The following is a 56,880-nucleotide window of genomic DNA, read 5'->3' as shown; positions in this document are numbered from 1 at the left end:
TCCATACGACGGGTGGTGTGAGTGAGCTATCGCCTCCCAAAAACTTGCGGAGCCAGGGATGGCGGAGCAGAGCGTACATGGAAGTATTTACAGCGTTTTTTGGGAGGCGATAGCTCACTCGCACCTAACCTCAATAAAAGGACAAATAGTGTTAGCACTCACAAGTATCTGGACAACCATACTGCTGGCCGCCGCCGTCGCCCTCGGGCCACTGGCCGTGGACATGTACCTGCCAGCATTGCCCCAGATCGGCGCCGACTTCGATGCCGGCACCGATCAGGTCCAGCTGACTCTGAGCGTCTACCTGGCCGGCTTCGCCATCGCACAACTCATCTGCGGGCCGCTGGCCGACCGCTTTGGCCGCAAACCCATCATGATCGGTGGCTTCCTGCTCTTTACTGTTGCGAGCATCGGCTGCGCCCTGGCCAACAATATCGAAACCCTGCAGCTGTTCCGGTTCCTGCAAGCCCTGGGCGGCTCCGCTGGCCCTGTGTTGGGTCGCGCCATCATCCGCGACATCTATACCCCCCGGGAAGCCGCCAAAATCCTCGCCCTGCTGGCCAGCATCATGGCCCTGGCACCGGCGGTGGCCCCTACCCTGGGCGGCTTGATGGTCGGCGGTCTCAGCTGGCACTGGATCTTCATCGCCATGGGCGGCTACGCCCTGGTCATGGCGGCGGTCACCGCTTTTGGCATCCCCGAGCCACTTAAACCGGAGTATCGCCAGCCCCTGCGCCTGTGCCACCTGTTCGCCAACTACCGGCGCATCAGCACCGACGCCAGCTTCATTGGCTACACCCTGACCAACGCCGCCATCTACGGCGGGCTGTTTGCCTTCCTGTCTGGCGCCTCCTTCGTGCTGATTGACGTACTGGGGGTTCAGCCGGAGCACTTCGGCTTCTACTTCGCCGCCATCGTCGTGGGCTACATCGCTGGTAATCTGGGCTCCATCCGACTGGCGCGTTACCTGGGGCCGGATCAGATCCTGTTCTACGGTCTGATCACCGCTCTGGCCGGCGGTGCCATCATGGCGCTCCTGGCCTACCAACAGGTTTACAGCCCGTGGGCGGTGATGATTCCCCAGGCCATCTTCATGGCCGGTACCGGCCTGGTACTGCCCCAGTGCATGGCCGGCGCCCTGGCCAACTTCCCCACCATGGCCGGCTCCGCCTCCGCGCTTTTTGGCTTTATCCAGATGAGCGCCGCCGCCATCGCCGGCGCCATCGTCGGAGCCCTGCACAATGGCACCCCTCTGGTGATGGCCACCGTCATCGCCACCTGCGCCGGCCTGGCCATGATCGGCTACCTGCTGCTGGTACAACGCTACCCGGCGAAAGCCTTTGAAACCGGAAAAGCCAGCGCCTGAAAGGCTCGCACGAGCATGATCCAGCTAAAGTCGGGGATGAAAAGTCGTCCAAAGTAAGCTACACAGAGTAAGTTGCAGAACGTAAAACCAAGGAACTCTCAACAAACTCAGGAGCAGCATATGAGTAACGTCACCCTCGACGGCAACCCCATTGAACTGAGCGGAAAATTCCCCCAGCCGGGCGACAACGTACCGCCCTTCACCCTGACCAGCAGCGGACTGGAAGAAGTCAAGCTCGACAACTGGGCCGGTAAACGCAAAATCCTCAACATCATCCCCAGCATCGACACCGGTGTATGCGCTGCCAGCACCCGCAAGTTCAACGAAAAGGCCGGCAGCCTCGACAACACCGTAGTACTGGTTATCTCCGCGGACCTGCCCTTCGCCGCTTCCCGTTTCTGTGGCGCCGAAGGCCTGAAAAACGTGGAAACCCTGTCCACCTTCCGCAACTACAGCTTCCAGCAGGACTACGGCGTGGCCATCCAGAACGGCCCCCTAGCCGGCCTCTGCGCCCGCGCGGTGGTGGTGCTGGACGAGAACAACAAGGTAATCCACAGCGAACTGGTCAACGAGATCAAGAACGAGCCGGATTACGATGCGGCTTTGAGTGTGCTCTGATATTCATTGAACCTCCAAACCCCTGTTGATCGATAGAGTACAGGGTATTGCACCGCCGTCCGGGTGACCGGGTGGGGTGGGCTTTCCAAAAATTTGCGGAGCCAGGGATGGCGGAGCAGAAGCGCCACATGGATGTGCCGAAGGAGCGTTTTTTGGAAAGCCCACCCCGCTCGGTCGCTTGCATCTGAGCCGAGTGCATGCACCCGACACAAGAACTGCTAGAATCCCCGCCACACTCAATACCAAGGCCCTCAAGCTAACGTGCAAAACCACCTGCAAAACGCCTCCCTGGGCCGCCAGCTCTACCACATGACCTGGCCCATGCTCTTCGGCGTGCTCTCGCTGATGACCTTCCAGCTCACCGACAGCGCCTTCGTCGGCCAACTAGGCCGCGACCCGCTGGCAGCGCTGGGCTTTACCGTGCCCATGCAACAACTGGTCAGCGGCATGTACGTAGGGCTGGGCATCGCCACCACCGCCATCATCTCCCGCACACTGGGCCAGGGCGACGACATGCGCGCCCAACGCCTGGGCGGCCTGGTGGTCGCCATTGGGGCCGGCCTGGCCTTCCTCCTGTGCCTGTCGGTCTGGCTCCTGCAAAGCCTGATCCTGGACCTGCTCGGCGCCGAACAGGCCCTGCGGCCAGTCATCAGGGAATACTGGGCACCCTGGCTACTCTCCGCCTGGACCGGCGCCATGGTCTACTTCAGCTACGCTGTGTGCCGCGCCAATGGCGACACCCGCCTGCCGGGCTACATGATGATCATCACCAGCCTGCTCAACATCGCCTTGGACCCGCTGTACATCTTCGTGTTCGGCTGGGGTCTGCCCGGCGCCGCCTGGGCCACCATCACCGCCTTCGGCATTGGCGCGCTGATCGTCTACCCGGCCCTGCTCAAACGCCAGTGGCTAAGATTCGACCTGCTCCAACTGCAACTGGCTCAGGCTGTACGCCAGCTTGGCGGCATCATGGCGCCGGCCATGGTCAGCCAGCTGATGCCACCTATCTCAGCTATGCTGGCCACGGCACTGGTGGCAGGGTTCGGCTCTGCCGCGGTGGCCGCCTGGGGCCTGGGCACCCGCCTGGAGTTCTTCTCCATTGTGGTGGTGCTGGCCCTGACCATGTCCATGCCGCCAATGATCGGCCGCATGCTGGGGGCAGGAGAAGTCGAGAAGATCCGCAAGCTGGTTCGCATTGCGGTGCGCTTTATCGTGATCTGGCAGCTTGCCATCGGGCTGATCTGGCTGGCCGCCTCCGGCTTCGTCTCTGGCCTGTTCAGCCGCGATGCCGGAGTACAGGACATTCTGGTGAGCTATCTGCTGCGAGTGCCACTGAGCTACAGCGGGCTTGGCGTGTGTATTCTGATGGTGTCAGTCAACAACGCGCTGGGCATGCCCATGCGCGCACTGTTGATTTCCACCCTGCGGCTATTCGCCTGCTATCTGCCCCTGCTCTGGGTTGGCGGGCAACTGGCCGGACTGACCGGGCTGATGTCCGGCGCCCTGGTGGGCAATCTGCTGGCCGGCACCATGGCCTATAGCCTGTATCGCCAGGGTATGAGCCGGTTGCGCCAGCAGGGGTAATACTCAGGCAAACCGGGCGCGGAAGCTCTCGGGCATGGGGGTTACTTCCCGGCTCTGGTAGTTAAAGAACACGAAACCGTACTTGGCCAGCGCCACTGGTTGCCCGCTGTCGGCCTTGGTCACCCGGAACACGAAATCACCGCCGTATTTGTTGAAATCCATCAGCCCCACTTCAAAGCGCAGCAGGTCCGGATAGAAGGACTCACCCTGGTACATGGTCGCGAGATCCGTGACGATGATGCCCACACCATCGTGGCCCGCCTCTTCAATGCCGTGCTCCACCAGGAATTGGGCGCGCGCTTCAGACAGCATGGAGATCAGCGCGTCGTTGCCCAGGTGGTTGGCGCCGTTGATGTCGGTAATGCGTACCGGCAAGCGGGTTTCGAAGGTGAAGGCGGTATCGGGAAAGTCGAGTTTGATTCTGGCCACTTGGGGGTCCCCTGGGGTGCGCTTGGTGCGATTGAGTAATGGGGGTGCATCATACTCCGACCTTTGTCGCTTCTCATCCTGTGGGTTGTTCGGGTATCTTGCTAACAACTATGCGCATTTAAGCTGGCGTTTGTGGCGCTTGGGGATGAGCTTTCCAAAAACCGCTCCTTCGGCACATCCATGTGGCGCTTCTGCTCCGCCATCCCTGGCTCCGCAAATTTTTGGAAAGCTCATCCCCAATCCCCACGCTGACGTTCTGCGCGCACCAAAAACACTAACAAGACGCTGAGAAGCCTATGAACATCCGTCCCGCCGCCACCCTGATTCTGACCCGTGATACCGATAACGGTATTGAAGTCCTGCTTCTGCAACGCACTTGGGATGCGGTGTTTCTGCCGGGTTATTACGTGTTCCCGGGGGGTGCGGTGAATGCGCAGGAGCCTGAGGGGCGGGCTCATGTGGTGGGTGTGGAGGACGCCGACATCAGTCAGACCATGAGTCTGGATGAAGGCGGGGCGGATTACATGCTGGCGGCGGTTCGGGAGTGTTTTGAAGAGGCGGGGATTCTGCTGGCTCAGGATGCGTCCGGTCAGTTGATTGGCGCCGACCACGGGGTTCACAGTGAGCGAATGGCGTTGTTTCAGGAGGAGATTTCGCTGGCGCAGTTGTGTGCGAAGCATGGTTTGACGGTGCCGCTGGACCGGTTGGCGTATCTGAGCCACTGGGTGACGCCACCGGGGCCGCCGCGCCGTTTTGATACCCGGTTTTTTGTAGCGGTGGCGCCGGAAGGCCAGGTGGCGAGCCATGATGGTACCGAAACCATTGATCACGTCTGGATTGCGCCGGCTCAGGCGCTTGAGGAACATCGGGCCGGTGCCCGGTTGCTGGGGTTACCGACGATCCGGACCTTGCGGGTACTGAGTGAGTTCGGCACGACCGGCGAGCTGATGCGTTATGCCCACGCCAATCCCCCGGAGGCGTTTCCGGATCAGCCCTGGCCGGCAGTGCGCAAGGGCAAGCCGGTGATGCTGGAACCCAACGCTCCGGCCTATGACGAGGCCGTCAAGCTGGATCCGGAAGGTGAGGGATCAACCCGTGCGGAGATTGTTCCCGGGGAACCAGTGGAGGTAGCCGCCGGGGTTATCCGGCTGACCGCGCCGAACCCCGGGATGATGACCGGCCCGGGCACCAACACCTATATCCTTGGCCATGAACGTTTTACGGTGCTGGACCCCGGCCCGGCGAACGAGGCGCATATCGAGCGAATTCTGGAGCTTACCGGTGGTGTGGTGGATCAGGTGGTGGTTACCCATACCCACATGGACCACTCCCCGGCGGTGGCCCAACTCAAGGCCCGTACCGGTTGCCGGGTATTTGGCTGGCCAGCGCCGGAGGGCGCGGGGCAGGATTCGAGCTTCACACCGGATGATCAACCCGGGCACGGCGATCTGATTGTGACCGAAGCGGGCATCCTGAAGGTTTTGCATACCCCGGGCCATGCTTCGAACCACCTGTGTTATCTGTTGCTGGATCAGGAATTACTGTTTTCCGGGGATCACATCATGCAGGGATCAACGGTGGTGATTAACCCACCGGACGGTGATATGAAGGCCTACATTGATTCCATGTACGATCTGCTGGCCGAGCCTGTGCGCTTCATTGCACCGGCCCATGGTTTTCTGATGGGCCAGCCTGCGGCGGTGATGGATTACCTGATCACCCACCGGCTGTCCCGGGAACACAAAGTGTGGCGGGCGCTGGAGGCGCTGGCACCGGTCAGTCTGAAAGACCTGACCGCCAGGGCCTATGACGATGTCCCGGCCGCCATTCACGGCCTGGCCGCCCGCTCAGCGCTGGCGCACCTGCTGAAACTGGAAGCCGAACACAGGGCGTTCGCCGACGACGGGCTCTGGCACGTGGTCGCGCCAGACTGAGCTTACTTCTTGGCGATCACCCATACCGCGTGCACGATGCCCGGAATGTAACCCAGGATGGTCAGCAGGATGTTGATCCAGAAATGCTTGCCGATACCAACCTGTAAAAAGACGCCTAACGGCGGTAACAGAATTGCTACCAGAATTCGCAAAAGATCCATTCAGTTCTCTCCTTGACGGGCGTAAAACAGTCATATCACTGCAAGATAGCAGTGGTATGACATTTCACCATATTGAACCGGGTAAATTCGGCCCGGTTTCATGAAAGTGGCATTAAACCTCTGTCACAGCCGTATTCATGATTGAGGCTCATCCCTATCCTTGGGGCCACATCGTCAGGTAATTGAGGACTTATGCTGCGAGCAAGGCTCAGATATTCCATCACTAGCGCACTCACATCATCACTCCTGGTTTTGGCGACGCCCGCCGTGCTGGCCGAGGCAGTCAGTTCCAAGGCAGACGCCACCGCCCTGTTGGTGGCCGATCTGGCGGAAGATGAAAACGTTGAGGATGTTGAGCACTCGGAACCCCGCCGGGGCTCTGCGCAGGCACGCGCCCAGGCTGAAACAACCAGCGAACAGAGCAGCCCGCAGGCACCCCCGGTGGAGGCACCGGAGGCAGCCAACAAGCCCCGTGAAATCGCACCCAATATCGACCTGAAAGAAGTGGCCCCGCTGCCGGAGCCGGAGCCCGAGGCAAGCGATTCCGGGGATTCTGCCGTGCAGCCGGAACCTCAGGCCGAAATACAATCCGGGACAGCCGACGCGGCCGGGAGCAACACCCCGGCGTCCCCGGACGATATTGCCGAAAAAGAGCCGGAACCAGCAGCACCCGTGCCCGCAGAGAGTTTCACACTGCTGGGCAAGGAAATTCTACCCGGCACTGCGACACGACTGGCCTGGTCGCCAGGCATTCAGATTGCCGGGTTGTCCCAGATTACCCCGGTACTGGTGGTCAATGGCGTTAACCAGGGCCCGACCCTGTGCCTGACCGGCGCGGTTCATGGTGACGAGCTCAACGGCATCGAGATTGTCCGTCGTAGCATGTACGACCTGAACCCGGAAAAACTCAGTGGCCGGGTTATCGGCGTGCCCATCGTGAACCTCACCGGCTTTCAGCAGGGCAGCCGCTATCTGCCGGATCGTCGCGACCTGAACCGGCATTTCCCCGGCACCCCGGACGGCACACTGGCCGACCGCGTTGCCCATTCCCTGTTTAACAACGTTATCCGGCACTGCGACATGCTGGTGGATATTCACACCGGGTCACTCAAGCGCACCAACCTGCCGCAACTGCGGGCCGACATGAACAATCCGGATGTCGCCGAATTCACCCGGGGCTTTGACCGGATGGCCGTGGTTCACAGTTCCGGTTCACCCGGCATGTTGCGTACCGCGGCTACCGAAGCAGGAATCCGCACCGTGACACTGGAGGCCGGGGAATCCCTGCGCATCCAGGAACACCAGATCGAAGCGGGCGTAAACAGCCTCAATAGTCTGATGGAAAAGCACGGCATGATTTCCCGCATGTTTGTCTGGGGCGATCCGGAGCCGGTGTATTACGACTCTACCTGGATCCGGGCCCAGCATGGCGGCATCCTGTTCAGCGAAATCAAGCTGGGAGCGACGGTATCCGAGGGCGAGGTACTGGGTTATGTCGCCGATCCAATCACCAACGAACAGCATCCGATTCGCGCATCCTCGGACGGCCGGGTCATCGGCATGGCGGTGGATCAGGTGGTGATGGCAGGGTTTGCCGCCTACCACATAGGTACGGAGGCACAAGTACCCGGAGAATAGTATGCTAGGCGTTTTCCATGGGCACGGAACCAGCAGGAGACGGAGTGTCTGACCTGAACGCCACAACGCAAAACTCCGGGCAAACCCTGGCCTACATCGGTCTGGTGCTGACACCGCTGTTCTGGGCCGGCAACGCCGTGGTGGCCCGCGGCACGGTCGAGCACATTCCGCCATTGTCCATGTCGTTCTGGCGCTGGGTACTGGCCCTGGCCATTATCCTGCCGTTCGGCTTACCCGGTATCTGGCGCCACCGGCAGGTGATTCGTCAGCGCCTCGGGTCCATGATTGCACTGGCCACCTTCAGCGTTGCCGCTTTCAATTCCCTGCTCTATGTCGCGGCCATGACCACGACAGCCACCAACATCGCGCTGATCAACGCCACTATCCCGATTTTTGTCGCACTGCTGGCCTGGCTGTTGTTGGGTGACCGGACCCGTCCGATTCAGATACTGGGCATTGCCATGGCCCTGGCCGGCATTCTGTGCGTGATTGCCCGCGGCGATGTGTCGGTGCTGACCGGCCTGCAGGCCCAGCCCGGCGATCTGGTGATGGTGGCTGCGGTGTTCAGCTGGGGCCTGTTCTCGGTGCTGCTGCGCCGGCAAGCGGTGCCACTGCCGGCACTGACCTTCCTCACCACGCAGATCCTGCTGGGCACCCTGATTCTCGCGCCAGTCTACCTGGTCGATTTTCTGTTCTTCAGCGGCGGCTTTGCCCTGTCACAAAGTACCGCCCTTCCTCTGATCTATTTTGCGATTTTTCCGGGCATTCTCGCCTACGCCTTCTGGAATCATGGCGTACACAGCATTGGCCCTGCCCGGGCTGCCATTTTCATGTACCTTACGCCGGTTTATGCCTCTGTGCTGGCGGTGGTTTTTCTCGGGGAAAACCTCAGCCTGTTTCATCTGGTGGGTGGACTGCTGATACTCGGAGGCCTGATACTGGCGACCCGAACCGGCCGGCGTCTGTCCCGCCCGCCTGTCACTGCACTGGATAAAGGAGAGCCGAATGACTAGGCAAACCGCCTCTTCATATTCCTGGCCGGCCATCATTACCCTGATGCTGGCCGCTCTTTCCCTGAACGTCGCGGCAGCCCCCTGCGACCCGGATGAGTCCAAATGGGCGCCATCCCGCTACTACCCGGCCGGAGCGGTGGTGCACCATGACGGCGAGTGGTACCAGTCCCGGGAGCTACACCAGGGCCTGGAACCGGGCATTACCTTCGACTGGAAACAGCTCGATGCTGCACCCGAATGCTCCGGCGAGGCAGCGCCCCCGGCCCCGATCGACAAGTCCGATGTAGAAACCGGGCAAACAGCGCAGACAGGCACAGTCACTGGCAGCCCGGATTCACCAGCCTCGGAATCGTCCAGTGACAACGAACTGTGCGAGCAGCCCGACCAGTGGCTGTTCTCAGAGCGCTACACCGTGGGCAGCGAAGCCAGCCATGGTGGCAAGATCTGGAAGGCGATCCGCCCGACCAGCGGCGATATGCCCGGGATGAATACGCCGCCGCGATGGCAATTGGTTGAAGATCACTGCTCCCTGGAAAATCAGCTGCCCTGAAGGGCTGCCTCAATACGGTCGAGAATCTGCGCCAGTACCGCTCTCGGGCAGCCGATGTTCAGACGCATGAAACCGCTGCCCTGGCTGCCGAAACTGAGTCCCGGATTGAGGCCAACCCCCGCCCGTTGCACGAAGAAGCGTTTCAGGGCGGTGTCGTCCAGCTGCAGGCCCCGGCAATCGAGCCAGATCAGGTAGGTGCCTTCCGGCGCCGCGGTTCGGATGCCCGTGAGTCGGCGGTCAACCTCCTGCACCACGAAATCGCGATTGCCCTGCAGATAGGCCATCAGATCATCCCGCCAGGGACCACCATGGCGATAGCCTGCCTCGAACCCGGCGATGCTGAACGGGTTACACTGCGGCAGGTGCAGCCGTTCGAACACCGTTTTCATGGCCTTGCGGCGCTCCGGATCCGGAATCACCAGGGCCGACAGGCCCAGCCCCGGCATATTGAAGGTCTTGCTCGGCGCAACCGCCGTTATCAGCGCATCATCCCCTTCGGCCAGGGTCGCCAACACCCGATGAGCAGGCTTGTCTGGATAGGTAAGATCGCAGTGAATCTCGTCCGACAGCACCACCAGGCCATGACGGCGCGCGATGTCCAGCACCTGAACCAGCTCCGCCTCGCGCCAGACCCGTCCCACCGGATTATGGGGTGAACACAGTAGCAACACCTTGGCCTCCGGCCGGGCGGCGCATTGCTCCAAATGCTCCAGATTCATGCGGTAGTCACCGGTTTCGTCTGCCATCAAAGGGTTTTCGATCACGGTCCGGCCGGTATCCCTGACCGAGCTGAAAAACGGCGGGTACACCGGCGGCTGGATAATCACGCCCTCTCCGGGTTGGGCAAAGGCCAGGCAGGCCGCGTTGAGGGACGGCACCACCCCGGGCGCCATGACAATCCAGTCTCGCTGGATGCTCCAGCCATGACGGCTTTCAAACCACTGGATCATGGCCTCATAAAGGCTGTCCGGGAACAGGGTATAGCCATATACCGGATGCTGCGCCCGCTCGGTCAGCGCACGGGTGACCGCTTCCGGGGCCGGGAAGTCCATATCGGCGACCCACGCCGGTATCACATCGTCACGGCCGAATACCGCCTTGCGGGCATCAAACTTTACCGAACAGGTGTGCTCTCTGGCGATGGGCTGATCGAAAACGCTGCCATTCATGGGGGCTCCGCTTGCTGTCTCCGTGAAAACGCTATTGTGGTGGCCCGGTGCCGCCGTCGCAACCGACGCTTTGGCTCCGGCTTTGGTCGAAGAGCCATGAATTTCGCTTGCCCAATCCACCCGATGCTTGCGAACCTAACGGATTAGTCACCTGCGTTGACCAAAAACAATAATCGGAGCCCTTCCATGATTGGCCAGATTCTTTCCACCATGCTGCCGGTATTCCTGATTGCCGGCTGCGGCGCCTTGTACGGGCGTTACCGGACACCGGATATTCAGGGCCTGAACGTGCTCAACATGGAACTGTTCGTGCCCATGCTGGTTTTTGCGGTACTGGCAGACCAGCAGGCGCCCTTGCAGGAATACGGTTGGCTGGCGCTGGCCGCCACGGTGGTGGTTCTGGGGTCCGGTGTGATTCTGTATCCGGTGGCCAGGCTGCTGAAGCTGAACCTGAAAACCTTCCTGCCACCGATGATGTTCAACAACTCCGGCAACATGGGGATTCCGATTCTGGTGCTGGCATTCGGGGATGCAGCGCTGCCTGCGGCCATTGTGCTGTTCATCGTGGAAATGCTGCTGCACTTCTCGGTAGGCCTGTACATGCTGGACCCCCACACCTCCATTATCCGCCGGCTGCGGTTGCCCATCGTATTCGCCAGCATCGCCGGCCTCGCGGTGAATCTCAGTGGTATCCCGCTGCCGGGTTGGCTGCTGGAAACCCTGAACATGCTTGGCGGTGTGTGCATTCCACTGATGCTGTTTGCCCTGGGCGTCCGCATGCTGGATGTCGATTTCAGCGACTGGAAACTGGGGCTGATCGGCGCCATCGCCTGCCCACTCTCGGGGCTGATCCTGGCCTGGCCGATGATCGCCCTGCTGGATCTGCCGGGGCTGCAGGTCGCCAGCCTTTGGGTCTTTGCCGCCCTGCCACCGGCGGTACTGAATTACATGGTGGCCGAACAGTATCAACAGGAACCCCACGCGGTGGCCTCCCTGGTGCTGCTGAGCAACCTGGGCAGTCTGGTGGTGATGCCCATTGTGCTGGGCTTGGTATTTGCGGCGGGCTACGTGTAAGCTTCTCCGCAATCCGGAGAGTTGATCAATGTCAGAAACCCTTGCGGTGGTCCGCGCGTCCCGCCCGAACTTTTTACTGCTCGCCCCGTTGTGTGCCGGCCTGGGCCTGGCCGTCGCCTGGCAACAGGGCCAGGCGCCCGAACTTTTACACACCTTTCTGGTTTTCCTTGGCGCCGTACTTGCCCATGCGGCGGTGAATCTGCTGAACGAATACGACGATTTTCGCTCCGGCCTCGACATGATCACCGAGCGCACCCCGTTCTCCGGTGGCAGCGGCGCCCTGCCCGAGGTGCCGACTGCTGCCCGGCGCGTGCTCTGGGCAGGTCTGGGCACACTGGCGCTGGTGGTGGCCATCGGTCTGTATTTTCTCTGGCTGCGGGGTCTGCCGCTGCTGGTGCTCGGGGCGGCCGGTGTGATGCTGGTGCTCACCTATACCCGCTGGATTACCCGCTCGCCGCTGCTGTGCCTGCTGGCACCGGGCATGGGGTTTGGTCCCATCATGGTGCTGGGCACCGTTATCGCGCTTGGGGCAAGCATCGATTGCACCGCCCTGCTGGCGTCTCTGGTAGCCCTGTTGATGGTCAGTGAGCTGTTGCTGATCAACCAGATACCGGATGCAGAGGCCGATCGAGCGATTGGCCGGCGCCATCTGGTGATTACCCTTGGCCCCGAAAAAGCCGCCCACCTGGTGGCTGGCCTGTTGCTTGCCAGCTATGGTGTCATCGTTGCCGGTATGGTCAGTGGCTATCTGGCAATGACCAGCCTTATCGCCCTGGCACCCTTACCCGCAGCTGTCTGGATCAGCCTTCGACTACCTCGGGTACTGGCGATGCCAGACCAGCTCAACCGGGTGCTGGGCGCCAACGTGGCGGTACTGCTGTCCACACTGGCGCTGCTGGTAACCGGGCTCAGCCTTTGAGCCTGAACCGGCTGACCCGGGACTGCAGCTGCCCCGCCAGCACGGCCAGGTCGCGGCTGGCACCCGCCACCTGATCTGAACCTGCGGAGGTTTCGATGGTGGCGTCGTGAATCCGGGCGATGTTCCGGTTCACTTCCTCGGCCACCGAGCTCTGTTCTTCCGCCGCGCTGGCGATCTGGGCATTCATATCATTGATTGACGCCATTTCTTCCCGGATTCGCGCCAGAGAGCGCTCGGCTTCCGTCGTTTTTTCGACGGTAACGCCCGCCAGCTTCCGGCTCTCTTCCATCTCGCCCGCTGCCTGGCCGGCTCCGGTCTGTAGCCGGCCAATCATGTCCTGAATCTCACGAGTAGATTCCTGGGTGCGGGACGCCAGGGAACGGACTTCATCCGCCACCACAGCAAAGCCACGACCATGCTCACCGGCACGGGCCGCCTCGATCGCGGCGTTCAGGGCCAGCAGATTTGTCTGTTCGGCGATGGCGTTGATCACTTCAATAATCTGTTCGATGTTACCGCTGTCTTCGGACACCCGGTTCACCGAAGCCGCCGCCTGCTCCAGCTTGTCGGCCAGACCGGTAATGGCGGCAGCGGTTTCCTGTACCACCTGATTGCCGGTTTCCACTTCGGTGTCGGCTTTCTGGGTAGCGCTGGCGGCACTGGCCGCAAAGCCGGCCACTTCATTAACTGTGACGGCCATCTGGTTCACGGCGGTGGCCATCTGTTCCGCCTCCGTCGCCTGCATTCGGATCTGGCGACTGTTATTATCAGACGTCCCTTCAAGCTCCCTGGAGGAGTTGGACAACTCATCCGCTGCCGAACGCACGTCCTGAATAATCCCGGTCAGGCGTTCGATGGTATCCACCAGCGCCCCCATCACACTGTTGGGGTATCGCGTGTCGAGTTGCTGGTTCAAATTGCCGTCAGCCAATTGCCGAATGGCCTCTGCGACGGTTTCCGGCTCGGCCCCCAGAATCCTCTTCAGTCCACGAATGATCACCGTCGCAATGACGACACTCAGCAACACCGCGACCGCTGTTACCGAAATGATCAGCAGATTGAAGCCACTGGCCGCCTGACGCACGGCATTCACATCCCCTGCAATTTCATCTCCCTGGTAATCAATAAAGGCGTTAACCCGGTCGAGCCACTCGCTGTACGCCGGCGAGGCTTCCTGCAGCAGCAGTTGCCGGGCCGCTTCGTTCTGACCATTGCTGCGAAGCTCAATCACTCTGGCCGTCAGGGCAAGGGTGGTTGTCTCGATGTTTTCGATCGCATCCAGCAGCTCCCGTTCCTGTGCCTGGGCGCCCTGCTCCCGGAACATCCGGGCCATATCACTGGCGTTCTCACGATACATCGCGGCCAGCCGGTCGATGTCCTGCAGATGCCGCTGCAACTCGGAATCCCGGTTTACCAGCACCGCATCGCGGATGGCAATCGCCCGATCATGTACGCTGCCCCGAAAATTGATGGCATAGCGCTGCTTCAACGCCGCGCCTTCGTTAACCGAGGTGAGGGTCTTGTCCATGAACCCGACCCGCTGGTTGCCGATCACCGTGATCGCAATCATCAGAGACACGATCAGCCCGAATCCCAGGGCCAGGCGTTTGGCAACGGTAAGTTGGCCAGTCATAAAACACTCCAGAGTGAGAGAAAACGTGGAGTGATTTACGATAGGTATTAGGAATAGCTCAAAAGGAATTGAAAGATTTTGTAAATTAACAATCTCCGTTCCCTGTTTTCCGCAACCCGACCAGATCCACAAACCGTGCTCGCTCTGGCCTTAACCACGCTAACCGCTTGCAACTGACTGAACTTTGACCGATGGTAAGAATCAAATCTGTCTGATTTCATTCATGATATGGAGGTCTGCCCATGAGCGTTCTGCTCCTCGTTCTCAGTGCCCTGGTACTGATCTACTTCAGTATCGGTGGCAAAACTGCCGCCCTCATCATGTCCGTCGCTACCCTGATTGGTGTCGCTCAGGACGACTGGCACATTCTGAGTTTTCTGATCGGCGGCATCCTGCTGGCTTTGGCACTGATCGTAACCCTCCCTGGCGACCTGCGCCTGGATAAACTCAGCCGGCCACTGCTGGGCTGGGTTCGCAGTCGCTTACCAAAACTGTCTCCCACCGAACAGGAAGCCCTCAACTCCGGCTCCGTTGACTGGGACGGCGAACTGTTTTCCGGCCAACCTGAGTGGAACAAGCTGCTGGATGCCGCGCCCGCTCACCTGACCAGTGAAGAACAGGCGTTTCTTGATGGCCCGGTGGAAGAACTGTGCAAGATGCTGGACGACTGGCAGATCACCCACGAACACTACGATCTGCCGGACAAAGTGTGGAAGTTCATTCGCAGCAAGGGCTTCTTTGGACTGGTGATTCCCAAAGAAGACGGCGGCCTGGGTTTTTCCAACACCGCCCATTCCGAAATCGTCATGAAGATCTCCACCCGCAGCGTGTCTGCGGCGGTGACCGTGATGGTGCCCAACTCCCTCGGTCCCGGCGAGCTGCTGATGCACTATGGTACCGACGAGCAGAAACAGCACTACCTGCCTCGCCTGGCCGGGGGTGAAGAAATCCCCTGCTTTGCCCTGACCTCTCCGGTCGCCGGCTCCGATGCTGGCGCGATTCCGGACAAAGGCATCGTCTGCAAGGGCGAATGGAACGGCAAGGAAGTGCTGGGCCTGAAAGTGACCTGGAACAAGCGCTACATCACCCTGGCGCCGGTCGCTACGCTGATTGGCCTCGCCATCAAGGTTTACGACCCCGAGCACCTGCTTGGCGAGCAGGACGAGATCGGTGTCACCTGTGTGATGGTGCCGCGGGATACCGACGGCGTGAATGCCGGTGCCCGCCACCTGCCCATGAACACGGTCTTCATGAACGGCCCCACCTGGGGCACTGAAGTTTTCATCCCCATGGAACAGGTAATTGGCGGCCAGGACATGCTCGGCAAGGGCTGGAAAATGTTGCTGGAATGCCTGTCCATCGGCCGCTCCATCTCCCTGCCCGCTCTGGGCACCGGCGCCGGCAAACTGGCCAGCCTGGCGACCGGTTCCTACGCCTACACCCGGGAGCAGTTCGGCCGCTCCATCAGCCAGTTTGAAGGCGTACAGGAAGCCCTGGAACCCATTGCCGGCTACACCTACATGATGGACGCAGCCCGCCTGCTGACCGCCGGTATGCTGGACCGGGGCGTTCGCCCGTCGGTACCTTCAGCGGTGCTGAAATACCGCAACACAGACCTGATGCGGGAAGTGATCAACCACGCCATGGACGTGGTCGCCGGCCGGGGCGTTATCACCGGCCCCCGCAACTTCCTGGCACGGGCCTACCAGGCCGTGCCTATCGGCATTACCGTGGAAGGCGCCAACATCCTGACCCGCAGCCTGATGGTCTTCGGCCAGGGCGCCATCCGCTGCCACCCCTTTATTGTTGAGGAAATCGAAGCGGCGGGCATGGAAGACCAGGATAAAGCCGCGAAGAAGTTCGACGGCATCTTCTACCGCCACCTGGCCCACACCACCCGCAATGCCCTGCGTGCATTCGTTCTGGGCCTGAGTAAAGGCTGGCTGGAAAGCGCACCCCGCCAGGGTGACATCCAGAAATACTACCGCCAGCTGGGCCGTTTCTCGGCGGCCTTTGCACTGATGACCGACGTGACCCTGCTCACCGTCGGCGGCGGCCTGAAAGCCCGACAGCGGCTGTCTGGCCGCATGGCCGACTGCCTGGTACAGCTTTACTACGCCACCGCCGTGATCAAGCAATGGCATGAGGAAGGCTATCCGGACGACCAACGGGACCTGGTGGAATGGTGCCTGCAAACCTGCCTGCACGACCTGCAGGACTCCATGCGTGAAGCCATCATCAACTTCCCGGTACCCGCCCTGCGCTGGCCGCTGCGGCTGATGGTCTTCCCGCTCGGCGCCACCGGCCTGAACGGCCCGGATGACAAGCTCGGTGCAAAAGTGGCGGCTACCATCGTGAAAGACACGCCTGTGCGCCAGCGCATCAGCCGGGGAACCTTCATCAATGCCGATCCCAGCGACCCGCTCGGACGTGTACTCAACGCCTATCGATTGGCGAACGAAACCGAGGAATCCCGTCACAAACTGCACGAAGCGATCCGCAGCCGGGACGAAGACGAAGTGGATGGCATCGCCCTGCTGATGGGCCACCAACGCAAGGAACTGGTGGACTGGGCCTGTGCCCAGGGCATTGTCAAAGCAGAGGAGTGCCCGAAACTGGAAGAAGCCCTGACGGCACTCTATGACGTCATCCGCGTAGACGCCTTTGATGCCGACGGATTGAAATCCCTCGCCAAAAGCGCCAAAGGCAAGCGCAAGGTGGTGGAGCGGCCATCCAAAGGCTGAGCTTCGCCACCCTCCCGTTGAGGGGCGGTCACTCGCCCCTCAAGCCACCCCGAATCGCCTCATCCACCAACCACCGGCGCAGCGTCTGAATCCCGCGCTCCCGCCGGCGGCTGGTCTTCCAGGCAAAGTAAAATTTGTCGCCGGTTACCACCGAATGCGTCGGCAACCGCACGAAATCTTCGGAATCCTTCCGGGTACTCAGCATGTAGTCATTGGTCAGGGCAATGCCCTGATGAAACCGCGCCGCCTCAAGCGCCAACAGCATATGGCTGAAGTGCTGAACGCGAGTGCCCGTGGGCATCAATTCTCCTGCCGCGCTGTACCAGGCCTCCCAGTCTCCGGCCGGCCGATCGAAAATGCTGTGAGTGGATAGCAGCGGAAACCCCGCCATCTCACCCGGCGACACCGGTTGCTCATCCCGCCGCTCCGGCTCCACATCCCGGCCCAGCTCCCGGCGCATACGTTGCCAGTAATCCTGACTACAGACCGGAAACAGCCGCTCCTCGTACAGCAAATCGTAACTGTAGGCCCGGGAATCCCGGTGAATGGTGATGAAACAATCCGCCACCCGATCCGACAACACCGGGTTCTCGCTACTCATCTCCAGCGCCAGATCAATCTGCGGATGCAGCCGCTGCAAATCCGGCAACCGGGGCACCAGCCAGCGCACGGCGAACGAACTGAACACCGACAACCGCAACCGACTCTCCTCATGCCCCAGCAACTGCTCACTGGCCCGCTCAATCTGAAGCAGAGCCGAACCAATGGCATCGAAATACTGCCGCCCTTCATCGGTCAACGTCACGCGACGACCGGAGCGCCAGAACAACCGCTCGCCCAGATAGGTTTCCAGCTGTTTGATCTGGTGGCTGACCGCGCTCTGGGTGATGGCCAGTTCTTCCGAGGCCGCTGAAAAACTGTTCAGCCGGGCGGCAGCTTCAAATACTGGGAGAGCTTTTAGAGGTGGGAGTCTCATCGTTGCTTGTTATCTAATTTTCTAATGAATGGGGAATATTGATCATTTTATCGGATAGTTAAGCACGCCTAGAATCCACATCCAAGGTCAGGGGGTGTGTCGGCGGACTTGCTTCCGAAAATGTTCGTAGCCATGGATGGCGGAGACAAGCGTACAGGGATGTACTAGCAGCGGTTTTCGGAAGCAAGTCCGCCGACATACCCGTGCACTCAAGTTAGCGGATTTCAGGAAAAGGAGCACCACAGTGTCAGGCAAAACCGTCAACAGCGCCATTCTGCTGCTGGTCATCGGCAACGCCATGGCCATACTCTCAGACGTCTTCATCAAGCTCCTGAACCCCGGTGCCCCCGTCTTCCAGTTCGCCTTCCTGCGCTGCGTCCTCACCCTGGCGTTCCTGCTCCCGCTCGCCCGCAAACTCGACCGCAACAACCTCTTCGGCGGCCTGAAAATCCACGCCATCCGCGCCCACATCCATCTGGTCGGTATCGTCTGCATGGTGGTGGCACTGACCAACCTGCCACTGGCCACCGCCAACGCCCTGTTCTACGCCGCGCCCATCCTGGTGATGGTACTGTCCGCCGTATTCTTCAGCGAAAAACTGACTCCGCTCAGTGTGACTGCTGTGTTCAGCGGCTTTGCCGGCATCATCGTCATCCTGCGACCGGTGGACTTCAACTGGGCCGTCATCGCCGCCCTCGGCTCTGCCTTCGCCCTGGCCATCAACGCCGTCATGGTGCGCCAGTTGCCCAAGGAACAAACCACCGTCCACAAACTGTTTCTGAACTACCTGCTGATCGTCCCGGCGGCCGCCGCCCTGGCACTCTGGGAAGGCGCGGCCTGGAACCCGCAAATCCTGATCAGCGCCGCCGGTTCCGCCCTGTTCATCCTGGGCTACAACATCACCGTGTTGCTGGCCTACCGGCAGGTAGATGCCAACCAGGTCACCAGCGCCGAATACACCGGGCTGATCTGGGCGGTCGCCATTGGCTGGATCTGGTTTGGTGAGGTACCCGACCTGTGGTTCCTGGCGGGCAGCCTGATGATTGTCGTGCCGCTGGTACTGATTGGCCTGCGGCACCGGAAGCGGTCACCCGCCCGGGGATTCAACCCGGCGGAGCGGGAGACCGCCGGGGAGACAAATCAACGGGGTAGCCGTTCTTCCGCCCGAAGACAGGCCTCGATGGCAAAGGTGTGTGAACAATCATCACCCAGCTGACGCAGCGAATCGGCCAGCCTGAGCAAATACTCCGAATTGGGGCCGCTAGGCCCCGTGGCGAGGGCAATCTGCCGCGCAATGTCCGCTTCCGGTGCCTCGCCCAGAAAGGCCTCATTGTCTTCCGTAGCGATGTACACCAGCCCCTCGGCATGACTGCCATCGTCAAAGGTCATGGTGGTACTGAAGCGCAGATAGCCGTTCTTTTCCCGCACATCCAGATACTCGAAGACGTTGGGTGACACCCGATAGGCTACGCCCTTGCATACGGCATCGGGCTGCTCAATCAGCGTGACCACCCGCCCCGGCGCTTCGGGCGTGCCACGGTGATCATGAGAACCCTGCCAGAACCGCCGAGCCCAACCGCGAATGGCTGCCGGGCGCTGCTCCAGGAACGGGAAATCCACTTTGTAGATCAGCGAGCCATAGCCGAAGAGCCAGATGGCCTCGATGCCATCAAAATTGAACCGGCTGCGATTATGCTCAATGGTGTTCGCGGGCATGACTCATCCCATCCAGAAATAACGACCGGATTGTCTCAGGCGCCCGAGGTACTGGCAATGAAGCCGGCAATACCGGTCAGCACGATTTCTGCCGCCATCGCGGAAAGAATCAGGCCGCTGATCTTCGACATAATGTTCAGGCCGGTCTTGCCCAACGCTTTCTCCAGATAACCGGACAAGCGCAGCAATCCCGCCAGAATCAGCAAGCCCGACACCAGGCCCAGCAGACCACCGGCCACTTCCGGCACCGCTTTAAGCTCGGCGCCGTAAACCATGATGGCACCAATGGTCGCCGGACCAATCATGACAGGAATGGCCAGGGGCACCACCGCGATGTCATCCCGATCCTCTTCGGGCAACCCGGTGGCGTGGTTACGGGTGCCACTGTTCACCAGACTGATGGCGGTGAGGAACAGCAGGCTGCCGGCACCGATGCGGAAGGAATTCAGGGTGATGCCAATGGCGTTGAACAGCAGCGGGCCGGCGAAAAACAGAATCACACCCAGAATAAAGGCCGAGACACAGGCCCGACGAATGATGGAGGTTTTCTCCGCTATCGGGAGCCCCCGGGTGAGGGCCAGAAACATGGTGACCACGAAAAACGGCGCCAGCAGGAACAGGAATCGGATGGTGCTGCTGAGATAGGTAGAGAAAAACGTTTCAAACATTCGGGCAAATCCGGCACAGGGTTAAAGCCGGTAAGCATAGCGTCCGAAAGGCTTTTTTGCCGTAAGGAAGAGAACCTATGGGTACTCAACGCTTCTTGATGGACGGCTTGCGGGGCTTGCCCGGTTTCGATGGTTTACCTTTGGATCCCGGACCACGACCACCCGGCTTCGGGCCGCCGCCGGGTTTACCAGATGGCCGTTTACCGGGCCCGGAACCGGTGCCTTTTCGCCCTTTACCAGCTGGTGGCTTCCCGCCAGCTTTTGCACCACCCCGCGCAGGCTTGCCACCGGGCCCCGGGCGAGCGCCCCTCGCACCCGCCGGCTTCTTCCGGGGCTTGCTGCCAGCAGGTTCCGTGGCCTCGGACGAGGAATCCCGGATGGCATCGAACAGTACCGCCAGCTCCTTCTCGGTCAGATCCCGCCAGGCGCCCACCGGCAATCCCTGCAGACTGACATTCATGATGCGCACCCGCTCCAGCCTGGTCACCTCGTAGCCAAAGTACTCCGCCATACGGCGAATCTGGCGATTCAGGCCCTGAACCAGGGTAATGCGGAACACAAACCGGGACACCTTTTCGACCTTGCAGCGCTTGGTCATGGTCCCCAGAATCGGCACACCGTTGCTCATTCCCTCTACGAATTCCCGGGTGACCGGCTTGTCGACCGTGACCAGGTATTCCTTCTCGTGATTATTGCCGGCGCGCAGGATCTTGTTCACCAGATCGCCATTGCTGGTCAGGAAAATCAGCCCCTGGGAATCCTTGTCGAGCCGGCCAATGGGAAAAATCCGTTCACTGTGGCCGACAAAACGCTGGATGTTGTCTTTCTCCGCGCTGTCGGTGGTGCTGACAATACCCACCGGTTTATTCAGGGCAATGAACACCAGATCTTCTTCGTCTCTCGGCTCCACCACCTGGCCATTGACCTTCACCACATCTCCGGGCAACACCTGATCGCCCACCTGGGCCCGGCGACCGTTGATGTGCACGTTGCCCTGCTCGATGAACCGGTCGGCATCCCGACGGGAGCACATGCCGCTCTCGCTGATGTATTTGTTCAGTCGGGTTGAGGTTCGGTTGGCCATGACATCCTGCCGGTTTCAGATGATGGTTGAATGCGTGCCGGGCAGCACGCAACCCGCGCATCATCCCATTGCATCACCGTGACGGCAACTGCCGGTCACCGCCTGCGGAACGGGTAGAACAGCTGCCCCAGATAGGAACCCGGCAGTTTCTGGGTTGTGCCATACTCCGCTGGCCAGTGCGCTTTCGGGAAATGATAGGTGCCGAACAGTCGGTCAAAGAGCACCGTGTGTGCTGAATAATTGGTATCGATGGCCGGCTTCTCTGAGCTGTGGTGCCAGTGGTGGAACTGCGGCGTTACCAACAGGTACTTGAGCGGCCCCCAGGGCACATTGAGATTGCTGTGAATGATGATGGCCTGCAACGCGGCAAACGTGACGTAGATATCCAGCGCTTCCTTGCTGGCGCCGAGCAGATACAGGGCCAGCATAACCAACCCACGCTCAATAAATATCTGAACCACATGCGCACGGGAACCGGCCAGCCAGTCCATGGTTTCCACCGAATGGTGGACGGCATGGAACAGCCACAGCCGCCGGACTTCATGGAATACCCGATGCTCCCAATACAGCACGAAGTCGGCCACCAGAATCAGCAGAACCACCTGCAGCCATAGCGGCGTGCTCTGGATAGCCGCCTGAAGACTGTCGCTGGCCACCCATTCAAAGCGCGTTACCAGGAAGTTGCCAAACAGCAGAACCGCTGAGATCAGCAGGTGATTCAGGCAGAAGTAAAAGAAATCCAGCCCCCACTGATCCCGCAAGATGACCTGCTCCCGATACTTCGGAAAGAGCTTCTCCAGGCTGGTAAAGACAATGGTGGAACCCAGAAAGGCCAGAATCAGCCAGTCCACGCCGAGCGACAATGGTTTCGGCTCCACCGGCCCGACCGGGACGTTGTAGCCACCCAGGGCAAACGCGATCAGCGTCATGGCAATACCTGCAGCGCCAAGCCGTTTGCGCCGATCAAGAATGAAGGTGGTAATGCCGAAAAACAGGGAGAACCACATACCGTACTTCAGGATATCCTGAAGCGCCTCGGCATCATACGCGGCACGAAGATCAGTGGTGGTCAGATAGGAAGGGAACAGGTAGGCGAGCACCGCCGCCAGGCTCAAGCCACCGAGAAATATCGAAAAATACCCGGGGATTCGTCCGTTCCGAAAGCGAAGTTCTTTGTCCGGGCGGGGCACTACCACCCGCTCGCGGTACTGGTAATCGGTATCCTGTTCCGTGTTCATGCGTTCCCTGCTGAAATTTCAGGCTTAGCAACAAGCGCCGAATAACCAAGGGCGCCAGTTCATGATCCGTGTTCCAGTGGATCGGGGTGCTTATGGTATTTCAGGAACGCGAAAACTACCAACCACTCGTTGGGGTGGTGTGGCTTACATCAACCTCATAGCGCCCGAAGCATCCTGACTCGGGCGCTATAATTATCTACCGTTTTAACCAGCCAATGCCGGCTCCCCACCCTGCTCCATCACCTCCGCCGATTCACACACATACTGCTCGGCATCAAACCGCCGGGTCTGCTGTCGGAACTGCCAGGTGAAGCCCGGCCACAAGGTGGTGTTCTTGCCGTTCTCGTTCACATACCAGCTCTTGCAACCGGTCTGCCACACGGAGTCGCCCAGTTTGGCGTGTATAGAGGCGTTGTATTGGCTGTAGGCATCCTCTTTCACTTCCACGCTCTTCCAGCCTCGGTGGTCCATCTTCTTGATGGCGTCCAGCACGTACTGCACCTGGGACTCGATCATGTACACCATGGAGCTGTGGCCCAGGCCGGTGTTGGGCCCCATCAGCATGAAGAAGTTTGGAAAACCGGCCACGGTGGTGCCTTTGTAGGCTTCCGCACCCTCACGCCAGGCGTCGAGCAGATCCTGGCCACCACGGCCGAAGATCATGCCCCGGGGGATGGGTTCCTGGGCCTTGAAGCCGGTGCCATAGACAATGCAATCCACCGGGCGCTCGGTGCCATTGTTGTCGATGATGGTGTTACCTTTCACTTCGCGAACGCCGTCTGTCAGTACGTCCACGTGTTCCTGGTCCAGGGCCGGGTAGTAGTTGTTGGAGATCAGCACCCGCTTGCAGCCGAAGTGGAAATCCGGCGTCACTTTCTTGCGCAGTTCCTTGTCCTTGATCTGGTTGCGGATGTGTCGACGGGCCTGCAACTCACCGACTTTCAGAATGCGCGGGTTACCCACGAAGCCTAGCACCCGGGCTTCCAGCATCCAGTAAATGCTCTGGCGGAACGCATTCAGAGTTTGCGGGAACCTGCGGAACATGGCCCGCTCCAGTGGCCGGATTTCCCGGTCAGGCTTGGGCAGGATCCAGGGCGGCGTGCGCTGGTAAAGGTCCAGATGGGCGGCCTCTTTGGCAATTTCCGGCACGAACTGGATGGCTGAGGCACCAGTGCCGATAACCGCGACCCGCTTGCCACGAAAATCGTAGTCATGGTCCCAGTTCTGGGAGTGAAAACTGGTCCCCGTGAACGTGTCTATGCCCTTGATCTCCGGATACGCGGGGGTGCTCAGGCCGCCCATGCCGGACACCAGGATCTCGCTTCGCAGCTTGCGGATTGGCGGCAGGGCCTTGTCGCTGCGATCCAGTTCATCCCCGGGCTTCAAACCTTTCTTTTCCATGTAGTCCCAGAGTTTTGCACTGTTGCAGGTTTCCACAACCCAGCCCGAGGTGGCCCCATCCCAACGGGCACCAGCCACGTGGGTATTGAAACGAATGTGATCCATCAGGCCGTATTTCTCGGCGCAATGCCGCAGGTACGCCTGAATCTCCGGCTGGGGAGCAAACATGCGGGTCCAGTTCGGATTCTGCTCAAAAGAGAAGGAATACAGCGCAGATTGAACATCGCAGGCGCAACCCGGGTAGTGGTTATCGTGCCAGGTGCCCCCGACATTGTCGCTCTGCTCCAGAATCACAAAGTCGTCAAAACCGGCCTCTTTCAACTTGATGGCCATGCCCAGGCCGGAAAATCCGGTGCCGATAATGGCGATCTTGGCGGTTTGTTTCATTGCTGCACTCCTGTGTGGCCTGAAGGGCCTTGCCTGTTGTTGTCGGTGTGGTCATCATGACCGGTAGACACATGTATACCGGTCAAAGTAGACACCTGTATACCCACTCGCACAGGAATGGCCCTGAGTGACAGGTTGTTGGCCCAACGCCCAAAGGAAACACGATTCGATGCAACGACTTGCCGGCGGAAAACTGAAACTGGTCCAGGCTGCTCTACGGCTGATTACCCAAAGCCGCAGCCTGACCTCCCTGGGCCTGCGGGAACTGGCCCGGGAGGCGGGGTTAAATCCGAACACCTTTTACCGGCACTTCCGCAATCTGGACGAATTCGGTTTGCAGGTGCTGGGGTATATCGCCGAGGACATGAAAGCCGGCGTGCGGCAGTTGCGGCAGATGGCGGATTCCTCGGAACAGGCCTCCCACGACACCGTCACTTTTGTGTACCACTACTTTCTGGCCAACCCCGCGGCAACCACGGTGGCGGTCAGGGAACTTCATGGCCCGTCGCCCGTGTTACGCCGGGCTCTCGAAGCACAGCTGGACGCCAGCGCCCGGGAAATGGCCGAGGATATTCTGGAACGCGGGCTGGTGCCCGGTGTCGATGAGGTGGTGGTACAGGAGATTTCCAACATGACCATCCGCTACATCCTGTTCCGGGCCATGGACTATATCGAGAAGCCCGGGCAGCGGGAGCGGATTCAGGTGGAAACGGAGCGATTCATCAACCGGCAGTTCCGGGGGGCATTAATCGAGGAACTGGATTCCGGGCAGATTCTGGCGCTGAAACAGGCGCCGGCCGCTGACTGAGGTCATGCCGGCGCCCGGGCGCTTTTATTCGGTGGTGTTGTATACGTAAGAGGATACCGTGCCGTCGTTATTGAAACGGACCACAAGATCCGTGGTTTCATCGTCACCAAAGGCGGACCAGCGATACTTGCCGTAAGTCCAGGTGCGCTTGCCGTCTTCAATACCGGTGCGCCAGGGCTCACCGAACATCTCCTGTATCTCGGCGCGGGTCGTCTCACCGATCGTTATCTGGTCGACATTATGAGTCGCAAAATCCCGGCCTACGCTGGCGCAACCCACCAGGGTGATCAATACCGCAGCCAGCCCAGCCAGTTTAAGATGCCGCATCAAAGCCATATCCAACTCCTTGTCTGGTGAATAACAACAATCTGACTACAGCATAGCGTTTCTGGCGATTGCTGCGATTACGAACCGGACAGATTTCAGACACAAAAAAGCCGCGGGCCCGAGGGCGCGCGGCAGGCACGATCAAAGGGGTAGGATCGATCAGTAGAGTTTTGCCAGAGACTTCCTGGCGAAGGCTTCCACTTCGTTCAGGCGGCCTTCTTTCACTTTCACCAGCCACTCTGGGTCTTGCAGCAGGGCACGGCCAACCGCGATCAGATCGAATTCACCGTTGTTCATGCGCTCAACCAGCTCGTCAATGCCAGACTGCTCCACCGCCTCTTTCTTGCTGGCGAAGGTGCCGCTGATGAAATCTTCCGTCAGGCCCACACTGCCAACCGACATGGTCGGTTTACCGGTGATCTTCTGGGTCCAGCCGGCCAGGTTCAGATTGGAACCTTCGAACTCCGGTTCCCAGAAGCGGCGGGTGGAAGCGTGGAAGATGTCGACACCGGCCTCCGCCAGAGGCTTCAGGAAGCGCTCCAGTTCCTCGGGGCTATTCACCAGTTTTGCTTCGTAGTCCTGCTGCTTCCACTGAGAGAAGCGCAGCATGATCGGGTAATCCGGGCCCACGCGGTGGCGCACTTCCTCGACGATTTCCACCACAAAGCGCAGGCGGTTTTCCAGGCTGCCGCCGTACTCATCGTCGCGCTGGTTGGTGCCTTCCCACAGGAATTGATCCAGCAGATAGCCGTGGGCGCCGTGGATTTCCACACCGTCGAAGCCCAGAGCCTTGGCATCCTGGGCGGCATCACCGAAAGCTTTGATCACGTCCTGGATGTCTTCTCTGGTCATGGCCTTGCCGTTGGGCTTGCCCGGGGCAAACAGGCCTGAAGGGCTGTAACCGGGAACAGAGGGATCCGGCTCGATACCTTCCTTGCGTACCGCGCCCACGTGCCACAGTTGCGGGAAAATGGCGCCGCCGGCTTCGTGCACGGCATCCACCACTTTCTTCCAGCCCGCCAGGGCTTCGTCGCCATAGAAGGCCGGTACGTTCGGGTAACCGTTGGCAGCCGCGTGGTTCACGACAGTGCCTTCGGTAATGATCAGGCCAACACCGGCCTCGGCGCGGCGGCGATAGTAGTCCACCACATCCTGACCGGGTACACCCTTAGGCGAGAAATTGCGGGTCATCGGCGCCATGGCTACGCGGTTGCGCAGCTTGAGGTTGTGAAGTTCAAACGGCTCAAACAAAGGACCAAGATTCATACTCATGTGATGTGCAACCTCATCAATTTGGTTTCGTAAAGCAACCCTATTCAATCCGGTTTCAAAATGCAACCCTATTCGGTACACTCCCCTACATGGCCAGAAAACGTTTTGATGATTCCAACTGCTCCGTCGCCCGTGCCCTTAATGAAGTGGGGGACTGGTGGTCGCTGCTGATTGTGCTGCACGCCATGTACGGCACCCGCCGGTTTGTGGATTTTCAGCAGCAACTGGGGATTGCCAAGAACATTCTGTGTGACCGCCTGGCCAAGCTCGTGGACAACGAAGTCTTGCGCAAAGTGGATGTGGGTGAGCACGGCTCACGATTTGAGTACCGGCTCACCGAGAAAGGCCGGGATCTGTTCCCGGTGGTGGTGGCTCTGCGCCAGTGGGGCGACAAGTGGAACCCGTCTCCGGACGGCCAGCCCCTGGACCTCAGGGACCGCGATAGCGGCCAGCCAATACAGCCGGTCACCGTGCAGAATACCCAGGGTCAGCCCCTGTCCATTCGGGACGTATTTGTGCCCAGCGATGAAGACAAGCCCCTCGACGAAGCCCAGGCCTGACCATCCGCAATAGCCGCATTCCCACCTTTTCTTGAGTTGAATCAAGACTTATTGGCCAGTCGCGCTGCCTTCCGCCATTTCTTGCGCTAAATCAAGATTGCCTGTCCGGATGTCATTACATTTAAGCCATCGATCTTTCATGGATAAGGAGATGGCTATGTCTCGTGGTTTTAAACTCAGTGTTCTGGCTGCGGCCGTAATGGCAGTGGCTCCTGCAGCTCAGGCTTTTGAAGCGGGTGATTTTGTTCTGCGTGCGGGTGCGGTTCATGTCGCGCCGGATGATTCCAGCGATGCCCTGAACGTAACTGGTTTTGTCGGCCCGATCGACGGTGCCAACGTCACTCTGGATGGCACAGAAGTAGGTGTTGATGGTAACTCCCAGCTGGGCATTAGGGCGACCTACATGGTCACCAGCAACCTGGGTATTGGCGTTCTGGGTGCCACCCCGTTCAAGCACAACATTGAAGGTAAAGGCGATCTGTCTGGCTTCGGCAAGCTGGGTGAAACCAAGCACCTGCCGCCAACACTGACACTGCAGTACTTCCCAATGCACAGCAGCTCCAAGTTCCAGCCGTACGCGGGCGTGGGTGTGAACTACACCACTTTCTTCGAAGAAAAAACCAACGACACTCTGGACACGGTTCTGAACTCCGTGGCGGGCAGTCTGTCTGGCGGTGCTCTGGCGGGCGCGGTGTCCAGCTCTGAGCTCGAACTCGACGACAGTGTTGGCGTCGCTGTGGAGCTGGGCATGGACTATATGCTGAGCGAGAACTTCGGTCTGAACGCCGCGATCTGGTGGGCTGACATCAACACCGACGCAACCATTACCGCCTACGCTGGTGATGTGAAAGCAGCTGAAGTAGAAACTGAAGTCGAAATTGACCCCATGGTCTACATGGTAGGTTTCACCTACAAGTTCTGATCCGCACTCCCGGTAGCTCCCACGGTCTGTCGGCTACCGGATGGTGCGTTCTCCTGCGCGGGGCTTCGGCCCCGCCTTTTTTATGTCAGGAGAAACGGTTTTCAGGCGCTCTGGCGTTGAGCCGGGCGACCACTTCTACCCTGCCCCTGGCCACGGCCCTGTCCTTCGCCCTGACCACCACGGCCACGACCGCCGCTACGACCAGTCGGCTTCGGGCCAAAGCTCTTACCATTGCCACCCTGAGGGCGACGATTCCGCGCCTTGCTCGGGTCTGCTTTGGCCTTGGGCTTCAGCGGCAGGTTGTTTTTCGGCTCGAAGCCTTCCACTTCCTTGCGCGGAAGCTGCTTCTTGATCAGCTTCTCGATACCCGCCAGCAGCTTGCCTTCGTCAGCACTGACCAGTGACAGGGCATGGCCACTTTCACCGGCACGGCCGGTACGACCAATGCGGTGCACGTAATCTTCCGGCACGTTCGGCAGTTCAAAGTTCACCACTTGCGGCAGCTGTTTGATATCCAGGCCACGGGCAGCAATGTCGGTGGCGACCAGTACGCGCACTTCACCGGCTTTGAAATCCGCCAGGGCACGGGTACGGGCACCCTGGGACTTATTGCCGTGAATGGCGGCAGCCGTGATACCGTCTTTCTCCAGCTTCTGGGTCAGGCGGTTGGCGCCGTGCTTGGTACGGGTGAAAACCAGTACCTGATCCCAGTCGTTGTCACGCACCAGCTTGCTCAGCAAGGCTGTCTTCTGGCTCTGGTCAACCGGGTAGACGGACTGCTTCACTTTCTCGGCGGTGGTGTTACGGGCCGCCACTTCCACCTGCACCGGGTTATCCAGCAGGCCCTGGGCCAGGGTGCGGATTTCGTTGGAGAAGGTGGCGGAGAACAGCAGGTTCTGGCGCTTGGCCGGCAGCAACGCCAGGATCTTGCGAATGTCGCGGATAAAGCCCATGTCGAGCATGCGGTCGGCTTCGTCCAACACCAGAATTTCCACTTCGTTGAAGGGCACCGCGTTCTGCTGGTACAGGTCCATCAAACGGCCCGGTGTGGCCACCAGTACGTCCAGACCCTTGCGCAGCTTCATCATCTGCGGGTTGATCTTTACACCACCAAAAACCACAGCGGCCTTGGTGGGTACGTATTTGCTGTAAAGGTTCACGCTATCGTGTACCTGGGCGGCCAGCTCACGGGTGGGAGTGAGAATCAGGGCGCGGGGGCCTTTGCCAGTGCGGGGGTTTTCCGCCAGGCGCTGCAACAAAGGCAGGGTAAAACCAGCGGTTTTACCCGTGCCGGTCTGGGCCGCGGCCATTACGTCTTTGCCAGACAGCACCGCGGGAATCGCCTGCTGCTGGATGGGAGACGGGGTTTCATAACCCTGATCGGCGGTGGCACGGACCAGCTGCTCGGACAAACCGAGAGAAGAAAAACTCATATACGATGTACTCTTGATTGATTCTGCCTCCACGAACACCGTCGTCGGCGAATGCGGGCAGATGCCATGAAAGTCATGGAATAAAAGACGACTACGGTCACGCGCCGGGTTCGGGGTGACGTCCTCTGACAGGTCGTATGAAATGGTTCGCAAGGCGGCTTTAAGCCGGAAACTGCGGAATCCCTAGAGGCAGGATGCAGGCACGGTAACAGAGCACCCGGCAAATAGCTATAGGTGGTTTTATTGGCCGGCCTTCATTTTCAGGGTGATAAATGGAACTCTGACAGGGCCCGGCGGTCATTAGCCGCCGTATGCTACTAAAAACTCACCGATTTCCGGAGATTCCATGCTCAGCGTAGGCATCGGCCCCCTCAGCCTGTCCATCGGACACCTGCTTCTCGTTCTGGCCTTCGTGGTTGCCCTGGTGGTTGGCGCCCTGATCGGCCGGAAAGAGAAAACGCCGGTGGCCGGTACCCTGGCCGATATCTTTCTGGTGGCCATGGTCAGTGCCCGCATCGGTTTTGTGGTGCGCTACTTCAGCGAGTATCAGGGCGACTGGCTGGGCATGATCGACATCCGCGACGGCGGGTTCGACCTGGTGACCGGCCTGATTGCTGCGTTGGCCTTCACCGGTTACCTGATGTGGAAACGGGCGGCCATACGCCGGGCGCTGGGCTCAGCGGTCGCGGCTGGCCTCATCATCTGGGGCGGTATGTCTGGCATTATTGCGCTGATCAACCAGCAAACCCAGGGCCTGCCGGAAGTGGCCCTGACCGATCTGAACGAACGCCCGGTAGACCTGGCCAGCCTGGCCGGTGACAAGCCCACGGTGGTCAATCTCTGGGCCACCTGGTGCCCACCATGTATCCGCGAGATGCCGGTGCTGGAAGAAGCCCAGCAACGCTACCCGAACGTGAACTTTGTGTTCGCCAATCAGGGCGAACATCCGGAAACCATCCGCAAGTTCCTGATGGCACAGAACCTGAACCTGAGCCACGTACTGAGCGACAGGCAGAACCGGTTTGGCCGGGTAGTTGGCAGCCACGGCTTGCCCACCACCCTGTTCTACAACGCCGAGGGCCACCTGGTGGATACCCATATGGGCGAACTGTCCCGCGCCAGCCTGGCCCGAAGCCTCGAGCGCTTCGACCCGGCTTACTTCAGGCCAGCCACAGGGTCAGACTGAAGCTCAGAAGACTGGCGGCGCAAAGACCCGACAGCGACAACGCCAGGCTCCAGCGAAACGAGGCATCCCTTGTCCGGTATCCGGTCAGCCGTTCCATAATTAAAGCATTGGCCGCAAAGGGCGTGCCGAAGGCGGTAATACCCCAGCCAGTAACCATGGCGATGGCCAGGCCGAGCTGAGCTGCGCCCGGCCACAGCGAACCCAGAATACCGCCAATGAGGGTAGCAATAATAATCGGGTTCATACCCGCCAGTCCGGCAGAAAAAAACACCCAGGGTACACCGGCCGCCAGCAGCGCCCAGAGCCACACCGGTAATTCCGGCTGACCGCTGATCTGGCCCAGTACCACGCCACTGAGCACCGCCCCGATAAACGCCGAACCACCAACAATGGCCAGCTCATTGCTTACATTGGCCATGCTGGCCAGGGGCGGATTTTCCCGCTTTAACCAACCCAGAATCCGGTACAAGAGCACGGCTGCCAGACAGCTCAAGGCCACCGCATGGGCATAACTCAACCCGAACCGGTGGCTGAGCCAGAGTACCCCCACGCAGATCGCCAGAATCAACCCACCAAACCGCAACCAACTACCCGCGCCGGCACGGTTAACGCTCCGTTCTGTGCTTTGCAACGGTTCCGGTTCTCGCCAGTGCAGCCCCGCCAGCACCATCAGCACGGAAAACGGTACCGCCAGTAACAACAGCGAAAGCAGACTCACCTGCGGCAACAGCGTCAGGGTCAGCACCACCGAAATGGACAGGGGCGAAAACATGGGGGCGACACCAAACCCTCGCAAAACAGCCCGGGTGGCATTGCGGGTAGATTCGGAATCGCCATTGCGACGAATACGCTCGCCCACCAGGCTGCCCACCACCGCCACCGAACCAAAGTTCAGGGGAACAGACACCAGCGAAGTGCCGAACGCGAGGCTGAGGTATCGGGCCAGCGGCTTACCACCAAACAGACTGACGGAAATCTGTTGCAGGTCCTCGGTGCGGGCCAGCACATTCGACAGCAACATCACCGCCAGCATCAGGCCGGCCAGCCGGGTCATGTTGCCGGATGCGGTCTCAATCAGCTCCGGGTCATAGCCCAGGGCAAAAACCAGCATAACCAGCGCCACGACAAACACCACCCGGGGCACGTTGCGCATGTCCTGCCAGCCCAGCAAGACGGTCGCACCCGCGGCGGCAGCCCCCAGATAGGTCATACCCGGCAGGCTCGCCAGAATGGCAGAGAGTAAGGCAACGTAGGCTAACGCGGAGCGAAGTGGCAGCAAGACCGTTTCCCGGAAAGATCAAAGGAACCCGAATAGATCGTCTATGTTAAGGAAGCTACTTTTACCGCGCCATCAGCAATTATGAGGATGGCCATCAAACCAGCCCGTGCTCCCTGGCACTGGCTTCCAGGCGGGCCTGCTCCTGCTTCAACAACTTACTGACGGCCTTCAGCTCACGAATCCGGGCATCCACCAGGGTCCTCTTACGGGCCATCACCGCCGCACCCTGCAGGCAATCAATCCGGTCCGAGCGAACCGCATCCAGCAACTCACGGATTTCGTTCAGCGAAAAACCCAGGCTCTTGAGTTGCCGCACCATCGCAACACGCGCGACGGCCTGCTCCGGGTAGTCCCGATAGTTGTTTCCGCTGCGGCCCACCTCCCGGATCAGACCCTGTTTTTCGTAGTAGCGCAGGGTATCCCGGGTTATCCCGGTGCGCCGTTCCAGTTCCGATATCCTCATGCCAAGCACTCTCCCTGTTGACCTTCGAGCATACTCCATACTTTAGGCTGCGTTCGACTCAATGAACAAGGAACGCACCATGACCATCCTGATCACCGGCGCCACCGGTTTTATTGGTAAATATCTTTGCCTCACCCTTTTGCAGCAGGGGCATGACGTGAAGGCACTGACCCGCTCCAAGTCCAGCCTGACCCAGCTCACCGGCTTTCTCGAACAGCAGGGCGTCGCCATGGAGCGGTTTTCCGCACTGGAAGGCGATCTGGAAAAGCCGGATCTGGGACTGGTCACCTTACCGGACCGCATCGAATGCATCGTGCATCTGGCCGCCCGGTTCGCCTGGAACCTGCCCGAGCACGAGGCCCGTCACACCAACGTTACCGGCAGTCTTCGGGTGGCGGAACTGGCCCGCCACCTGGACTGCCGGCTGGTGTTTATCACAGGGTTCATGCTCGCCAACGAGGCACACCTGTCACGCCAGGGCATTCAACTGAGTCACCCGGAGCAGACCGACTGGAGCCAGGTGTACCGGCAAGCCGGTGGCTATGAGGCCAGCAAACTGGAATCCGCATTCCGCTTGCGGGAATTCGTGGCAAGGCACGGGCTGAATGCGGTCGAAGTACAGCCAGCGACGGTGGCGGGCCACGGATCAACGGGGGACCTGGACCCGGCCCAACCGCTGTACAGCTTGCTCGACAACCTCTACCACGGGCGACTGGCCATGATTCCGGGGTCGCAAGAGCACTGGTTGCCATTGATTCCGGTGGATAGCCTGGCGCAACTAATTGCAGCGGCCTGCACGGCCACTCACGTACCCGATACGCTGTTGGCGCTGGACCAGAACACGCCCAACCTGGCGGGGCTGTTACAGGCTGCGGCGCAACTCCTGGGCAAGCCGGGCCCCCGCAGGCATCTTCCTATCGGCGTGATGAAAGCTCTGCTGGCCATACCTGGCTTGCCCGGGCTGCTGAAGGTGGCCCCGGAGTCCCTGGCGTTTATTCAGACCTGCCGTTTCGACACCTCCCGCACAGAGCAGTTTCTGGCGCAGCAGAACGTGCAATTACCGCCGTTCGCTGAGTACCTGGAAGCAAGCTGCCGACACTACTGCCAACGTCTCGGTGTCGGCGGAGGAGCGGTAACGATCGGGGCCTGAGTCAGGCCCCGAAAAGCGCCGAGCGAAGCGGGCGAAGGAAACCAGATGAACGGCCTTCGCTCGCGCGACTGGGTTGGCCATCAAACTCAAGATAGCCGTCTTCAATGGGATCGAAACGCAGGATCTTCACATCCTGCAGATAGTTCTGGGAGGCTTTCCACGGGCCGTGGGTGCCCTGACGCGGCAACCGGTCTTCTGCCCGCTTGATGTAACCCGCGTCGAGGGAACCGAGAATGGTATCGTCTCCTTTACTGTTCTCGGTATCTCGTGCCACGGCCACCTGATGGCCGTTACGATCCATGTGATTGATCAGCCGGCACAGGTACTCACTGGCAATATCGGCTTTCAGGGTCCAGGAAATGTTGGTGTAGCCAAAGATCATGCCCGCGTTGGGTACGCCTTCCACCATCACATTCTTGTAGATCACCTTGTCCTTGAGCGCCACCTCCTGGCCATCCACCCGGGGCGTGATGCCGCCCAGCATCTGGATGTCCAGGCCGGTAGCCGGAATGATGATGTCGGCTTCCAGCTCTTCACCGGACTTCAGGCGAATGCCGGTTTTGGTGAAGCGTTCGATATGATCGGTCTTGATGGAGGCGGTGCCGGCTTTAATGGCCTCAAACAGGTCGCCATCTTTCACCACGCACAGGCGCTGGTCCCAGGGGTTGTAGTCCGGGCTGAAGTGACGCATGTCGGCCTTGCCTTTGAGCTGCCGTTTGATCACCGACAGAAAGAGCCGGCGCATGGCTTTCGGGCTCTTGCGCGAACGCTCATAGAGCAGCCGGGAAATCGAAATGTTGCGGGCGCGGGTTAACCGGTAGGTCGTCTTTTCCGGCAGCACTTTCTGCAGCGCCAGGGTGACTTTATCGGTTGACGGCAACGGCATCAGATAGGTAGGCGAACGCTGCAGCATGGTAACGTGTGCGGCCTTCTCTGCCATAGTGGGCACCAGGGTAATTGCCGTGGCACCGCTGCCAATCACCACCACCTTCTTGCCCGAGTAATCCAGATTCTCCGGCCAGTGCTGGGGATGGACGATCTGCCCTTTGAAGTCCGCTTCGCCCGGGAAATCCGGTTTGTAGCCCTGGTCATAATTGTAGTAACCGGTGCAGCCCACCAAAAAGCTGGCGGTGTAGGTTTCCTGATCGCCGGTCTGCTCGTTCTCAGCGGTCAGAGTCCAGCATTTGTCGGTGCTGGACCAGTCCGCAGTCTTCACGGCCACGCCGTAACGAATGTGGCGCTCGACATCGTTCTCTTTCGCGGTTTCCGCCACGTAGTTTTTGATCGACGCGCCATCGGCCAGCACCTTGCCGCCGGTCCAGGGCCGGAAGTTATAACCAAAGGTGAACATGTCGGAATCCGAGCGGATACCCGGGTAACGGAACAGATCCCAGGTGCCACCAAGGGACTGGCGGCGCTCCAGTATGGCGAAACGCTTGCCGGGGCATTCCCGTTTCAGGTGACAGGCCATGCCAATGCCGGATACTCCGGCGCCAATGATCAATACATCATAATGCTGTTTAGCCATATCCTGCCCTCTCGGAATCCGATCCGTTTCTTGTAATCACGTGTAGAGAATCACGATAGCGCAGGCCGACAGCTCCGGGAATTGGCCAATCTGCGCTCAGGATATGGCTGTTTGAGTCAGTCGTGGTGACCGATTGGCCCCTCTTTGAACAGGAATTCCCGAAGGTACTTGTCCATGGTCGGGTCCTTCCGCCGAATCCACTCAAGCACCATGGCCGCGTGTTCTTTCTCCTCGTCGCGATTGTGTTCAAGAATCGCTTTGAGTTCCGGATCCTTGCAGGCATCCACCCGCTGGTTGTACCAGTCAACGGCTTCAAACTCTTCCATCAGCGAACTGACGGCCCGGTGCATATCACGGGTGTCGTCTGTCAGTTCACCTACCGGCTCATGATAACTGTCGTTTGCCATGCATCACTCCTGATTGGCGGTTACGAGGTGCCCGTTGGCACCCTTAGACCATAGCCAAAGCCAGCGACGACGACAAACTTACCCGCGCTCTTCTCCCGACCTTGGCGCCTGCAGATCAAGCCCGGGATATTGTTTCTGCAGCCGGTACAGGCGGATGATGGTAATGATGTTGGTAACCAGCACCATACCCTCAGCCAGGGTACCGCCGACGGATCCGATCACCAGGTTATTGAGCATCCAGGCCAGCGCCGCCAGACCCAGAACAATACGCAGGGGAATACCCCGGAGCATGAACATGCCCACAGTGCCGAGAACGGCGGCGGTGAGGGGAAACACATCGGTAGCAGACGTCCAGGTTGCCCAGGCCACCAGCAGATTGACCACCAGCATAGCCGCCATGATCAACCCGTTGCCCTGGTACCGGCGCGCCAGGGCGATGCGCAGGATCACCAGTACCGTCAGGGCCGCCGCCGTCCAGCTCTGAAAGAACGCGAACATCAGGGCGAAGGCCACATTGGCCGAAATCAGCAGGACCAGCAGGCGGTCGTCGTTCTTGTTGGCAAAACCGGCAATACAGAACCCCAGGGCCACCAACCCACACAGCTGCCCCAGCCCCTGGCTGAGCGTAAGCCCGGCAACCAGTTCTGTCATAGCGGTAATCCCCTCTCCCGATGCTGCACCCCAGCCTGCCACACTTACCGGGTTTGAGCCATGCACAAACCTGTGCCAGAGTGCTCCCACATTGATATCAAGGATTCGCGCCCTATGAAAACCGTCTTCTCCCCGTTGCACAGCCGGCGCCATGTGCGCACCGAACTGGATGGCGGCCTGCTGATCGAACCCCATGAAAAACCTTCAAGGGCCGAGACCATCCTGGCCCGGGTGAAAGACCAGGCCCTGGGCGAGATTCTGGAGCCGGAAGAATTCGGGCTGGCGCCGATCCAGCGCGTGCACACACCGGATTACGTGGCCTTTCTGGAGACCTGCTGGCAGGACTGGCTGGCTGCGGGCAAGCCCGGCGAAGCCATTCCCGCGGTGTGGGCAGGCCGGGGCATGCGCCACCGGATTCCCAAGGACATTGATGGCCGCCTGGGCTATTACAGCTTTGCCGCCGAAACCTCGATCTCGGAGGGCACCTGGGAAGCCGCCCGCGCTTCCGCCAACGTGGCCCTGACCGCCCAGAAACTGGTGGCCGATGGTGAGCGCGCTGCCTTTGCCCTGTGCCGACCACCCGGGCACCACGCCCACGCCGACCTGTTCGGCGGCTACTGCTTCTTCAACAACGCAGCTATCGTGGCTCAGGCGTTCCGGGACCAGGGCTACGGCAAGGTTGCTATCCTGGATGTGGATTTCCATCACGGCAATGGCACCCAGGCCATTTTCTATGACCGGGCCGATGTCCTCACTATCAGCCTGCACGGCGACCCGGATCTGGTGTTCCCGCACTTCCTCGGGTTTGAAGACGAGCTGGGGGAAGGCACCGGCGAAGGCTACAATCTGAACATCGTCTATCCACCGGGAACGCCCTACAGCACCTGGAGCCAGGGCCTGGAAACCGCTTGCGAGCGCATTGAAGTGTTCAAGCCCGATGCCCTGGTGGTGGCGCTGGGCGTGGACACCTTCGAGCACGACCCCATCTCGTTCTTCAAGCTGGCCTCGGAAGACTACCTCAGCCTGGGGCAGCGCTTGGCGCAGCTGGGTTTACCCACCGTGTTTACCATGGAAGGCGGCTACGATGTGGACGCCATTGGCGTAAATGCGGTCAATGTCATGCAGGGCTTTGAGGGATAATCCTGAGTAATACTGGCGACCGGAGGGAGCCCCTTCCTCCGGTGCGCTATCTGCCGCCCTGCTGCATCAACGCCGCCGAAAAACTGTCCATTAATCGCTCGGCACTCACAGGCACCTCGCGGAGCTGTGAATTGAACACCCGACTGAAAGCCCGGAAATCGACAGCTTTCCAGTTTTCCGGCGCAAGCATGTGGGCGATGTCGTCCACGTTGTCGGCAGTCGCTGCCTGAAACTGGTAGTGCATCGAGGCCGATTGCCCGCTATCTGCAAAATCGTATCCCCGGTGATAGTCGTGCACCAGCAGCAACGCCAGCCCTCCACCCATGAAATGCCGGCCAAGACTGACATACAGATCGCCCGCGCGAATCGCCGCAAGCGCTTCCGGCTCCCAGTCAATGCCACCCACTACCAAGTCATTGCCAGTGCGTAAGCCCGCGCGCCGGGCAGCATCCATGGCCCCGAACGCCATGCCGTCGCTGGCGCTCCAGATTGCAGCCGTATTCGGATACCGCCGCAACAGCACCGATGTCTTGTCTCTCGCCTCCTGCTCGCTCCAGTCGGCACGAACGGACTGCAACAGTTCAGAGCCTGCACCATCCGTCGCTTCAAGCAGCCCGAGACTGCGATCACGAGCCGCAGAGGAATCCAGGGTGCCAGTCAGTGCAACAACAGGCACCGGCTCATCAGACCTGACCAGGTTGAGCGCCCGTGCGCGCTGGTCGAGCATCCTGGCCAGTATTTGACCACCGGAGACATTATCGACCCCCAGATGGCCAATCCAGTTCTCCAGTTTTTCTCTGGGCGCGGAACCCACCTTCTCTCGCGCGGCCTCTGGCACCGCAGTGTTAAACGAGAACACCTTAACGCTTTGCCGGCGCGCATAATCCAGGATCTGAGCAGTTACCTGCTCCTTCCACATGATGATCAGGTAATCGGGTTTCTCCTCCCGACTGAGAACTTGCTGGACCAGCTTCAGATAACTGAGCCGATGCCGCTCCTCATCGAACAGGACGTCAAACTCAACCTCCAGGTCCGCAGCCACCTGCTCCATGAATCCTGCAACCATGTGCCAGAAACGGGAGGTATCCGGTGACAGGAACACGACATTCGGGAGCGTGTCCGACGCACTCGGGTTTGGGAGCGTATCCGCATCCGCCACCCGACCAACGGTGCCCAGAAACAGGCTGATCATCAGTACAACACGTAAAACCATGCAGCTCCTTAGCCGTCGGCAAATCTTGCCGGTCAGTATAACGAACAATACGGTATCCGCATCGACCTCTGCCCAGATGATCGAACCCGGTGCCTCTGGTCACCCGGATTGGTGGAAAATGTCATTGCCTGTAGCTTGCTAATCGGGAGATCATCAGCCAACCATGCGCAAACTCTGGATGCCCGGAATGGAAAACTACCTGAGAGCCACCCCCTTCTTCGACTACGACCATCCCGCCGTCGAGGCCTGGGTCCAGCAGCACCTGGCCGGCGTATCGGACGAGCCGGTGGCACAGATCAAGGCGCTGTATCTGGCGGTGCGCGACAGCATCCAGTACAACCCCTACGTGTTCAGAACCGAGCCACGCACGCTCTCGGCCAGTTACGCGCTGGAATCGGGCGAAACCTACTGCATTCCCAAAGCCGTGCTGCTGGGTGCCGCAGCCCGCTCCATCGGCATTCCCAGCCGGCTGGGCCTGGCGGATGTACGTAACCATCTTTCCAGCCCGAAGCTGATTGAGTGGCTGCGTTCCGACATTTTCCGCATGCACGGCTTTATCGAGCTGTATCTCAATGGTCGCTGGGTGAAGGCCACACCGGCCTTCAACCGACAGTTATGCGAGCTGATGAAGGTAGAGCCCCTGCCGTTTGATGGGGTGAACGACTCGGTCTTCCAGGAATTTACGGAAGACGGCCAGGCGCATATGGAATACATCAATGATCACGGCGTGTTCGACGATGTGCCCTTCGATTTCATCGTTGACGGCGTTCGCCGGGCCTATGGCCACCTGTTTGAAGCGGATGGCCAGCCCCAAACCATGACGGGCAGCCTGGAACAGGACATCTCGGACCGTTCCTGAAGCCATAAAAAAACCGGCAGCCCACTTCCCGTGGGCGCCGGTTTCAGGGGTCAGCCTGAATTCAGGCTTGTGTGAACAGCTTACTCAGCAGAGTTACGGATCAGGAAGTCGAAGGCGCTCAGGGCAGCCTTGGAACCTTCACCCATAGAGATCACGATCTGCTTGTAGGGCACGGTGGTGGCATCGCCTGCCGCGAACACACCCGGGATCGAAGTCTCGTTACGATCATTTACGATGATCTCGCCGTGCTGGCTCAGTTCGATGTCGCCTTTCAGCCACTCGGTGTTCGGCACCAGGCCGATCTGAACAAACACGCCTTCCAGCTCAACGTGATGCGACTCACCGGTGGTACGGTCGGTGTAGTTCAGGCCGCTGACCTTACCATCGGTACCCACCACTTCCGTGGTCTGGCCAGACGTAATGATCTTCACGTTGTTCAGGCTACGCAGTTTCTTCTGCAGCACTTCATCGGCACGCATCTGCTCGCCAAACTCGATCAGCGTCACGTGGCCGACAATACCTGCCAGGTCGATGGCCGCTTCCACGCCGGAGTTACCACCGCCAATCACCGCTACGCGCTTGCCTTTGAACAGCGGGCCGTCGCAGTGCGGGCAGTAGGCCACGCCCTTGTTGCGATACTCTTCCTCACCCGGCACACCCATCTGGCGCCAGCGGGCGCCGGTGGACAGAATCACCGTGCGAGCTTTCAGAGAGCCGCCGTTGGCCAGGCGTACCTCGTGCAGGCCTCCGGTCTGCTCGGCCGGAATCAGCTTCTCGGCACGCTGCATGTTCATGATGTCGACTTCGTATTCGTTGACGTGCTGCTCCATGGCCGCCACCAGTTTCGGGCCTTCGGTGTAAGGCACGGAAATCAGGTTTTCGATGCCCATGGTGTCGGCCACCTGGCCACCAAAACGCTCAGCCGCGATACCGGTCGCAATGCCCTTTCGTGCGGCATAGATAGCCGCAGCAGAGCCTGCCGGGCCACCACCGATCACCAGAACGTCAAACGCGTCTTTCTGGTTGATCTTACGAGCTTCTTTTTCAGCCGAGTTGGTGTCCAGCCTGGCCGCAATCTCTTCCAGCGTCATCCGGCCCTGGCCCCAGGGCTGGCCATTCAGGTAAACACTGGGTACCGCCATCACTTCACGCTGCTCAACTTCGTCCTGGAACAGGGCACCGTCAATGGAGGTGTGCTTGATGTTCGGGTTCAGCACGCTCATCAGGTTCAGGGCCTGAACCACGTCCGGGCAGTTCTGGCAGGACAGCGAGAAGTAGGTTTCAAACTCGAACTCACCTTCCAGCTCCTGAACCTGCTGGATCACTTCCTGAGACGCCTTGGATGGATGGCCACCCACCTGCAGCAGGGCCAGCACCAGCGAAGTAAATTCGTGGCCCATGGGAATACCGGCAAAGCGAACGCCAATGTCGGTGCCTACACGATTGATGGCGAAGGACGGACGACGCACCTCAGTCGATTCCTCGGTCCGCAGGCTGATCTTCTCGGACATCGGCTCGATTTCTTCCAGCAGCTGCTTGAGCTCCTCGGACTTCTTGCTGTCGTCATAGGCTGCCACCAGCTCAATCGGCTGCTGCAGCTTTTCCATATAGGCCTTCAACTGTCCTTTGATATTGGCATCCAACATGTTTGGTATTCCCCTTTATGTCGTGAAACTAAGTTTCTGAATTCAATAATGAATCGTTATCTGAAGTTATGATTAAGATACGGCCAGACGGTTCGTTGCTCAAATTGATTGACCCAAACCTTCTGATAGGCCATACCTATAAAATTCAGTCGTAACGATTGGTAGATACAAAAAAGGCCCGCAGTGCGGGCCTTTCTGTAAGTTTCACCGAATCGGGGAAACTTAGATCTTGCCAACCAGGTCCAGAGACGGAGCCAGAGTTTCTTCGCCTTCTTTCCACTTGGCCGGGCAAACTTCGCCAGGATGGTTGCGAACGTACTGGGCGGCTTTAACCTTGCGCAGCAGGTCGTCGGCGTCACGGCCGATGCCTTCGGCAGTGATTTCAACAGCCTGGATGATACCGTCCGGATCGATCAGGAAGGTAGCGCGGTCTGCCAGGCCCTGGCCTTCACGCATAACACCGAAGTTGTTGGTGATGGTGCCAGTCTGATCGCCAACCATGTAGTAGTTGATCTTACCGATGGTCTCGGAAGTGTCGTGCCATGCTTTGTGGGTGAAGTGAGTATCAGTAGATACAGAGAACACTTCTACGCCCAGCTTCTGCAGCTCTTCGTACTTGTCAGCCACGTCGCCCAGCTCGGTCGGGCACACGAAGGTGAAGTCGGCCGGGTAGAAGAAGAAGATGGCCCACTTGCCTTTAACGTCGGCTTCAGAAATTTCTACGAACTCGCCCTGCTTGAATGCGGTGGCGTTGAACGGTTTGATTTCGCTGTTAACGATACCCATCTCAGAATAACTCCTGTCGGTTCATTTAACTGATGGTTTGGAAACGATGCACAAGATACGGGTTTGACCATCTGAGTGAAAATTGATTATTTCCAATCTCAGCATAGGCATAGCCTATATACAGCCATCAACTTCGGCTAAACATGGCGGCCAAAAGCCTTCCGGGCCTTCAGCCACCTGCCATTGATATGGGGCCTTAACCTGCAAGTTCAATCTTGCGGAAGTCCAGAATATTTTCTTTTGGTGACGTTTGGATGGCAGCCACCTCTGAACGTTTCCTGAGCAGTATATAACCAAAGCAACCAAAGTAGAGTGCAATGACCAGCGCACCCACCCACTGAATCCGCAGGAAATCCAGCTTGAACAACATGGTCAGCCCGACCATGGCCACCAGGTTGAAGAGCACATAATTCACCCGCCCCAGGCGTTGCGCCGTCAGGTTCAGGTTATCGGTGTAGAGCCGGATCAGGGAATCCAGGGAGTTGATGACCATCAACACCCCCACCGAGATCATGGCGATGTTGGTGAAGGCGGCAATCTTCAGCCCCTCCGCGTGATAGTAATAGAGCACGCTGAACCACACACCAATGGCAACGGACGGCACGACCAGCATGGCAATCAGCAACTGCCAGGTTTTGATCCCACTCACGAAACGCGCGGTGAACTGACCAATCATGATGCTCCAGGCAAACCACCAGAACAGGTAGAACTCGTGGTAGTCGTTGATGGGCAGGACAAAGTGATGGATGTTGGCAAAGTACTCACCGAGCATGCCGGCGGTGCCAAAGAAATCTGCCGGCGAGCCTTTACCCATAACAAATGCCCGGAACCACATACCCGCAATCAGGGTAATGAACAGCACACTGGAACCAACACTCAGAATACGGATGTATTTGACCTTGGAGCTGGAATACACCGCCAGCGCAATGGACAGGAACACGATGAGGTAGAACGCCGGCACCACCGATTCACCATCGCCCAGTTGCGGCAGATACCAGGGCAGATTCACCAGCAGCAGGTAAGCGGTGAACGCGCAGGTGCCGATAATCACCACGTTGTTGACCAGCTTCACCATCGGGATCTCGAAGAACTTCACTCGCGGCTCAATGATGGCGAAGTAGAAGCAGGTCAGGAAATAGAAGCCCCAGATCAGAAAGGCCCAGAACCCGAACTCGATGGCCAGCGGGTTGGCAAAGGCGTATTCCGGGTTTTCAGAGACATTGCCGTAACCACCGAACTCGGTAAGCGGGAACATGATCAGCCCCACGTCCAGACCGGAGGTGAACAGGATGGCAATGAAGGTCAGCGTGCGAACCGGCGTAACGCCGATGCACTGCATGTCCCACCACCGATACAGAATCAGGGCGATGGCGGCGAAGGTAAAGATCAGGCCTGTGGATAACCAGAGTGTCATGCGATCTCCCTCCGGTTGTTCCTTGTCATTGTAGTGCACAGCATGGGTGTTCCTCCTCTACTTTGTAAGCGCTGCTTCTTTCGAATCGGACACAAACCCAGGACTTGCCTATCAGTCGCCCGAAAACGGCGGGATGCCGTCGCGCTGATAGGGAAATCCTGAGGGCTTGCTACCCGGGCACCTTGCGTACCCGGGCCGGGACTGCGGTCGCTAGGCCAGCGACCGTTTCGCTTGTCCCGGACGTTGGCGCGCCTGCCATTGGTCATCCATGAAGACCGGCGCGTCCGAAGGTTGCAGGGGCTCCCTGCCCCGGATAAGGTCGGCTGCCCGCTCGGCCACCATGATGGTGGGCGCGTTCAGGTTGCCATTGGGTATGGTCGGGAAGATGGACGAATCCACCACCCGCAGATTCTGGATACCGCGCACGCGGGTTTCCGGGTCTACCACCGCCAGCGCATCAGTGCCCATCTTGCAGGAACAGGACGGGTGATAAGCGCTCTCCACCGCCTGGCGCACGAAGGCATCGATCTGCTCATCGCTCTGCACATCCACACCGGGCTGGATTTCTGCTCCGCGGTACTCGTCCATGGCCGGCTGGTTGATGATCTCCCGGGTCAGGCGCACGCAGTCGCGGAAGCCTTCGCGGTCGGCCTCGTGTTCCAGGTAGTTGAAACGGATGCGCGGGGCCTGTTTGGGGTCGGCAGACTGCACATGCACAAAACCCCGGCTCTTCGGCTTGTTATGACCAATGTGGAGCTGGAAACCGTCGCCATCAAAGGCTTCGCGGCCGTCGTAGCGCATGGCCGCCGGCAGGAAATGGTATTGCAGGTCCGGCCATTCAACGCCGGCCTTGGAGCGGATAAAACCACAGGACTCGAAATGGTTGGTGGCCCCCAGGCCATCCTTGCGCAGAATCCAGCGCACCCCGATCTTGAGCTTGTTCCACCAGTCCAGTTTGCCATTCAGGGAGACCGGCTTCTGGCAGCGGAACTGGAAGTAGAACTCCAGGTGATCCTGCAGGTTCTCACCCACGCCCGGCAGCTCATGCTTCACCTCAATACCGGCCTGCTCCAGCACTTCGCGCTTGCCAATACCCGAAAGCTGCAACAAATGTGGCGAGCCAATAGAACCGGCCGACAGAATCACTTCCTTGGCGGCTTTGGCCTCATGCACCTGGCCGCCCTGCTCATAGCGCACGCCGGTGGCGGTTTTGCCCTCCAGAAGGACCTTATGCACCAGGGCATGGGTGACCACCGTCAGATTCGGCCGCGCCATGGCCGGGCGAAGGTAGGCGTTGGCGGTGGACCAGCGGCGACCGTTCTTCACGGTCATGTGCATGGCGCCAAAACCTTCCTGGCGGGCACCGTTGTAATCATCGGTCTCCAGATAACCGGCATCGACGCCGGCCCGGATGAACGCTGTATACAGCGGGTTGCGCATGTTATTGCCGTTGTTCACACCCAGGGGGCCGGAATTCCCCCGGTAGGCATCGCCGCCGAAGGCCCAGGTTTCCGCCTTCTTGAAATAGGGCAGCACGTTACGGTAGTTCCAGCCGTCGGCACCTTCAGACTGCCACTCGTCGAAATCCCGGGCATGGCCACGGACATACACCATGCCATTGATGGATGACGAACCACCCAGCACCTTGCCCCGGGGGCAATGCATGCGGCGATTGTCCAGATACGGCTCCGGCTCGGTCTCGAACTGCCAGGCGTACTTTTTGGTGTTCATGGGAATGGATAGCGCGGTGGGCATCTGGATGAAGATGCTCTTGTCACTGCCACCGGTTTCCAGCAGCAGCACCCGGTTTTCACTGTCCTCGGTCAGACGGTTAGCCAGCACACAACCGGCTGAGCCCGCACCCACAATGATGTAGTCGTATTGGTTTTCTTTCATACGCGTTCTCCTCTGTGGCCTGCAGGGTTAAAACGGGGCGTCGATGTCTTCCATGCCCACATACACCGACTTGATCCGGGTGTAGTGCGCAATGGTCTCGCGCCCGTTCTCACGACCGATACCGGAGAGTTTGTAGCCACCCACCGGCATTTCCGCCGGGGAGGCACCGTAGCTGTTGATCCAGCAGATGCCGGCCTGGATCTGGTGAATCACCCGGTGTGCCCGGCGGATATCATTGGTGAACACACCCGCGGCAAGTCCGGTATCGGTATTGTTGGCACGGGCAATCACCTCGTCTTCGTCGCGGAAGGTGAGCACAGACATCACCGGCCCGAAGATCTCTTCCTTCACGATGGTCATGTCGTCGGTGCAGTCGGTGAAAATGGTCGGTTCCACGAAATAGCCGCCCTGAGAATCCTCCGGCTCAAAGGCCCGTCCGCCGTGGCTGAGCGTGGCGCCTTCGGCCAGCCCTTTGCTGATGTAACCCAACACCAGTTCCTGATGCTTTTTGGAGATCAGCGCGCCGAAGTTGGTGTCCGGGTTCATCGGGTCACCGGCCTTGATGTTCTTGCGTGTGCGCTCCAGCAGGCGCTCGATAAAGCGCGGGTAGAGGTCCTCGTGCACAAACACCCGGGTACCGTTGGTGCAGATCTCGCCTTGGGTGTAGAAATTACCCACCATGGCGGCGGAGATGGCGTTCTCCAGGTCCGCGTCGTCGAAAATGATCAGCGGCGACTTGCCACCCAGTTCCATGGTCACGTCTTTCAGCGACGACGCGGCGGCGGCCATCACCTTCTTGCCGGTGCCCACCTCGCCGGTGAACGACACCTTGGCAATCTCCGGGTGATGGGTCAGCCACTGGCCCACTTCGGCAGCGCCCTGCACCACGTTGAACACGCCCGCCGGCACACCGGCTTCGATAAAGATTTCCGCCAGCTTCACTGCGCCCATGGGGGTTTCTTCGGATGGCTTGAAGATCATGGCGTTGCCGCAGGCCAGGGCCGGGGCCGACTTCCAGCAGGCGATCTGGATCGGATAGTTCCAGGCGCCGATACCGGCGCAGATGCCCAGCGGCTCCCGGCGGGTGTAGTAGAAATCGCCACCCAGATCCTGCTGGTTACCTTCGATGGACGGCGCCAGGCCGGCAAAGAACTCAATGGCATCGGCGCCGGTCACCACATCCACAGCTTCCGCTTCCTGCCAAGGTTTACCGGTGTCACGCACTTCCACTGCCGCCAGCTCGTCGTTGCGCTCGCGGAGCAAGGCCACCGCTTTCAGCAGAATACGGCTGCGCTCAATGGCCGGTGTGGCGGCCCACTGGGCAAAACCGGCGCGGGCGCTCTCGATGGCGGCCTGTTGCACAGACTCATCCGCCACTTCCACTTCATAGATCACCTGGCCCGTGGCCGGATTCACCACCGGGAAGGTCTCGCCGGTGCTGTTGGCCAGAAACCGGCCGTGGACAAAATTCTGAACCACAGGAAGAGATGCAGACATAGCGCGTTGGTAACCTCTGTTCGGTGTCTTCAGGCCTTGTGGGCCATGGAATTCAAATTGGCTCAGACGCCAGCCCGGGCCAGTGTCTCGTGGACAAACTGCTTGCACAGCCGCTCGCCGGCTTCAAAGCTCTCGGCCGGGTCCAGGCTCAGGGCGCTGCGCAACCAGAACCCGTCGATCATCGCCGCCGTTTGCCGGGCCGCGGCTGTCGCCTCGGCCTGCGGCAGCACTTGCGCGAAGGAATAACGCAGGTTGCTGTACAGCCGGGCGTTGTTGATCTGCTGCAAACGCTTCAGCCCTGGCTCGTGCATCGAGCGGGCCCAGAAGCTGAGCCAGGTTTTCGCCGCCAGCGCCGAACGCTGGAACTCGGAAAAGTTGGACTCGATGATGCAGTCCAGCCGCTGAGCCGGGGAGCGATCAGTTTTCGCCATGCGCTCCCGCAGCTCCTTGCCTAACTGGTCCAGCAGGTAGCGCAAGGCGGCCTCAATCAGCCCCTGCTTGCCCCCGAAATAGTGGCTGATGATGCCGGACGACATTCCCGCCCGCTTGCTGATGCTCACGATCGTGGTGTTCTGCATCCCCAGTTCAGCGATGGACTCCATGGTGGCGTCGATCAGTTGCTGGCGGCGGGTGTCTTTCATTCCGACTTTCGGCATGGGCTTTCCATCCAATCTTTATTAATTGAACGTTCAATTAAATTAAAGGCTACAGAAACGTGACAGGGATTTCAAATTTGATCAGAAAACCACCACATCACCTCATTACACTGGATGCGTCTTCCACCAAAGGTTGCTGGTAACCGCCGGCCAGTCAGGACACAATCGGGACAACCGCGAACAACAAGGAGCCACTATGAGTACCCTGCCCCAACTCACCGATGCCCTGCTGACTCTGGAAAACCGAGTGGCCACGCTCACCATGAACCGCCACGACCTGCGCAACGCGCTCACCGGCTCCCATCTGATCGACGATATTGTTGCCACCGCCGAGTGGGTGAACAGCTGCGAGGAGGTATCCGTGCTGGTGATCACCGGTGCAGGCTCGGCCTTCAGTGCCGGGGGTAATATTCGCGATATGGCGGAACGGGGCGGGGACTTCGCAGGCGACCCGGCGGAATGCGCCGAGCGCTACCGAAAGGGCATCCAGCGCATCCCCCTGGCACTGGACGCCGTGGAAGTGCCGGTGATTGCGGCGGTGAACGGCCCGGCCATCGGCGCAGGATTTGATCTGGCCAACATGGCGGATCTTCGCCTGGCCGCAGACAACGCGAAGTTTGGCGAAACCTTCCTGAACCTGGGCATCATTCCCGGTGACGGCGGGGCCTGGTTCCTTCAACGCCTGATCGGCTACCAGAAAGCGTTTGAGCTGACGCTTACCGGCCGCGTGATCGACGCCAACGAAGCCAAACAGCTTGGTATCGTGATGGACGTGGTGCCTGCCGATCAGCTAATGGACGCGGCCATGACACTTGCCCGCAGTATCGCCCAGCAGCCCGCCAAGGCCACCCGGCTGACCAAGCGCCTGATGAAAATGGCCCAACGCACGGAACTGCGGGATTTCCTGGATATCTGCGCCTGCTTCCAGGGCATGAGCCACAATGAGCCGGAGCACCTGGAAGCCGTGAACCGCATGCTGGAGGCGCTTAGCCGGAAGAAGTAGTAAAACCGCAAGACGCATCAATTACTTAGCAATATGACACATTTTGCTACATTAAAACCGCACGTGGGCTTCCCTCGCGGCCCAGCATTGCTAGACTGACGGGGTAGACATAACAATAAACAATGTCAGAGTTGGCTAGCGAGGTCGGCTTTTGGTGAACCTGCAACACGCATGTCGCACGGTCCTGGTTACACTGCTCGTTCTGTGCAGCCAAGCCGCCTATGCCAATTCGCCAACCGTTGTCATCAGCGCCGAACAACCCATTGACAGCCAGTTCCAGTACTGGGAAGATCCTGATGCGTCCGCCTCCCTCCAGGACGTGCTGGCACTGCCAGACGCCCGCTGGAGCCGCCAGCCGGATGGCAAAGCCACCCTGGGCATTACCTCCTCCGCATACTGGCTCCGAATCCCTGTCGAAAATGCGGCCGACACCCGGCTCAACCTGGTGGCAGAACTCGGCTACTCCCAGCTGGACGATGTCCGGTTTTATCTGCTGGATGGCCGCACCGTCACACGGACACTGGAAACCGGCGATACCCGGCCCTTTTACCCCAGGGATGTAAACCACCCCAACAACCTGTTGCGCTTTGCGCTGGAGCCTGGTGGGACCGCCACGCTGATGATTCGGGTGGCCACCCAGGGGACCATGGTGCTGCCCCTGACCATCTGGCGCGAACACGAGTTTTTCGAGTCGGTCGCTGATGAACAGAAGCTGCATTTTTTCTACTACGGCTGCCTGTCCGTCATCATTCTGATCAACCTGGCGGTCTTCCTGACGCTCCGGGAAAAACTCTACCTGTTCTATGCGCTCGCCATTTTCGGCTACCTGGCGTTTTTTGCGTCCATCCGCGGGTTTTCATTCCAGCACCTTTATCCCAACGCGCCCGACCTGCATGCCCATGTACTGATGTTGTCCATGCCATTCCTGGCCATGTTTTCCATTCTGTTCTGCATGGAATTCCTGAAGGTGCGACAGCACAGCCCCCGGTTACGGAAGGCGCTCATTGCCATGCTGGTGTTTGAAATCAGCTATTTTGTGTCGGTTCCTTTCATGAGTTACAACACCGGGATCCAGCTCGCTTCGGTGTCTGCGCTGGTGTTCTTTTCCCTGCTGCTGGTCGCCGGCCCGATTGCCTGGGCCGCCGGCGTACGCGCCGGCATATTCTTTACCCTTGCCTGGACCCCATTAACCATTGGCGTGCTCGCCACCTCCGGGCGCGCACTGGGGCTGTTTCCGGAAACGTTCTTTACCGAATACGCCATGCAGATTGGCTCCGGGCTGGAAGCGTTCATTCTCACGCTGGCCCTGGCCGACCGACTGTACCGGGAGCGGGAACAGAAAATCCGGGCCCAGGCCGACAGCCTGCGACAGGAAAAAGCCCACAGCGAAGCCCAGGACCGCCTGAACGACGTCATGAGCCACGACCCGGTTACCGGCCTGCCCAACCGGAACCGGTTTGAATGGATGATCGATGAAGAGCTTCGGGCCCACCCGGAGCGCCGCTACATGGTCGGCGTCGCCCGTATTACCCGCCTGAAAGACATCAACCGCACCCTGGGCCTGGAGCGCAGTGAGCGGCTGTTACGGTCCATCGCCGAGCATATGTCCGCACTGGCCAAACAGCTCCCCATGCTACACACCAGTGTCGACCAACAGGGCCGTGTGGAACGGGTATACCAGCTCTCCGGCGACAGCTTTGGCCTGTTGGTCGACGTGGAACGGGCTGGCGACAATTTCCTGCCCCTGGACCAGGCCCTCAAACAACTGGCCGAGCCGGTACTGCTGGACCACCTGGCCATTGAACCGCACCCACGATTTGGGGCCGCCAGTTATCCCGAGCACGGCCGCAAAGCCAGTGAACTGATCCGCAACGCCCATGTCGGTATGGAAATGGCGCCCCACGGCCCCTTTGAAACCGGCTTTTACTCACGCAGCAACGATATCTACGATGAGCGCCGGCTTACCCTGATGTCGGACCTCAAGGAAGCCCTGACCAACGGCACCACCGAACTCCACTATCAACCCAAAATGGATCTCCGCAGCGGACAGATTATCGGCTTTGAAGCCCTTATCCGCTGGCAGCACCCGGAGCGTGGCTGGGTACCTCCGATTGATTTCATTCCGCTGGCAGAGAAAACCGGGGTGATCACGCAGCTCACTCACTGGGTCATCGACCAGGCCCTGAGCGATCTCCGTACCCTGCAGAAGATACAGCCAGGCCTGGGGATGGCCATCAATGTGTCGGCGCGGGATCTGCTCTCGGCCGGGCTGGAAGAACAGTTCGCCCAGTGTCTGAACCGGTATGGTCTGGACGCTGGCCATATCACCGTAGAACTCACCGAAACGGCCGCCATGGACGACCCTGAGAAAGGGCTGGAGGCACTGGGCAGACTGTCCGCCCTGGGCCTGCGCATCTCCATCGACGATTTCGGAGCCGGCTATTCCTCACTGTCGTACCTGAAGCAAATCCCCGCCTCGGAACTCAAGCTCGACCGTACCCTGGTACACGACATCCAGGCCAGTGACAGCGCCCGGGTGATTGTCGAGACCGCCATCACCATGGGCCACACCCTGGGCTATCAGGTAGTGGCCGAAGGCGTGGAGAGCGGCCAGGACGCCGCCCGCCTGAAAGCCATGGGCGCGGACCTGTTGCAAGGCTTCTGCCTGTGCCGCCCGCAATCGCTGACAGACACCGTCGACTGGCTGGAAAAACAACGGCAGCCTGAAGAAAGTCGCAACGCGAGCTGGTCGGATTAACCAGCCGCATCCCGCTTGCCCAGCCGGACATTCGTACGGGTATAGCCGCGCACGAAATTGGACTGCACGTATTCCGGCTTATCCTGAACTGGTCCGGATCTTCGATGAAATGAGCACCAGCCAGGCCAGCACCAGAATACCGCCCCAGACCACCAGCCCCTTCAGCAAAACCGTGATCATCATCCGCCGTCCTTCAGCACTATAGCCTACGTCAAGTCGCCTTCGGCAAACCGGAGAACTCCGGCACATCGCCCAGCGCGTGATCCCAGGCTGCCCGGCTCGACGTGAAAAGATGCGCGGTAGGCACCCGGGAGAGCTCCGAGTCCAGACACCCGGCGGGCACTACCAGAAAACCTGGAATATGGGTGTTGGGCACAGCCGAACCACAGGTTCGGCAAAAGCACTTCTGGTGCCGGGTGCCCGGGAGCGTATAGGAGGCCACCGCCTCCTCACCCGCCAGCCAGACCAGCCGGGCCGACTGGGAGAACAGGTTTGCCGCATGGGCAGACCCGGTGTCCTTCTGGCAATACCGGCAATGACACAGGTAAAAGCTGTCGAAGTCTCCGTGCACCTCGAACTTCACGGCGCCACACAGGCAAGAGCCAACATAATCCGTCATCGCATTCCCTCCCTTCAGTATTCGAGGTAACAACCGGTGTTCGCGTGCATGCAAAGCTTCGGCAAAGGCACCACCAACTGGCTGCATGGCGCAGGCTTAACCGCTACAATGGGCCTCAGTGGAGCGCAGGCGCCGCTGCCATTTTTTACAGGAAAGCCCATGGCTATTCAGCTTGATTTTCGCACCCTGAGCCTGACATTAATGCTGTTCAGCCTGGTGTTCGGTCTTGGTATGTTTGCTTATTCCAGAGAACATACCAAGTTCTCCGGAATCCGAACCATGGGCGCAGGATATTTTCTGATCGGCGGCGGCTGTGTGCTGCTTGGCCTGCGCCATTTTATTTACGATTTTGCTTCCATAGTGCTTGCCAATACCGCAATCATTATAGGAGTAGTGTTGATATACAGAGGGCTGTTTCGTTTTCGCGGTATCTCTCTGCGCCATGAACGCTGGCTGAGCACCGCACTGGTGCTGGTGCTGGCGGCTTTAATGTACGTTTATACCTTTCATATTCCAGATGTGAACCTGCGCATTCAGGCCTTCTCTATTGTTTTTGCAGCTGCCTGCCTGATTGGTGCCACCGGATTTTTACGACATCGCGAAAGCCATAACCGTATGGCCGGCAAAATGCTCATCGCCATGTTTTTGCTGGTGAGCGCATTCTTTATTTTCCGGTTTTTTCGGTCGTTTTACGAAGTACCGCCTGAAGATTTCATGAACGCCGGGTGGCTTAGTGCATTGGCGATTGTTGCGGGAGAGTTTTTGGTTATTTTATCGTCCTTCTGCACGATATGGATGGCTTCCGGTGAATTGCAGGATGAACTCTCCGAAATCGCCAGAATTGATCCTTTAACGGGGCTCTACAACAGGCGGGCATTCGACGAATGTTGTGACATTGAGTTCAGCCGAGCGCAGCGTTCAGGTGCACCTTTCGCCATTATCATGTGCGACCTGGATCACTTTAAGAGAGTGAATGATCAGTACGGCCATCATGTAGGCGATGAGGTATTGAGGCGCTTTGCCAATACGCTCAAAGAGCACATACGAAAGCATGACGTGGTGGCGCGTTTCGGGGGCGAAGAATTTGTTCTGTTGTTGCCTGGTAAAGACACCGAGCAGGGGTTAGAGGTGGCGGAGAAACTCAGAGCCAAAACGGCAGACACTCAGATCACGATTGGTGATGATGTCTGTTTAACGCTCTCGGCCAGTTTCGGAGTGGCTCACTACGATTCCAGTGACCGCGAGTGGAGTGCCGTGCTGCACCGTGCGGACAACGCGCTGTACGCCGCCAAAAAACAGGGACGTAACCGCGTTGTCGATCTGGCAACGGAAGGCCAGAACGTTCAATCGGGGCCGATGCTGAGTGCGCAGCCATAGGCCCGAAGAGTAAGGGCCGCTGCGGCCTGCCTTGTTGATTTTAGTTCCTGGCTGCGCTGTAGCTCAGACTGACAACCCGCCAAGCAGCACCATCCCACTCCCAGGTCTCGGAGAACGCGACTACCGGCCCTTGGGATTGACCAGAAGTTGTGTACCCCTGACCAGTGACTATGGCGCCGCCATCAGAGTCCTGGATGGTTAACTCCGTATCGTGTTTTTGTCCGCCTTGGGGAAACCAGTTTCCATTGCGCTTGGCTGAGGAGATCGCGTCGATCTGGGATTTCTTGGACTGGACACCTCGCTCGGTAGTGACGGTGAAACCGTCTGCCTGGACCCGAGCAAGGTGCTCAACGTCACCCGAGAAAAACGCTGAGTACCAGTTTTCTCGTACTTTTATCAAAGCTTCCTGGTTCATGGACTGATCCCTGTCTTTAGAACTGAAGGCGAAGCCTCAATGCCACAGGCGTCGCGATGTCTAGCCCTGAAAAGGCTATATCCTACTGAATTGAATCAATAATTTTATTTCTCACAAGCTCAACCGAATCCCTGTTGTAGCCGGCAACCGCAACCATGAGCTTGCTTTGATTAGGCGATATTTCTATACATTTAACCACAACACGGTTCGACTTTACGTTCCCGTATATTCCATATTCATTCTCAACCTGATTCTCCAGACCCAGGACTTGCAGGGCATACGAGCTTTGTATCTCACAAGCCTCTTTGGATTTGTTCAGATCTTTAAACCATGACCAAAGCTCAGGTGGTTTTCCTTCAGCGAGAGCTGATCCTGATAGTAGAAATAAAAGAATTAGAACTGCCTTATTGATCATGCGAGTTTCCCTACCATTTAAATTATCCGGCGTAACCGGTTGGCGTTGGAGCATCAGCGGAATAGCCTTCCGCGTGGACGCTACAGTCTGGCGCTTATTCATGAAGCCATGGCGCATAACTCAGGCCAACCAACACACCCTCGGGGCTCATAAACCGTGCCACTGTCTGCCCCCAGGGTTCAGTGCGGGTTTCATGAACGAATTCCTGTCCCCATTCCTTCATCTCTTGCACTGCCGCCTCTACAGCCGCTGCATCCGCCAACTCAAATTCAATGGTAGCCGTAGGCTCAGGAATATGGTCGGGCCATTCCTCCTGGCCAAAACAGGAGTTAGCTGCCATAGAAAGGGGCCATATTCCGAAATGATTCGCTCCGGGGAATTTATCCATGAAACGGTAGTCGTCCATCTTCTCCAGCGGCAGGCCCAGCGCATCCTCATACAGAGACGCACTTGCCGCAGGGTCTTTGGTTATGGACGCAAAACCTGAAATGCACTTGATTTCCATACAATACCTCCGTGGTTCATCGAGCACCTTCGTGTCAGGGGCTACCCTATTTATAGAAGGTGTCTACTGAAGTGGGGCCTTGCCAGTTCCATCTTGCGCACATAACGCTCCGCTAATGTTCGCCGCCTGCAGCGTCACCATTGAGCGGCTTGTATGATTGAATGCCCACTGCTTAGCCCGTGTGGGGCGCCTGGAAGAGCTCAAAAAAATCGCCGGCAGAAAACACCGTCATCACCCCGAGAAAACCGAACACTACGAAGATAGCAGCAGCATACACACGCCACGCATACTGCCCGATCCCATCATTGTGATTACCAGCAGCGACCCAAAGCCGAACCGCACTATAAGGAAACCAAAAATATAGAACTGCAACTATTGGGATCATCGTGAACGCTGGCAAAACCCAAATTGCGACCTCTGGCGGCACGACACTGGCGTAACGGACCAACAACTTTGGTATGACAAAAACCGCCAACACCAGCCAAATGAACAGATACACCGAATACAGCAAGTGCTCGATAAAAAATATATGAACAGGCTTCCTTGTCACATTCATAGAAAATCACTCATAACACCAATATTCAGCGGCCCGACAGGGGCGTCCGGTGGAGGCAGCAGGCCGGAACGAACTTGATTGACTGGTTAAATTAAGTTGCGGCTGACGACACGGATAATCCCTGCACCAATGAGCGCGACGATGGCAACAATGTCTGCGATAACAACCTTACGGACAGACTCATTGTACCCGCCGACAGACCACGCAATAGCGATGAAGGACACAACGCTGACCAGGCCTGCGATGATTGCCAGTGTTTGCAGCGATGGCTGGAACGCTGCATACACCAAAAACAGGCCGGTGACAACTTTCTCCATGTTTGCGACTCCTCCCTGAATTTAATCGGGATAGGGAGGCACCTCACGATGCCCCTCCTCCCACATCACCGGGCATACGGATCACGTACCACGGCGATTCAGTGACTTGATTCAACCCGTTACCGCACTGCCAGTTCCGGCAGCCCATAGCTCCGGAACAACCGGGCCGGTAGGGCTTCCCGCAGGGCCGGCGAGTGACTCAACCGCCACGGGCCGTGGGCCGATTTGGCGGTGTTCCAGGCCAATCTGACCGGGACACCCCGCTTTCTCAGCTCACGATACCCCCTTCGGCCCCATTGCTTCCACACGTAACTTCTCATTCTCCGCCTTATCCACTTGTCCAGGTCCCGCAGCGGGCTCAGCACTTCGGCTGCGTCGAAGTACGCTTTCCAACCAAGCAGGGTCTCTTTCAGATCTGCGATCACCTGGGCCAGTGAGTGGCCCCGTGTTCGGCGGCTCAGTATCCGGATCTGGGATTTCAACTTAGTGATGGCTTTGGCAGCCACCTTCAATCGCTGTCCTTTCCGGCTGAGGGTGAAGCCCAGGAAGCTTCGCTTCCAGGGCCGGTCTACCGCGCTCTTTCGTGTATTCACTGTGAGCCTCAGCGAGTCCTCGATAAAGCGCGTCAGACTCACCATCACCCGCTCTCCTGCACGGCGACTGCCCACGTAGATCTGGCAGTCATCCGCGTAGCGGGCGAAGCGCAGGTTGCGCCGCTCCAGCTCCCAATCCAGTTCATCCAGCACCACATTCGCCAACACCGGAGACAGTGGTCCGCCTTGCGGCACGCCCTCGGGTGTCGGGGCTTTGCGATTGTCGATCTGAACGCCTGCCTTCAGATACCAGTTGATCAGCCTGAACAGCGGCCTGTCCGGCGTATGCCGTTTCAAACGTGCCATCAGGCGATCATGGTTTACCCGATCGAAGAAAGCTTCCAGGTCCAGATCCACTACCCAGTTGCGGCCTTCCCGAGCACAATGCTGTACGTATCGGACTGCCTGATGGGCAGAACGCCCCGGGCGAAAACCGTAGCTGTGTGGATGGAAGCGGGGTTCCCAGTCCTGCTGGATCACCTGAGCGATTGCTTGCTGGATAAAGCGGTCCAGCACCGTCGGGATGCCCAGAGGGCGGAAACCGCCGTTGGCTTTGGGGATGGTGACCCGCCGGACCGGTTTGGGTCGGTAGGTCTGCTGGAGCAGTTGCTGCCGGATCTCGGGCCAGTGTTGGCGCAGATAATCCGGCAACTCATCCACGGTCATGCCGTCGATGCCCGGCGCTCCCTTGTTACGTCGAACCTGTTTCAGGGCGCGATTGAGGTTGTCCCTGCTCAACACACGCGCCATCCACGGTGAGGGTTGAACGGAGTGCGAGTCTTCCCGGTTTCCGGCAACGGGTTCATCCCCTGGAGACTCCAGGGGCAGCGCTAGCTGCTTTGCGGATGCCATCCCGTTTCCCTGCACGGACTCTCGACTCCTGTCTCTGTTCGGGCCTTCGGTTCACGGGCGAACCTACTATGCCCT

The 56,880-nt window shown here is 59.2% G+C and carries 53 protein-coding genes; 21 read left to right on the top strand and 32 right to left on the bottom strand.

Features of this window, described 5'->3' with window-relative positions; all coding sequences use genetic code 11:
- Positions 1 to 148 precede the first annotated feature (148 nt).
- The 3 genes from ACSSVV_RS12805 to ACSSVV_RS12795 all read left to right on the top strand — a co-directional run bounded on the left by ACSSVV_RS12805 (position 149) and on the right by ACSSVV_RS12795 (position 3,568).
- On the top strand, positions 149 to 1,366 hold the full coding sequence (locus ACSSVV_RS12805; RefSeq protein ID WP_183580951.1) for a Bcr/CflA family multidrug efflux MFS transporter: 1,218 nt from the start codon (positions 149 to 151) through the stop codon (positions 1,364 to 1,366).
- A 120-nt stretch (positions 1,367 to 1,486) separates the two neighbouring features.
- Complete coding sequence (gene tpx, locus ACSSVV_RS12800) at positions 1,487 to 1,984, top strand: thiol peroxidase (RefSeq protein ID WP_011787201.1); 498 nt, start codon at positions 1,487 to 1,489, stop codon at positions 1,982 to 1,984.
- 261 nt (positions 1,985 to 2,245) lie between these two features.
- The gene (locus ACSSVV_RS12795) at positions 2,246 to 3,568 is read left to right on the top strand and encodes an MATE family efflux transporter (RefSeq protein WP_454106349.1); all 1,323 of its coding nucleotides are present in this window, start codon (positions 2,246 to 2,248) and stop codon (positions 3,566 to 3,568) included.
- A gap of 3 nt (positions 3,569 to 3,571) precedes the next feature.
- On the opposite strand, the gene ACSSVV_RS12790 is transcribed toward ACSSVV_RS12795, so the two are convergent.
- Entirely contained in the window at positions 3,572 to 3,997 is a 426-nt protein-coding gene (locus ACSSVV_RS12790; RefSeq protein WP_014423046.1) for a thioesterase family protein, read from the bottom strand.
- 296 nt (positions 3,998 to 4,293) lie between these two features.
- Here ACSSVV_RS12790 and ACSSVV_RS12785 point away from each other — a divergent pair, with 296 nt between their 5' ends.
- Positions 4,294 to 5,931, top strand: a complete 1,638-nt coding sequence (locus tag ACSSVV_RS12785; protein ID WP_454106348.1) for an MBL fold metallo-hydrolase — start codon at positions 4,294 to 4,296, stop codon at positions 5,929 to 5,931.
- 2 nt (positions 5,932 to 5,933) lie between these two features.
- Here ACSSVV_RS12785 and ACSSVV_RS12780 read toward each other — a convergent pair whose 3' ends face one another.
- Complete coding sequence (locus tag ACSSVV_RS12780) at positions 5,934 to 6,092, bottom strand: YqaE/Pmp3 family membrane protein (RefSeq protein ID WP_014423048.1); 159 nt, start codon at positions 6,090 to 6,092, stop codon at positions 5,934 to 5,936.
- A 192-nt stretch (positions 6,093 to 6,284) separates the two neighbouring features.
- Here ACSSVV_RS12780 and ACSSVV_RS12775 point away from each other — a divergent pair, with 192 nt between their 5' ends.
- From ACSSVV_RS12775 to ACSSVV_RS12765, 3 genes are read left to right on the top strand one after another with little or no spacing between them, the layout of a single operon-like run.
- On the top strand, positions 6,285 to 7,730 hold the full coding sequence (locus tag ACSSVV_RS12775; RefSeq protein WP_031210072.1) for a succinylglutamate desuccinylase/aspartoacylase family protein: 1,446 nt from the start codon (positions 6,285 to 6,287) through the stop codon (positions 7,728 to 7,730).
- 17 nt (positions 7,731 to 7,747) lie between these two features.
- Complete coding sequence (locus tag ACSSVV_RS12770; protein WP_031211504.1) at positions 7,748 to 8,743, top strand: DMT family transporter; 996 nt, start codon at positions 7,748 to 7,750, stop codon at positions 8,741 to 8,743.
- Positions 8,736 to 9,293 (top strand): carbohydrate-binding protein, encoded by a 558-nt coding sequence (locus ACSSVV_RS12765; RefSeq protein ID WP_023011546.1) that lies wholly within the window; start codon positions 8,736 to 8,738, stop codon positions 9,291 to 9,293. The genes ACSSVV_RS12770 and ACSSVV_RS12765 overlap by 8 nt, the downstream gene beginning before the upstream one ends.
- Here ACSSVV_RS12765 and ACSSVV_RS12760 read toward each other — a convergent pair.
- Positions 9,281 to 10,462 carry a MalY/PatB family protein gene (locus ACSSVV_RS12760; RefSeq protein WP_454106347.1) on the bottom strand — a complete coding sequence of 394 codons (1,182 nt, stop codon included), beginning with the start codon at positions 10,460 to 10,462 and terminating at the stop codon, positions 9,281 to 9,283. The genes ACSSVV_RS12765 and ACSSVV_RS12760 overlap by 13 nt on opposite strands.
- Before the next feature lie 186 nt (positions 10,463 to 10,648).
- Between ACSSVV_RS12760 and ACSSVV_RS12755 the strand changes: the two genes are divergently transcribed.
- Entirely contained in the window at positions 10,649 to 11,536 is an 888-nt protein-coding gene (locus ACSSVV_RS12755; RefSeq protein ID WP_011787210.1) for an AEC family transporter, read from the top strand.
- 28 nt (positions 11,537 to 11,564) lie between these two features.
- On the top strand, positions 11,565 to 12,455 hold the full coding sequence (locus tag ACSSVV_RS12750; protein ID WP_454106346.1) for a prenyltransferase: 891 nt from the start codon (positions 11,565 to 11,567) through the stop codon (positions 12,453 to 12,455).
- On the opposite strand, the gene ACSSVV_RS12745 is transcribed toward ACSSVV_RS12750, so the two are convergent.
- Positions 12,445 to 14,088: a methyl-accepting chemotaxis protein gene (locus tag ACSSVV_RS12745; protein WP_454106345.1), complete on the bottom strand. Its 1,644-nt coding sequence runs from the start codon at positions 14,086 to 14,088 to the stop codon at positions 12,445 to 12,447. The two genes, ACSSVV_RS12750 and ACSSVV_RS12745, sit on opposite strands and share 11 nt — an antisense overlap.
- Before the next feature lie 242 nt (positions 14,089 to 14,330).
- Between ACSSVV_RS12745 and ACSSVV_RS12740 the strand changes: the two genes are divergently transcribed.
- Positions 14,331 to 16,832 carry an acyl-CoA dehydrogenase gene (locus ACSSVV_RS12740; RefSeq protein ID WP_121207964.1) on the top strand — a complete coding sequence of 834 codons (2,502 nt, stop codon included), beginning with the start codon at positions 14,331 to 14,333 and terminating at the stop codon, positions 16,830 to 16,832.
- Positions 16,833 to 16,860: 28 nt separating this feature from the next.
- On the opposite strand, the gene ACSSVV_RS12735 is transcribed toward ACSSVV_RS12740, so the two are convergent.
- Positions 16,861 to 17,808 carry a LysR family transcriptional regulator gene (locus tag ACSSVV_RS12735; RefSeq protein WP_011787214.1) on the bottom strand — a complete coding sequence of 316 codons (948 nt, stop codon included), beginning with the start codon at positions 17,806 to 17,808 and terminating at the stop codon, positions 16,861 to 16,863.
- Positions 17,809 to 18,052: 244 nt separating this feature from the next.
- Between ACSSVV_RS12735 and ACSSVV_RS12730 the strand changes: the two genes are divergently transcribed.
- A complete protein-coding gene (locus ACSSVV_RS12730) occupies positions 18,053 to 19,024 on the top strand; it encodes a DMT family transporter (RefSeq protein WP_454106344.1) in 972 nt (323 codons plus the stop codon).
- Here ACSSVV_RS12730 and ACSSVV_RS12725 read toward each other — a convergent pair.
- The 5 genes from ACSSVV_RS12725 to ACSSVV_RS12705 all read right to left on the bottom strand — a co-directional run bounded on the left by ACSSVV_RS12725 (position 18,949) and on the right by ACSSVV_RS12705 (position 24,302).
- The gene (locus ACSSVV_RS12725; protein ID WP_011787216.1) at positions 18,949 to 19,524 is read right to left on the bottom strand and encodes a gamma-glutamylcyclotransferase; all 576 of its coding nucleotides are present in this window, start codon (positions 19,522 to 19,524) and stop codon (positions 18,949 to 18,951) included. The two genes, ACSSVV_RS12730 and ACSSVV_RS12725, sit on opposite strands and share 76 nt — an antisense overlap.
- A 35-nt stretch (positions 19,525 to 19,559) precedes the next feature.
- Entirely contained in the window at positions 19,560 to 20,192 is a 633-nt protein-coding gene (locus ACSSVV_RS12720; RefSeq protein WP_222179707.1) for a MarC family protein, read from the bottom strand.
- Positions 20,193 to 20,277: 85 nt separating this feature from the next.
- Positions 20,278 to 21,276 (bottom strand): 23S rRNA pseudouridine(2604) synthase RluF, encoded by a 999-nt coding sequence (rluF, locus tag ACSSVV_RS12715; protein WP_454106343.1) that lies wholly within the window; start codon positions 21,274 to 21,276, stop codon positions 20,278 to 20,280.
- A 95-nt stretch (positions 21,277 to 21,371) separates the two neighbouring features.
- Entirely contained in the window at positions 21,372 to 22,514 is a 1,143-nt protein-coding gene (locus tag ACSSVV_RS12710) for a sterol desaturase family protein (protein ID WP_454106342.1), read from the bottom strand.
- Between the two features lie 204 nt (positions 22,515 to 22,718).
- The gene (locus tag ACSSVV_RS12705) at positions 22,719 to 24,302 is read right to left on the bottom strand and encodes a flavin-containing monooxygenase (RefSeq protein ID WP_022991365.1); all 1,584 of its coding nucleotides are present in this window, start codon (positions 24,300 to 24,302) and stop codon (positions 22,719 to 22,721) included.
- A 169-nt stretch (positions 24,303 to 24,471) separates the two neighbouring features.
- On the opposite strand from ACSSVV_RS12705, the gene ACSSVV_RS12700 reads away from it, so the two are divergent.
- Entirely contained in the window at positions 24,472 to 25,110 is a 639-nt protein-coding gene (locus tag ACSSVV_RS12700; protein WP_022991366.1) for a TetR family transcriptional regulator, read from the top strand.
- 24 nt (positions 25,111 to 25,134) lie between these two features.
- On the opposite strand, the gene bamE is transcribed toward ACSSVV_RS12700, so the two are convergent.
- Together bamE and ACSSVV_RS12690 are read right to left on the bottom strand one after the other, a co-directional pair.
- Complete coding sequence (bamE, locus tag ACSSVV_RS12695; protein WP_022991367.1) at positions 25,135 to 25,446, bottom strand: outer membrane protein assembly factor BamE domain-containing protein; 312 nt, start codon at positions 25,444 to 25,446, stop codon at positions 25,135 to 25,137.
- A gap of 150 nt (positions 25,447 to 25,596) precedes the next feature.
- Positions 25,597 to 26,709 (bottom strand): NADH:flavin oxidoreductase, encoded by a 1,113-nt coding sequence (locus tag ACSSVV_RS12690; protein WP_454106341.1) that lies wholly within the window; start codon positions 26,707 to 26,709, stop codon positions 25,597 to 25,599.
- Between the two features lie 89 nt (positions 26,710 to 26,798).
- On the opposite strand from ACSSVV_RS12690, the gene ACSSVV_RS12685 reads away from it, so the two are divergent.
- Together ACSSVV_RS12685 and ACSSVV_RS12680 are read left to right on the top strand one after the other, a co-directional pair.
- Entirely contained in the window at positions 26,799 to 27,269 is a 471-nt protein-coding gene (locus tag ACSSVV_RS12685) for a winged helix-turn-helix transcriptional regulator (RefSeq protein ID WP_023011396.1), read from the top strand.
- 157 nt (positions 27,270 to 27,426) lie between these two features.
- Entirely contained in the window at positions 27,427 to 28,191 is a 765-nt protein-coding gene (locus ACSSVV_RS12680; RefSeq protein ID WP_022991369.1) for an OmpW/AlkL family protein, read from the top strand.
- 101 nt (positions 28,192 to 28,292) lie between these two features.
- Here the strand turns inward: ACSSVV_RS12680 and ACSSVV_RS12675 are convergent, their stop codons facing one another.
- Positions 28,293 to 29,624: a DEAD/DEAH box helicase gene (locus tag ACSSVV_RS12675; RefSeq protein ID WP_022991370.1), complete on the bottom strand. Its 1,332-nt coding sequence runs from the start codon at positions 29,622 to 29,624 to the stop codon at positions 28,293 to 28,295.
- Between the two features lie 346 nt (positions 29,625 to 29,970).
- On the opposite strand from ACSSVV_RS12675, the gene ACSSVV_RS12670 reads away from it, so the two are divergent.
- On the top strand, positions 29,971 to 30,810 hold the full coding sequence (locus ACSSVV_RS12670; RefSeq protein WP_022991371.1) for a TlpA disulfide reductase family protein: 840 nt from the start codon (positions 29,971 to 29,973) through the stop codon (positions 30,808 to 30,810).
- Here the strand turns inward: ACSSVV_RS12670 and ACSSVV_RS12665 are convergent.
- Together ACSSVV_RS12665 and ACSSVV_RS12660 are read right to left on the bottom strand one after the other, a co-directional pair.
- Positions 30,785 to 32,089, bottom strand: a complete 1,305-nt coding sequence (locus ACSSVV_RS12665) for a hypothetical protein (RefSeq protein ID WP_022991372.1) — start codon at positions 32,087 to 32,089, stop codon at positions 30,785 to 30,787. The genes ACSSVV_RS12670 and ACSSVV_RS12665 overlap by 26 nt on opposite strands.
- A 94-nt stretch (positions 32,090 to 32,183) precedes the next feature.
- Positions 32,184 to 32,552 (bottom strand): MerR family transcriptional regulator, encoded by a 369-nt coding sequence (locus tag ACSSVV_RS12660; protein WP_014423070.1) that lies wholly within the window; start codon positions 32,550 to 32,552, stop codon positions 32,184 to 32,186.
- 79 nt (positions 32,553 to 32,631) lie between these two features.
- Here ACSSVV_RS12660 and ACSSVV_RS12655 point away from each other — a divergent pair, with 79 nt between their 5' ends.
- Positions 32,632 to 33,702 (top strand): SDR family oxidoreductase, encoded by a 1,071-nt coding sequence (locus ACSSVV_RS12655; protein WP_022991373.1) that lies wholly within the window; start codon positions 32,632 to 32,634, stop codon positions 33,700 to 33,702.
- Position 33,703: 1 nt separating this feature from the next.
- Here the strand turns inward: ACSSVV_RS12655 and ACSSVV_RS12650 are convergent, their stop codons facing one another.
- The 3 genes from ACSSVV_RS12650 to ACSSVV_RS12640 all read right to left on the bottom strand — a co-directional run bounded on the left by ACSSVV_RS12650 (position 33,704) and on the right by ACSSVV_RS12640 (position 36,288).
- Complete coding sequence (locus tag ACSSVV_RS12650; protein WP_454106339.1) at positions 33,704 to 35,230, bottom strand: flavin-containing monooxygenase; 1,527 nt, start codon at positions 35,228 to 35,230, stop codon at positions 33,704 to 33,706.
- Between the two features lie 116 nt (positions 35,231 to 35,346).
- Complete coding sequence (locus tag ACSSVV_RS12645; RefSeq protein WP_011787234.1) at positions 35,347 to 35,637, bottom strand: encapsulin-associated ferritin-like protein; 291 nt, start codon at positions 35,635 to 35,637, stop codon at positions 35,347 to 35,349.
- Between the two features lie 78 nt (positions 35,638 to 35,715).
- Positions 35,716 to 36,288, bottom strand: coding sequence for a YgjV family protein (locus tag ACSSVV_RS12640; protein ID WP_022991375.1), 573 nt, complete (start codon positions 36,286 to 36,288; stop codon positions 35,716 to 35,718).
- A gap of 114 nt (positions 36,289 to 36,402) precedes the next feature.
- Between ACSSVV_RS12640 and ACSSVV_RS12635 the strand changes: the two genes are divergently transcribed.
- Entirely contained in the window at positions 36,403 to 37,428 is a 1,026-nt protein-coding gene (locus ACSSVV_RS12635; protein WP_454106338.1) for a histone deacetylase family protein, read from the top strand.
- Between the two features lie 46 nt (positions 37,429 to 37,474).
- On the opposite strand, the gene ACSSVV_RS12630 is transcribed toward ACSSVV_RS12635, so the two are convergent.
- Positions 37,475 to 38,641 (bottom strand): ABC transporter substrate-binding protein, encoded by a 1,167-nt coding sequence (locus tag ACSSVV_RS12630; protein WP_454106337.1) that lies wholly within the window; start codon positions 38,639 to 38,641, stop codon positions 37,475 to 37,477.
- Positions 38,642 to 38,828: 187 nt separating this feature from the next.
- Between ACSSVV_RS12630 and ACSSVV_RS12625 the strand changes: the two genes are divergently transcribed.
- Positions 38,829 to 39,500, top strand: coding sequence for a transglutaminase-like domain-containing protein (locus tag ACSSVV_RS12625; protein WP_023008743.1), 672 nt, complete (start codon positions 38,829 to 38,831; stop codon positions 39,498 to 39,500).
- Positions 39,501 to 39,580: 80 nt separating this feature from the next.
- Here ACSSVV_RS12625 and ahpF read toward each other — a convergent pair whose 3' ends face one another.
- The 6 genes from ahpF to betI form a co-directional block, all read right to left on the bottom strand.
- Positions 39,581 to 41,146, bottom strand: coding sequence for an alkyl hydroperoxide reductase subunit F (gene ahpF / locus ACSSVV_RS12620; RefSeq protein ID WP_199451933.1), 1,566 nt, complete (start codon positions 41,144 to 41,146; stop codon positions 39,581 to 39,583).
- Positions 41,147 to 41,368: 222 nt separating this feature from the next.
- Positions 41,369 to 41,932: an alkyl hydroperoxide reductase subunit C gene (gene ahpC / locus ACSSVV_RS12615; RefSeq protein ID WP_011787240.1), complete on the bottom strand. Its 564-nt coding sequence runs from the start codon at positions 41,930 to 41,932 to the stop codon at positions 41,369 to 41,371.
- 196 nt (positions 41,933 to 42,128) lie between these two features.
- Entirely contained in the window at positions 42,129 to 43,385 is a 1,257-nt protein-coding gene (locus ACSSVV_RS12610) for a BCCT family transporter (protein ID WP_011787241.1), read from the bottom strand.
- Between the two features lie 171 nt (positions 43,386 to 43,556).
- Positions 43,557 to 45,242 (bottom strand): choline dehydrogenase, encoded by a 1,686-nt coding sequence (betA, locus tag ACSSVV_RS12605; RefSeq protein WP_011787242.1) that lies wholly within the window; start codon positions 45,240 to 45,242, stop codon positions 43,557 to 43,559.
- A 27-nt stretch (positions 45,243 to 45,269) separates the two neighbouring features.
- Positions 45,270 to 46,739, bottom strand: coding sequence for a betaine-aldehyde dehydrogenase (betB, locus tag ACSSVV_RS12600; RefSeq protein WP_011787243.1), 1,470 nt, complete (start codon positions 46,737 to 46,739; stop codon positions 45,270 to 45,272).
- A gap of 62 nt (positions 46,740 to 46,801) precedes the next feature.
- Positions 46,802 to 47,395: a transcriptional regulator BetI gene (gene betI, locus ACSSVV_RS12595; protein WP_011787244.1), complete on the bottom strand. Its 594-nt coding sequence runs from the start codon at positions 47,393 to 47,395 to the stop codon at positions 46,802 to 46,804.
- A 196-nt stretch (positions 47,396 to 47,591) separates the two neighbouring features.
- Between betI and ACSSVV_RS12590 the strand changes: the two genes are divergently transcribed.
- Both ACSSVV_RS12590 and ACSSVV_RS12585 read left to right on the top strand, forming a co-directional pair.
- The gene (locus tag ACSSVV_RS12590) at positions 47,592 to 48,398 is read left to right on the top strand and encodes an enoyl-CoA hydratase-related protein (protein WP_011787245.1); all 807 of its coding nucleotides are present in this window, start codon (positions 47,592 to 47,594) and stop codon (positions 48,396 to 48,398) included.
- Positions 48,399 to 48,552: 154 nt separating this feature from the next.
- Positions 48,553 to 51,156 (top strand): EAL domain-containing protein, encoded by a 2,604-nt coding sequence (locus ACSSVV_RS12585; RefSeq protein ID WP_454106336.1) that lies wholly within the window; start codon positions 48,553 to 48,555, stop codon positions 51,154 to 51,156.
- Between the two features lie 211 nt (positions 51,157 to 51,367).
- On the opposite strand, the gene ACSSVV_RS12580 is transcribed toward ACSSVV_RS12585, so the two are convergent.
- Entirely contained in the window at positions 51,368 to 51,775 is a 408-nt protein-coding gene (locus ACSSVV_RS12580) for a GFA family protein (protein ID WP_022991385.1), read from the bottom strand.
- Between the two features lie 48 nt (positions 51,776 to 51,823).
- On the opposite strand from ACSSVV_RS12580, the gene ACSSVV_RS12575 reads away from it, so the two are divergent.
- Positions 51,824 to 53,152, top strand: a complete 1,329-nt coding sequence (locus ACSSVV_RS12575) for a GGDEF domain-containing protein (RefSeq protein ID WP_022991386.1) — start codon at positions 51,824 to 51,826, stop codon at positions 53,150 to 53,152.
- Positions 53,153 to 53,192: 40 nt separating this feature from the next.
- Here ACSSVV_RS12575 and ACSSVV_RS12570 read toward each other — a convergent pair whose 3' ends face one another.
- The 6 genes from ACSSVV_RS12570 to ltrA form a co-directional block, all read right to left on the bottom strand.
- Positions 53,193 to 53,567 (bottom strand): nuclear transport factor 2 family protein, encoded by a 375-nt coding sequence (locus tag ACSSVV_RS12570; RefSeq protein ID WP_022991387.1) that lies wholly within the window; start codon positions 53,565 to 53,567, stop codon positions 53,193 to 53,195.
- Positions 53,568 to 53,649: 82 nt separating this feature from the next.
- A complete protein-coding gene (locus tag ACSSVV_RS12565; protein ID WP_011787250.1) occupies positions 53,650 to 53,982 on the bottom strand; it encodes a hypothetical protein in 333 nt (110 codons plus the stop codon).
- A gap of 94 nt (positions 53,983 to 54,076) precedes the next feature.
- Complete coding sequence (locus ACSSVV_RS12560) at positions 54,077 to 54,487, bottom strand: VOC family protein (protein WP_022991389.1); 411 nt, start codon at positions 54,485 to 54,487, stop codon at positions 54,077 to 54,079.
- Between the two features lie 172 nt (positions 54,488 to 54,659).
- Positions 54,660 to 55,043, bottom strand: a complete 384-nt coding sequence (locus tag ACSSVV_RS12555; protein WP_022991390.1) for a hypothetical protein — start codon at positions 55,041 to 55,043, stop codon at positions 54,660 to 54,662.
- Between the two features lie 86 nt (positions 55,044 to 55,129).
- Positions 55,130 to 55,360: a hypothetical protein gene (locus ACSSVV_RS12550; protein ID WP_022991391.1), complete on the bottom strand. Its 231-nt coding sequence runs from the start codon at positions 55,358 to 55,360 to the stop codon at positions 55,130 to 55,132.
- Positions 55,361 to 55,479: 119 nt separating this feature from the next.
- The gene (ltrA, locus tag ACSSVV_RS12545; RefSeq protein ID WP_454106335.1) at positions 55,480 to 56,805 is read right to left on the bottom strand and encodes a group II intron reverse transcriptase/maturase; all 1,326 of its coding nucleotides are present in this window, start codon (positions 56,803 to 56,805) and stop codon (positions 55,480 to 55,482) included.
- Positions 56,806 to 56,880 lie beyond the last annotated feature (75 nt).

The organism is Marinobacter sp. MBR-105, assembly GCF_053628895.1.
Note: the sequence above shows the minus strand (reverse complement) of the source record. Positions and strands in the feature narration are given on the sequence as shown.

Coding starts and splice junctions, on each gene's coding strand:
- tpx (WP_011787201.1), top strand. CDS start 1,487: ATGAGTAACGTCACCCTCGACGGCAACCCCATTGAACTGAGCGGAAAA.
- ACSSVV_RS12785 (WP_454106348.1), top strand. CDS start 4,294: ATGAACATCCGTCCCGCCGCCACCCTGATTCTGACCCGTGATACCGAT.
- ACSSVV_RS12780 (WP_014423048.1), bottom strand. CDS start 6,092: ATGGATCTTTTGCGAATTCTGGTAGCAATTCTGTTACCGCCGTTAGGC.
- ACSSVV_RS12775 (WP_031210072.1), top strand. CDS start 6,285: ATGCTGCGAGCAAGGCTCAGATATTCCATCACTAGCGCACTCACATCA.
- ACSSVV_RS12770 (WP_031211504.1), top strand. CDS start 7,748: ATGGGCACGGAACCAGCAGGAGACGGAGTGTCTGACCTGAACGCCACA.
- ACSSVV_RS12765 (WP_023011546.1), top strand. CDS start 8,736: ATGACTAGGCAAACCGCCTCTTCATATTCCTGGCCGGCCATCATTACC.
- ACSSVV_RS12760 (WP_454106347.1), bottom strand. CDS start 10,462: ATGAATGGCAGCGTTTTCGATCAGCCCATCGCCAGAGAGCACACCTGT.
- ACSSVV_RS12755 (WP_011787210.1), top strand. CDS start 10,649: ATGATTGGCCAGATTCTTTCCACCATGCTGCCGGTATTCCTGATTGCC.
- ACSSVV_RS12750 (WP_454106346.1), top strand. CDS start 11,565: ATGTCAGAAACCCTTGCGGTGGTCCGCGCGTCCCGCCCGAACTTTTTA.
- ACSSVV_RS12745 (WP_454106345.1), bottom strand. CDS start 14,088: ATGACTGGCCAACTTACCGTTGCCAAACGCCTGGCCCTGGGATTCGGG.
- ACSSVV_RS12740 (WP_121207964.1), top strand. CDS start 14,331: ATGAGCGTTCTGCTCCTCGTTCTCAGTGCCCTGGTACTGATCTACTTC.
- ACSSVV_RS12735 (WP_011787214.1), bottom strand. CDS start 17,808: ATGAGACTCCCACCTCTAAAAGCTCTCCCAGTATTTGAAGCTGCCGCC.
- ACSSVV_RS12725 (WP_011787216.1), bottom strand. CDS start 19,524: ATGCCCGCGAACACCATTGAGCATAATCGCAGCCGGTTCAATTTTGAT.
- ACSSVV_RS12720 (WP_222179707.1), bottom strand. CDS start 20,192: ATGTTTGAAACGTTTTTCTCTACCTATCTCAGCAGCACCATCCGATTC.
- rluF (WP_454106343.1), bottom strand. CDS start 21,276: ATGGCCAACCGAACCTCAACCCGACTGAACAAATACATCAGCGAGAGC.
- ACSSVV_RS12710 (WP_454106342.1), bottom strand. CDS start 22,514: ATGAACACGGAACAGGATACCGATTACCAGTACCGCGAGCGGGTGGTA.
- ACSSVV_RS12705 (WP_022991365.1), bottom strand. CDS start 24,302: ATGAAACAAACCGCCAAGATCGCCATTATCGGCACCGGATTTTCCGGC.
- ACSSVV_RS12700 (WP_022991366.1), top strand. CDS start 24,472: ATGCAACGACTTGCCGGCGGAAAACTGAAACTGGTCCAGGCTGCTCTA.
- bamE (WP_022991367.1), bottom strand. CDS start 25,446: ATGGCTTTGATGCGGCATCTTAAACTGGCTGGGCTGGCTGCGGTATTG.
- ACSSVV_RS12690 (WP_454106341.1), bottom strand. CDS start 26,709: ATGAGTATGAATCTTGGTCCTTTGTTTGAGCCGTTTGAACTTCACAAC.
- ACSSVV_RS12685 (WP_023011396.1), top strand. CDS start 26,799: ATGGCCAGAAAACGTTTTGATGATTCCAACTGCTCCGTCGCCCGTGCC.
- ACSSVV_RS12680 (WP_022991369.1), top strand. CDS start 27,427: ATGTCTCGTGGTTTTAAACTCAGTGTTCTGGCTGCGGCCGTAATGGCA.
- ACSSVV_RS12675 (WP_022991370.1), bottom strand. CDS start 29,624: ATGAGTTTTTCTTCTCTCGGTTTGTCCGAGCAGCTGGTCCGTGCCACC.
- ACSSVV_RS12670 (WP_022991371.1), top strand. CDS start 29,971: ATGCTCAGCGTAGGCATCGGCCCCCTCAGCCTGTCCATCGGACACCTG.
- ACSSVV_RS12660 (WP_014423070.1), bottom strand. CDS start 32,552: ATGAGGATATCGGAACTGGAACGGCGCACCGGGATAACCCGGGATACC.
- ACSSVV_RS12655 (WP_022991373.1), top strand. CDS start 32,632: ATGACCATCCTGATCACCGGCGCCACCGGTTTTATTGGTAAATATCTT.
- ACSSVV_RS12650 (WP_454106339.1), bottom strand. CDS start 35,230: ATGGCTAAACAGCATTATGATGTATTGATCATTGGCGCCGGAGTATCC.
- ACSSVV_RS12645 (WP_011787234.1), bottom strand. CDS start 35,637: ATGGCAAACGACAGTTATCATGAGCCGGTAGGTGAACTGACAGACGAC.
- ACSSVV_RS12640 (WP_022991375.1), bottom strand. CDS start 36,288: ATGACAGAACTGGTTGCCGGGCTTACGCTCAGCCAGGGGCTGGGGCAG.
- ACSSVV_RS12635 (WP_454106338.1), top strand. CDS start 36,403: ATGAAAACCGTCTTCTCCCCGTTGCACAGCCGGCGCCATGTGCGCACC.
- ACSSVV_RS12630 (WP_454106337.1), bottom strand. CDS start 38,641: ATGGTTTTACGTGTTGTACTGATGATCAGCCTGTTTCTGGGCACCGTT.
- ACSSVV_RS12625 (WP_023008743.1), top strand. CDS start 38,829: ATGGAAAACTACCTGAGAGCCACCCCCTTCTTCGACTACGACCATCCC.
- ahpF (WP_199451933.1), bottom strand. CDS start 41,146: ATGTTGGATGCCAATATCAAAGGACAGTTGAAGGCCTATATGGAAAAG.
- ahpC (WP_011787240.1), bottom strand. CDS start 41,932: ATGGGTATCGTTAACAGCGAAATCAAACCGTTCAACGCCACCGCATTC.
- betA (WP_011787242.1), bottom strand. CDS start 45,242: ATGAAAGAAAACCAATACGACTACATCATTGTGGGTGCGGGCTCAGCC.
- betB (WP_011787243.1), bottom strand. CDS start 46,739: ATGTCTGCATCTCTTCCTGTGGTTCAGAATTTTGTCCACGGCCGGTTT.
- betI (WP_011787244.1), bottom strand. CDS start 47,395: ATGCCGAAAGTCGGAATGAAAGACACCCGCCGCCAGCAACTGATCGAC.
- ACSSVV_RS12590 (WP_011787245.1), top strand. CDS start 47,592: ATGAGTACCCTGCCCCAACTCACCGATGCCCTGCTGACTCTGGAAAAC.
- ACSSVV_RS12580 (WP_022991385.1), bottom strand. CDS start 51,775: ATGACGGATTATGTTGGCTCTTGCCTGTGTGGCGCCGTGAAGTTCGAG.
- ACSSVV_RS12575 (WP_022991386.1), top strand. CDS start 51,824: ATGCAAAGCTTCGGCAAAGGCACCACCAACTGGCTGCATGGCGCAGGC.
- ACSSVV_RS12570 (WP_022991387.1), bottom strand. CDS start 53,567: ATGAACCAGGAAGCTTTGATAAAAGTACGAGAAAACTGGTACTCAGCG.
- ACSSVV_RS12565 (WP_011787250.1), bottom strand. CDS start 53,982: ATGATCAATAAGGCAGTTCTAATTCTTTTATTTCTACTATCAGGATCA.
- ACSSVV_RS12560 (WP_022991389.1), bottom strand. CDS start 54,487: ATGGAAATCAAGTGCATTTCAGGTTTTGCGTCCATAACCAAAGACCCT.
- ACSSVV_RS12555 (WP_022991390.1), bottom strand. CDS start 55,043: ATGAATGTGACAAGGAAGCCTGTTCATATATTTTTTATCGAGCACTTG.
- ACSSVV_RS12550 (WP_022991391.1), bottom strand. CDS start 55,360: ATGGAGAAAGTTGTCACCGGCCTGTTTTTGGTGTATGCAGCGTTCCAG.
- ltrA (WP_454106335.1), bottom strand. CDS start 56,805: ATGGCATCCGCAAAGCAGCTAGCGCTGCCCCTGGAGTCTCCAGGGGAT.